This window comes from Streptomyces sp. NPDC090045, from assembly GCF_044747975.1.
Classification (GTDB): Bacteria; Actinomycetota; Actinomycetes; order Streptomycetales; family Streptomycetaceae; genus Streptomyces.
Window position 1 is genome coordinate 88,428 of sequence record NZ_JBIVFA010000018.1, and the last position, 54,530, is coordinate 142,957.

General features: G+C 73.5%; 54 protein-coding genes (1 of these 54 only partly in view). 24 read left to right on the plus strand and 30 right to left on the minus strand.

Going from position 1 to position 54,530, the window contains the following annotated elements:
* The 5 genes from ACIPYQ_RS35185 to ACIPYQ_RS35205 all read right to left on the minus strand — a co-directional run.
* On the minus strand, nucleotides 1-871 hold an 871-nt coding region (locus ACIPYQ_RS35185; RefSeq protein ID WP_401258212.1), incomplete at its 3' end, for a trypsin-like serine protease.
* A 154-nt stretch (nucleotides 872-1,025) separates the two neighbouring features.
* Nucleotides 1,026-1,523: a hypothetical protein gene (locus ACIPYQ_RS35190; protein WP_401258213.1), complete on the minus strand. Its 498-nt coding sequence runs from the start codon at nucleotides 1,521-1,523 to the stop codon at nucleotides 1,026-1,028.
* Between the two features lie 128 nt (nucleotides 1,524-1,651).
* Entirely contained in the window at nucleotides 1,652-2,050 is a 399-nt protein-coding gene (locus tag ACIPYQ_RS35195; protein ID WP_401258214.1) for a hypothetical protein, read from the minus strand.
* Nucleotides 2,047-5,430 carry an ALF repeat-containing protein gene (locus ACIPYQ_RS35200; RefSeq protein WP_401258216.1) on the minus strand — a complete coding sequence of 1,128 codons (3,384 nt, stop codon included), beginning with the start codon at nucleotides 5,428-5,430 and terminating at the stop codon, nucleotides 2,047-2,049. Before ACIPYQ_RS35200 ends, ACIPYQ_RS35195 begins: the two co-directional genes overlap by 4 nt.
* Nucleotides 5,431-6,421: 991 nt before the next feature.
* Nucleotides 6,422-7,417, minus strand: coding sequence for a LuxR C-terminal-related transcriptional regulator (locus ACIPYQ_RS35205; protein ID WP_401258218.1), 996 nt, complete (start codon nucleotides 7,415-7,417; stop codon nucleotides 6,422-6,424).
* Between the two features lie 78 nt (nucleotides 7,418-7,495).
* Here ACIPYQ_RS35205 and ACIPYQ_RS35210 point away from each other — a divergent pair, with 78 nt between their 5' ends.
* The 3 genes from ACIPYQ_RS35210 (at nucleotide 7,496) to ACIPYQ_RS35220 (ending at nucleotide 8,629) form a co-directional block, all read left to right on the plus strand.
* Nucleotides 7,496-7,792, plus strand: coding sequence for a hypothetical protein (locus tag ACIPYQ_RS35210; protein WP_401258219.1), 297 nt, complete (start codon nucleotides 7,496-7,498; stop codon nucleotides 7,790-7,792).
* Nucleotides 7,793-8,065: 273 nt separating this feature from the next.
* A complete protein-coding gene (locus tag ACIPYQ_RS35215) occupies nucleotides 8,066-8,209 on the plus strand; it encodes a hypothetical protein (protein ID WP_401258220.1) in 144 nt (47 codons plus the stop codon).
* A gap of 54 nt (nucleotides 8,210-8,263) precedes the next feature.
* Nucleotides 8,264-8,629: a hypothetical protein gene (locus ACIPYQ_RS35220; RefSeq protein ID WP_361771128.1), complete on the plus strand. Its 366-nt coding sequence runs from the start codon at nucleotides 8,264-8,266 to the stop codon at nucleotides 8,627-8,629.
* Nucleotides 8,630-8,700: 71 nt separating this feature from the next.
* Here the strand turns inward: ACIPYQ_RS35220 and ACIPYQ_RS35225 are convergent, their stop codons facing one another.
* A complete protein-coding gene (locus ACIPYQ_RS35225; protein WP_361771130.1) occupies nucleotides 8,701-9,183 on the minus strand; it encodes a DUF402 domain-containing protein in 483 nt (160 codons plus the stop codon).
* Nucleotides 9,180-9,407 (minus strand): hypothetical protein, encoded by a 228-nt coding sequence (locus ACIPYQ_RS35230; protein ID WP_401258223.1) that lies wholly within the window; start codon nucleotides 9,405-9,407, stop codon nucleotides 9,180-9,182. Before ACIPYQ_RS35230 ends, ACIPYQ_RS35225 begins: the two co-directional genes overlap by 4 nt.
* A gap of 71 nt (nucleotides 9,408-9,478) precedes the next feature.
* Here ACIPYQ_RS35230 and ACIPYQ_RS35235 point away from each other — a divergent pair, with 71 nt between their 5' ends.
* On the plus strand, nucleotides 9,479-9,865 hold the full coding sequence (locus ACIPYQ_RS35235; RefSeq protein ID WP_361771132.1) for a GntR family transcriptional regulator: 387 nt from the start codon (nucleotides 9,479-9,481) through the stop codon (nucleotides 9,863-9,865).
* 179 nt (nucleotides 9,866-10,044) lie between these two features.
* Here ACIPYQ_RS35235 and ACIPYQ_RS35240 read toward each other — a convergent pair whose 3' ends face one another.
* Complete coding sequence (locus ACIPYQ_RS35240) at nucleotides 10,045-11,142, minus strand: DUF5925 domain-containing protein (protein WP_361763850.1); 1,098 nt, start codon at nucleotides 11,140-11,142, stop codon at nucleotides 10,045-10,047.
* A gap of 206 nt (nucleotides 11,143-11,348) precedes the next feature.
* On the opposite strand from ACIPYQ_RS35240, the gene ACIPYQ_RS35245 reads away from it, so the two are divergent.
* Nucleotides 11,349-12,149 carry an SGNH/GDSL hydrolase family protein gene (locus ACIPYQ_RS35245; RefSeq protein WP_401258295.1) on the plus strand — a complete coding sequence of 267 codons (801 nt, stop codon included), beginning with the start codon at nucleotides 11,349-11,351 and terminating at the stop codon, nucleotides 12,147-12,149.
* Here ACIPYQ_RS35245 and ACIPYQ_RS35250 read toward each other — a convergent pair.
* Nucleotides 12,119-13,843, minus strand: coding sequence for a serine/threonine-protein kinase (locus ACIPYQ_RS35250; protein WP_401258225.1), 1,725 nt, complete (start codon nucleotides 13,841-13,843; stop codon nucleotides 12,119-12,121). The two genes, ACIPYQ_RS35245 and ACIPYQ_RS35250, sit on opposite strands and share 31 nt — an antisense overlap.
* Nucleotides 13,844-14,122: 279 nt before the next feature.
* On the opposite strand from ACIPYQ_RS35250, the gene ACIPYQ_RS35255 reads away from it, so the two are divergent.
* Nucleotides 14,123-14,392, plus strand: coding sequence for a hypothetical protein (locus ACIPYQ_RS35255; protein WP_361763856.1), 270 nt, complete (start codon nucleotides 14,123-14,125; stop codon nucleotides 14,390-14,392).
* A gap of 49 nt (nucleotides 14,393-14,441) precedes the next feature.
* Here ACIPYQ_RS35255 and ACIPYQ_RS35260 read toward each other — a convergent pair whose 3' ends face one another.
* The 3 genes from ACIPYQ_RS35260 to ACIPYQ_RS35270 all read right to left on the minus strand — a co-directional run bounded on the left by ACIPYQ_RS35260 (nucleotide 14,442) and on the right by ACIPYQ_RS35270 (nucleotide 17,488).
* Entirely contained in the window at nucleotides 14,442-15,662 is a 1,221-nt protein-coding gene (locus ACIPYQ_RS35260; protein ID WP_401258227.1) for a CaiB/BaiF CoA transferase family protein, read from the minus strand.
* 78 nt (nucleotides 15,663-15,740) lie between these two features.
* The gene (locus ACIPYQ_RS35265; RefSeq protein WP_401258228.1) at nucleotides 15,741-16,529 is read right to left on the minus strand and encodes an ABC transporter permease; all 789 of its coding nucleotides are present in this window, start codon (nucleotides 16,527-16,529) and stop codon (nucleotides 15,741-15,743) included.
* Nucleotides 16,526-17,488, minus strand: coding sequence for an ATP-binding cassette domain-containing protein (locus ACIPYQ_RS35270; protein WP_401258229.1), 963 nt, complete (start codon nucleotides 17,486-17,488; stop codon nucleotides 16,526-16,528). The genes ACIPYQ_RS35265 and ACIPYQ_RS35270 overlap by 4 nt, the downstream gene beginning before the upstream one ends.
* 74 nt (nucleotides 17,489-17,562) lie before the next feature.
* On the opposite strand from ACIPYQ_RS35270, the gene ACIPYQ_RS35275 reads away from it, so the two are divergent.
* Entirely contained in the window at nucleotides 17,563-18,288 is a 726-nt protein-coding gene (locus ACIPYQ_RS35275) for a TetR/AcrR family transcriptional regulator (RefSeq protein ID WP_401258230.1), read from the plus strand.
* A gap of 142 nt (nucleotides 18,289-18,430) precedes the next feature.
* Here ACIPYQ_RS35275 and ACIPYQ_RS35280 read toward each other — a convergent pair whose 3' ends face one another.
* Nucleotides 18,431-19,555, minus strand: coding sequence for a type ISP restriction/modification enzyme (locus tag ACIPYQ_RS35280; protein ID WP_401258297.1), 1,125 nt, complete (start codon nucleotides 19,553-19,555; stop codon nucleotides 18,431-18,433).
* A 147-nt stretch (nucleotides 19,556-19,702) separates the two neighbouring features.
* Between ACIPYQ_RS35280 and ACIPYQ_RS35285 the strand changes: the two genes are divergently transcribed.
* Nucleotides 19,703-19,867 (plus strand): hypothetical protein, encoded by a 165-nt coding sequence (locus ACIPYQ_RS35285; RefSeq protein ID WP_361763871.1) that lies wholly within the window; start codon nucleotides 19,703-19,705, stop codon nucleotides 19,865-19,867.
* A 51-nt stretch (nucleotides 19,868-19,918) separates the two neighbouring features.
* Here the strand turns inward: ACIPYQ_RS35285 and ACIPYQ_RS35290 are convergent, their stop codons facing one another.
* Together ACIPYQ_RS35290 and hmgA are read right to left on the minus strand one after the other, a co-directional pair.
* On the minus strand, nucleotides 19,919-20,668 hold the full coding sequence (locus ACIPYQ_RS35290) for a GntR family transcriptional regulator (protein WP_361763874.1): 750 nt from the start codon (nucleotides 20,666-20,668) through the stop codon (nucleotides 19,919-19,921).
* 64 nt (nucleotides 20,669-20,732) lie between these two features.
* Nucleotides 20,733-22,058 (minus strand): homogentisate 1,2-dioxygenase, encoded by a 1,326-nt coding sequence (gene hmgA / locus ACIPYQ_RS35295; protein ID WP_401258231.1) that lies wholly within the window; start codon nucleotides 22,056-22,058, stop codon nucleotides 20,733-20,735.
* Nucleotides 22,059-22,230: 172 nt separating this feature from the next.
* Between hmgA and ACIPYQ_RS35300 the strand changes: the two genes are divergently transcribed.
* The 8 genes from ACIPYQ_RS35300 (at nucleotide 22,231) to ACIPYQ_RS35335 (ending at nucleotide 34,816) form a co-directional block, all read left to right on the plus strand.
* Nucleotides 22,231-24,369 (plus strand): right-handed parallel beta-helix repeat-containing protein, encoded by a 2,139-nt coding sequence (locus ACIPYQ_RS35300; protein WP_401258233.1) that lies wholly within the window; start codon nucleotides 22,231-22,233, stop codon nucleotides 24,367-24,369.
* A 385-nt stretch (nucleotides 24,370-24,754) separates the two neighbouring features.
* Nucleotides 24,755-25,570, plus strand: coding sequence for a hypothetical protein (locus tag ACIPYQ_RS35305; RefSeq protein WP_401258299.1), 816 nt, complete (start codon nucleotides 24,755-24,757; stop codon nucleotides 25,568-25,570).
* A 613-nt stretch (nucleotides 25,571-26,183) separates the two neighbouring features.
* A complete protein-coding gene (locus ACIPYQ_RS35310) occupies nucleotides 26,184-27,491 on the plus strand; it encodes a hypothetical protein (protein ID WP_401258235.1) in 1,308 nt (435 codons plus the stop codon).
* Nucleotides 27,492-27,526: 35 nt separating this feature from the next.
* Nucleotides 27,527-28,147, plus strand: coding sequence for a TetR family transcriptional regulator (locus ACIPYQ_RS35315; RefSeq protein WP_401258301.1), 621 nt, complete (start codon nucleotides 27,527-27,529; stop codon nucleotides 28,145-28,147).
* Between the two features lie 222 nt (nucleotides 28,148-28,369).
* Nucleotides 28,370-30,601 carry a molybdopterin-dependent oxidoreductase gene (locus ACIPYQ_RS35320; protein ID WP_401258237.1) on the plus strand — a complete coding sequence of 744 codons (2,232 nt, stop codon included), beginning with the start codon at nucleotides 28,370-28,372 and terminating at the stop codon, nucleotides 30,599-30,601.
* 73 nt (nucleotides 30,602-30,674) lie between these two features.
* Nucleotides 30,675-32,153, plus strand: coding sequence for a CitMHS family transporter (locus ACIPYQ_RS35325; protein ID WP_401258239.1), 1,479 nt, complete (start codon nucleotides 30,675-30,677; stop codon nucleotides 32,151-32,153).
* A 102-nt stretch (nucleotides 32,154-32,255) separates the two neighbouring features.
* Nucleotides 32,256-33,668 carry an aldehyde dehydrogenase family protein gene (locus tag ACIPYQ_RS35330; protein WP_401258240.1) on the plus strand — a complete coding sequence of 471 codons (1,413 nt, stop codon included), beginning with the start codon at nucleotides 32,256-32,258 and terminating at the stop codon, nucleotides 33,666-33,668.
* Between the two features lie 68 nt (nucleotides 33,669-33,736).
* Complete coding sequence (locus ACIPYQ_RS35335) at nucleotides 33,737-34,816, plus strand: Zn-dependent alcohol dehydrogenase (protein WP_401258242.1); 1,080 nt, start codon at nucleotides 33,737-33,739, stop codon at nucleotides 34,814-34,816.
* A gap of 83 nt (nucleotides 34,817-34,899) precedes the next feature.
* Here ACIPYQ_RS35335 and ACIPYQ_RS35340 read toward each other — a convergent pair whose 3' ends face one another.
* Together ACIPYQ_RS35340 and ACIPYQ_RS35345 are read right to left on the minus strand one after the other, a co-directional pair.
* Nucleotides 34,900-36,273, minus strand: coding sequence for a HEAT repeat domain-containing protein (locus tag ACIPYQ_RS35340; RefSeq protein ID WP_401258244.1), 1,374 nt, complete (start codon nucleotides 36,271-36,273; stop codon nucleotides 34,900-34,902).
* A complete protein-coding gene (locus tag ACIPYQ_RS35345) occupies nucleotides 36,270-36,911 on the minus strand; it encodes a TetR/AcrR family transcriptional regulator (protein WP_401258245.1) in 642 nt (213 codons plus the stop codon). Before ACIPYQ_RS35345 ends, ACIPYQ_RS35340 begins: the two co-directional genes overlap by 4 nt.
* 79 nt (nucleotides 36,912-36,990) lie before the next feature.
* On the opposite strand from ACIPYQ_RS35345, the gene ACIPYQ_RS35350 reads away from it, so the two are divergent.
* The 3 genes from ACIPYQ_RS35350 (at nucleotide 36,991) to ACIPYQ_RS35360 (ending at nucleotide 39,225) form a co-directional block, all read left to right on the plus strand.
* Complete coding sequence (locus ACIPYQ_RS35350) at nucleotides 36,991-38,142, plus strand: acyl-CoA dehydrogenase family protein (protein ID WP_401258246.1); 1,152 nt, start codon at nucleotides 36,991-36,993, stop codon at nucleotides 38,140-38,142.
* 82 nt (nucleotides 38,143-38,224) lie between these two features.
* Nucleotides 38,225-38,512, plus strand: coding sequence for a YiaA/YiaB family inner membrane protein (locus tag ACIPYQ_RS35355; protein ID WP_319730553.1), 288 nt, complete (start codon nucleotides 38,225-38,227; stop codon nucleotides 38,510-38,512).
* 77 nt (nucleotides 38,513-38,589) lie between these two features.
* On the plus strand, nucleotides 38,590-39,225 hold the full coding sequence (locus tag ACIPYQ_RS35360; RefSeq protein ID WP_362232974.1) for a TetR/AcrR family transcriptional regulator: 636 nt from the start codon (nucleotides 38,590-38,592) through the stop codon (nucleotides 39,223-39,225).
* A gap of 16 nt (nucleotides 39,226-39,241) precedes the next feature.
* Here ACIPYQ_RS35360 and ACIPYQ_RS35365 read toward each other — a convergent pair whose 3' ends face one another.
* Nucleotides 39,242-39,703: a MaoC family dehydratase gene (locus ACIPYQ_RS35365; RefSeq protein ID WP_401258248.1), complete on the minus strand. Its 462-nt coding sequence runs from the start codon at nucleotides 39,701-39,703 to the stop codon at nucleotides 39,242-39,244.
* A gap of 148 nt (nucleotides 39,704-39,851) precedes the next feature.
* On the opposite strand from ACIPYQ_RS35365, the gene soxR reads away from it, so the two are divergent.
* The gene (soxR, locus tag ACIPYQ_RS35370) at nucleotides 39,852-40,295 is read left to right on the plus strand and encodes a redox-sensitive transcriptional activator SoxR (RefSeq protein ID WP_361763912.1); all 444 of its coding nucleotides are present in this window, start codon (nucleotides 39,852-39,854) and stop codon (nucleotides 40,293-40,295) included.
* Here soxR and ACIPYQ_RS35375 read toward each other — a convergent pair.
* The 4 genes from ACIPYQ_RS35375 to ACIPYQ_RS35390 all read right to left on the minus strand — a co-directional run bounded on the left by ACIPYQ_RS35375 (nucleotide 40,276) and on the right by ACIPYQ_RS35390 (nucleotide 44,470).
* Entirely contained in the window at nucleotides 40,276-41,049 is a 774-nt protein-coding gene (locus ACIPYQ_RS35375; RefSeq protein WP_401258250.1) for a 3-keto-5-aminohexanoate cleavage protein, read from the minus strand. The two genes, soxR and ACIPYQ_RS35375, sit on opposite strands and share 20 nt — an antisense overlap.
* Entirely contained in the window at nucleotides 41,046-41,627 is a 582-nt protein-coding gene (locus tag ACIPYQ_RS35380; RefSeq protein WP_361763918.1) for a hypothetical protein, read from the minus strand. The genes ACIPYQ_RS35375 and ACIPYQ_RS35380 overlap by 4 nt, the downstream gene beginning before the upstream one ends.
* Nucleotides 41,628-41,722: 95 nt before the next feature.
* Entirely contained in the window at nucleotides 41,723-43,093 is a 1,371-nt protein-coding gene (locus ACIPYQ_RS35385) for a serine-threonine protein kinase (RefSeq protein WP_401258252.1), read from the minus strand.
* An 84-nt stretch (nucleotides 43,094-43,177) separates the two neighbouring features.
* Nucleotides 43,178-44,470 carry an exo-beta-N-acetylmuramidase NamZ domain-containing protein gene (locus ACIPYQ_RS35390; protein ID WP_401258253.1) on the minus strand — a complete coding sequence of 431 codons (1,293 nt, stop codon included), beginning with the start codon at nucleotides 44,468-44,470 and terminating at the stop codon, nucleotides 43,178-43,180.
* Nucleotides 44,471-44,569: 99 nt separating this feature from the next.
* Here ACIPYQ_RS35390 and ACIPYQ_RS35395 point away from each other — a divergent pair, with 99 nt between their 5' ends.
* From ACIPYQ_RS35395 to ACIPYQ_RS35405, 3 genes are all read left to right on the plus strand, one after another.
* Complete coding sequence (locus ACIPYQ_RS35395) at nucleotides 44,570-45,343, plus strand: SDR family oxidoreductase (protein WP_401258255.1); 774 nt, start codon at nucleotides 44,570-44,572, stop codon at nucleotides 45,341-45,343.
* A complete protein-coding gene (locus tag ACIPYQ_RS35400; RefSeq protein ID WP_401258257.1) occupies nucleotides 45,328-47,253 on the plus strand; it encodes a class I adenylate-forming enzyme family protein in 1,926 nt (641 codons plus the stop codon). Before ACIPYQ_RS35395 ends, ACIPYQ_RS35400 begins: the two co-directional genes overlap by 16 nt.
* Nucleotides 47,254-47,319: 66 nt before the next feature.
* Nucleotides 47,320-47,925 carry a TetR/AcrR family transcriptional regulator gene (locus ACIPYQ_RS35405; protein WP_361763933.1) on the plus strand — a complete coding sequence of 202 codons (606 nt, stop codon included), beginning with the start codon at nucleotides 47,320-47,322 and terminating at the stop codon, nucleotides 47,923-47,925.
* Between the two features lie 4 nt (nucleotides 47,926-47,929).
* Here the strand turns inward: ACIPYQ_RS35405 and ACIPYQ_RS35410 are convergent, their stop codons facing one another.
* Nucleotides 47,930-49,036 carry an alkene reductase gene (locus ACIPYQ_RS35410; RefSeq protein ID WP_401258259.1) on the minus strand — a complete coding sequence of 369 codons (1,107 nt, stop codon included), beginning with the start codon at nucleotides 49,034-49,036 and terminating at the stop codon, nucleotides 47,930-47,932.
* Between the two features lie 53 nt (nucleotides 49,037-49,089).
* Between ACIPYQ_RS35410 and ACIPYQ_RS35415 the strand changes: the two genes are divergently transcribed.
* Nucleotides 49,090-49,458: a MerR family transcriptional regulator gene (locus tag ACIPYQ_RS35415; RefSeq protein ID WP_401258261.1), complete on the plus strand. Its 369-nt coding sequence runs from the start codon at nucleotides 49,090-49,092 to the stop codon at nucleotides 49,456-49,458.
* Nucleotides 49,459-49,631: 173 nt separating this feature from the next.
* On the opposite strand, the gene ACIPYQ_RS35420 is transcribed toward ACIPYQ_RS35415, so the two are convergent.
* The 7 genes from ACIPYQ_RS35420 to ACIPYQ_RS35450 all read right to left on the minus strand — a co-directional run.
* Nucleotides 49,632-50,846, minus strand: a complete 1,215-nt coding sequence (locus tag ACIPYQ_RS35420; protein WP_401258262.1) for an acyl-CoA dehydrogenase family protein — start codon at nucleotides 50,844-50,846, stop codon at nucleotides 49,632-49,634.
* An 11-nt stretch (nucleotides 50,847-50,857) separates the two neighbouring features.
* Entirely contained in the window at nucleotides 50,858-51,916 is a 1,059-nt protein-coding gene (locus ACIPYQ_RS35425) for a phosphotransferase family protein (protein ID WP_401258264.1), read from the minus strand.
* Between the two features lie 111 nt (nucleotides 51,917-52,027).
* Complete coding sequence (locus ACIPYQ_RS35430) at nucleotides 52,028-52,939, minus strand: MBL fold metallo-hydrolase (RefSeq protein WP_401258266.1); 912 nt, start codon at nucleotides 52,937-52,939, stop codon at nucleotides 52,028-52,030.
* Between the two features lie 138 nt (nucleotides 52,940-53,077).
* Nucleotides 53,078-53,374, minus strand: coding sequence for a hypothetical protein (locus ACIPYQ_RS35435; protein ID WP_361763948.1), 297 nt, complete (start codon nucleotides 53,372-53,374; stop codon nucleotides 53,078-53,080).
* Nucleotides 53,375-53,504: 130 nt separating this feature from the next.
* Entirely contained in the window at nucleotides 53,505-53,822 is a 318-nt protein-coding gene (locus tag ACIPYQ_RS35440; protein ID WP_361763951.1) for a DUF202 domain-containing protein, read from the minus strand.
* Nucleotides 53,819-54,217: a YidH family protein gene (locus ACIPYQ_RS35445; protein ID WP_401258268.1), complete on the minus strand. Its 399-nt coding sequence runs from the start codon at nucleotides 54,215-54,217 to the stop codon at nucleotides 53,819-53,821. The genes ACIPYQ_RS35440 and ACIPYQ_RS35445 overlap by 4 nt, the downstream gene beginning before the upstream one ends.
* Nucleotides 54,218-54,226: 9 nt before the next feature.
* A protein-coding gene (locus ACIPYQ_RS35450; RefSeq protein ID WP_401258270.1) for an NUDIX domain-containing protein crosses the window boundary here: on the minus strand, nucleotides 54,227-54,530 show its 3' portion. Its footprint extends 227 nt past the window's final position; 304 of the gene's 531 nt are visible here — the last part of the coding sequence; its start codon lies off the right edge, out of view; the stop codon is at nucleotides 54,227-54,229.

Below are 54,530 nucleotides of genomic sequence, written 5' to 3' on the forward strand. Positions count from 1 at the left end.
CGGCGGTGTATTCGCCGAAGCCTCCGTCGGTCTTGGCGAGGGAGCTGTAGAAGCCGATGGAGCCGTCGGCGTGGTGGTAGACCATGACGGCGTCGGAGCGGCCGTCACCGTTCACGTCACGCTGTGCGAGGGAACGTCGTACCGTCTCCTCCATCCAACCGCCGAGGTCGTCGGTGCGTACGGAAAGGGCGCCGGTGCGGGACTCCGCGGGGTCGGTGCCGAGGCAGCCGCCCTGCCAGGAACGGCTGTTGACGCCGACCAGCTCACCGGCGGCGTTCAGCAGCGGGCCGCCGGTGTCGCCCTTGCAGAGGGAGTCGGTGCCCTTCCCCGTGATGGTCAGGGAGGTGCCGTTGGAGGTGTTGAGGGTGAACGCGCCGGTGTGGGCCTTGCCGGGCGCCCACTCGGTCTTGGTCCGTCCGAAGCCCACGGCGGTCAGATCGGCGCCCGCTGCCGGGGCAGCACTCGCCTGCTTGATGCGCACGGTCCCGTCGGCGGGAGTGGCGAGGCGGGCCAGGACGACATCCCGGTCAGTGCGGGGGACGAGCTCGGAGACGTCGACGCGCCGGCCGTCGCCGAGGGTCACGGTGGTCTTGAGCGCGGGCGCACCGGCCGGCACCGTGGTACCGGGCGTAGCGGCGAAGCAGCTGGCGGCGGTCAGGACCCAGGAGACGTCGACGATGGTGCCGGTACATCCGCGGCCGTTCGCCTCATTGCCGATGTTCAGCTTGACGACGGAGGCGTGCTGGCCGGCCGCCGCCTCCGGACCGGAGACGGCATGGGCGGAGCCGGCGGGAACGAGGCCCGCGGCGACCGCGGTCGCAGTGACGAGCAGGCCGGACATCCGCGCGGTGCGCGGACGGAATGCAGACATGTGCGGTTTCCTTCAAGAACAGGGTGGGGTGAGGTATGCGTCAAAGTTCGGTCGTGCTGTGTGCGGGACCGGCGGTCGGCCGGTGACGTCGAGCTCGACGGGGATCGAGGGGTGCCGCAGTCGCCTGCTGCGCCCGAGGCCTGAAGGCGGTGGGCTACTTGGTGACTCGGATCTCGACCAGGACGTGCTCCCGGCCGTCGACGGACTCGCCGACGCCTTCCCAGGTCTTCGCGGGGATGTTGTATTCGACGCGGTCGTTCTCGGCGGTCATCGCGAGGTGGGTGTTGCCGGAATCGTCGGTCCGCACTCCGTGCACCGACTTGAGCTCCAAGGTCAGGAAGCCCTCGTCGCCGATGACTTTGAAGCACACGTCCGCCCGGTCACGGGCGAGGAACTTGAGGAGGTTCTCCTCGCTCCGGCAGTCGGCGAGCACGATGTGGCCGTCGCCCCGCTTGAGGACGATTCCCTGCTCGGCCAGGATCTTGCCGGCGTTCGGGTAGTTGTAGTCCTCGATGGCGTATCCGGGCCCCGTCTCGGCGACGGGCTTGCTGCTGGTGGCGGTGGAGGTCTGGCCCGCCACCACGGCCCATGCCAGCACACCGGCCGCGGCCGCGGTTCCGAGAATGCGTGTCCATGCGTTGCGTGTCTTCATCACAGTCCTAAAGTCGAGATCAATGAGGGGCGAAGAGAGGGTTCTCCACGGCCGCTTGTTGTCAAAAGTGCTGAAAAGTCGGAGTTGGCTGACGAGCCGAGTTCTGGAAGGCGCCGGCGCACAGTCGGCTACGGCTCCGCCACCCTGGTGAGCTCCAAGGAGGGCGGCCGGTCCGGGTCCGGACGGAACTCCACCGTGCTCCCCCCGCTCGGGTAGAGCTGGAGGCCGGCGGTCCGGCCGAGTCCGCCACCCTCGACGAACAGGTAGACGAAGTCGTCGCCCGCCCGGCCTCCGAGCCACTCCCACCGGCCGCTGAAGTCGGAGGGGCCGGAGGATCCGTCTGCCACCACGTCGACGGCCGAGAAGGTCCCGTCGGACCCGAGCCGAAGCTCTGCGCCCGTGAGGTCGTTGCGGTACACGCCGGGCAGTTCGTCGGGGTCGAAGGAGCCCGTGCATCCCGCGACGAGTGACACGGAAGCGGCCAGGAAGGTGACGAGCCGCCCCGGACCCGTCCTCCAGGAGGTCACGGACCCAGCGTGACGTCGAATTCGATGACCTGGGTCTTGGGCGACATCGGCCCGTCGTCGCCGACGATCTTGTTGATGAGCGAACCGACGGAGTTGCTCCACCAGTCCGTGTACCCGATGACCGGGGGGTGGGTCGCGGACTCGATGTCCGACTCGTTGTAGGCGGTGTACCGCCAGACCACGGAGCCGTCCGCGTTCTTCCGGGTGGGGGTCAGCCGGACCTGGTGGGACCCCAGGAACGTGTACGCGAGGTTTCCGGTGAGACCGGCCGTGGTGAGCGTCCCGTAGTCCTGGAGATACTTCCCCACACCACCGGGGCCTTTGAGCGAGTAGTTGTACCTGAGCGTGGAGCCGATCTGGTAGTTCCCCGAACGTGTGAGGCCGGCGACGGCCGCGAGCGTTTCCTGCGTGTGCTGGTGCTCACGGTAGAGGCGGGTGAAGTCGTCGTTCGGGCCGAAGCACTGCGACGAGGGGCCCGTTCCGGAGAGCCAGCTCCAGCCCAGCTCCCACGGGTTGGTGCTGTTTCCGGACTCGATGGGCTGCCCGAACGGGGTCAGACAGCTCTCGGTTCCTGCCGGAAGGCCCATGCTGGCCGGGTTGATCGGGGTATTCGCGTTCTCCTGCGCCTTCTGGATCGCCTCGCGCCGTGCGGCCTCGTAGACGAGGTACTTGGCCTTCATCGCCGCACCGGCGGCCGCGTCGGCGCTCTGGCCTGCCGCGAGCGATGCCTGGCGGGCCGCTGCAGCGGAGGCCGCGGCATCCGCGGCGTAGGAAGCGGCCTCGGTGGCGGACCGCACGGCGCGGGTCGCCGCGCTCCGGGCCACCTTGCTCGCCCTGTTCGCGGCGGCGGCCGCCTGACGTGCCGCCTCGGCGGAGCGCGCCGCAGCGGCAGCGGACCCCTCGGCGGCGGCGGCGTTCTTGCGCGCCTCCTCGGCGGACAGCTTGGCGGCCGCGGCGTAACCCTTGGCACGGTCGGCCCACTCGACCGCCTTGGCCGCGGCGTCGCGCGCGAGGGCCGCCGCCTCCGAGGCGCGGGCCGCGTTCTCCTGCGCCTCCTGGGCCACCTGCGCGGCACCCGCGATCATCGCCCGGACCGCGCTGATGTGCGTGGCGTGGTCGTGGTCGATCCGCGCGAAGTCGTGCTGCGTGGTGCCGATGAACCGGCGGAGCATGTGCGTGTCGCCTTCGAGTGCGATCTTGGCGGCCGCCTTGGTGTAGGGGCCCCCGTTCGCCAGGAGGGTGGTGGCCTTCACGCGGTCGTCCTCGCGGACGGCCGCGGCACGCTCGACGTGCAGGAAGGCGTGCAGGGCCTGGGCGGTGCCCTTCTCCAGCGCGGCCACGGCCGCACGGCGCACGGCGGGGCCGGTGTTGTCGTCGGCCAGGACCGTCGTGACCTCGACCCGGTTGTCCTCCTTGGCCGCCTCGAGTGCTCCGCTCTCGAGGAACGTCCTGATCTTCGAGGCGTCTTTGGTCTTGAGCACGTCCACCGCGGCCAGGGCCACGTTCTGCGTCGAAATCGCCGCCTTGGCCGCGACGTTCTCGAAGTTGTCCTGCTGCAGGGCGATGAGGCGGTCGGCGTCGATCCAGTGGACGACGTCCTCGTCCGAGCCGCCCAGCGCGAACTCCGCGGCCTGCTGCGTCCACGTGCCCGACCGGTCGATGAGCTGGACGGCTGCCTTACGACCGGCCGCCACCGCCTCCGCGGTCCTGCCGGCCTTCAGCGCGGACTCCGCGGAGCCGATGAGAGCGACCAGCTCAGCAGACAGCCGTGCTTCCTGGGTCCGCTCCCGGTCGTACCGCTCCAGCCGGCCGGCCTCCGCGGCTGCCTCCTGGCGTGCCTGTTCGACCGCTTCCGCAGTCTCCTCCGTCAGTCTGGCGGTCTCGGCCTCACGAGCCTTCTGTTCGACCGCACGCGCCTTGTCGACGGCGTCGGCAGCCTTGTTCGCCGCCTCGACGGCCGCATTGGCGGCTGCCGTCGACCGGTTGGCGTAGTCGACCGCCTGGCCGGCATGGTTCGCCGCTTCCACAGCGGCCGCGGCCGCCTTCTCGGCGTGATCGGCGGCACTGTTGGCCGCGTCGCGCGCCGCGCGGGCGGCCTTGGCCGCTTCCCCGGCCAAGGCCCGCGACTGGCTCGCGGCCCGCGTCGCCCTGCCCGCGGCGGCCTCGGCCACGGAGGCTTCCCGCTGCGCGACGGCGGCCTCGGACTGTGCGGCGCCGGAGGCCACGGCCGCGTCGGCCGATGCCCGTGCGGCGGCGGCGGCGTTGACGGCAGAGTCCGCGGCAGCCGAGCCTGCGACATCCGCCGCTTCGGCAGACCTGGCCGCGAGGTCGGCCTTCTCGGCCACAGCGCGGACGAGCTTGACCATGGCCGTGGCAGTCTGCGCCGCCACTCGGGCCGCGTCCGCCATCGATGCGTCCTTGGAGGCCCCGATCGCGGCCTGGTACGCCCGGGCCGCGGCGCGTCCTGCCGATGCGGCCGCTGCCGCGGCGGCGTGTGCGGCCGCCACCGAACGCTGCGCGGCGGCCTGCGCCGTCCGCGAGGCCGACACCGCGGTCGTCGCGGCGGCTGCCGCGCCCCGGGCCGCCTGCGCAGCCTTGTTCGCAGCCCTGGCAGAGCGCTGGACGTCCTGACTGGCGGCCTCGGCCTCGGCCTTGGCCTCCAGCGCCGCCTCTTTCGCCTTCTCGGAAGCCTTGACCGCCTGCTGGGACAGCTCGACGGCCTCGTCGGTCTTCCGGCCGGCGCGCTGCCCCTCCGACTCCACGACCTTGACCAGTTGCTGAATCGTCGCGGTCTCTTCGTCACGGGCCCGGGCGATGTACTGGCCCGTTTCGAGGAACCACCGGATCGCCCTCGGTGTCCCGTCGTTCAGTGCCCGCTGCGCGTACTCCCGCACCTGCGGTGACGCCGTCACGAGGATGGACGTCACCTGCACCCGCTCGTCCTCCTCGTGAGCGGTGAACTGTCGGCCGCTGAGGAAGGCGCGCAACGCGAAGTCCGACCCGGCGTCCAGCGCAGCGGCTCCCTCGCGCTTCACGGCACGGGCACCGCGCGCCATGACCGTGGTCACGGCTACCCGGAGGTCCTCGTGCACCGCGCTCTCGAACCCGCCCATGAGGTAGGCATCGACGGCCGTCGGTCCGCCGGACAGCGCCGCGCCGATGCTTTCGCGCGTCGCCCGGCCCGCCGTCACCAGGGACTGCGTGAGCGTGAACCGGTTGTCCTCGGCCCGGGCCACGGGCAGCCGCTCCTCAAGAAACGTCTTCACGTCCGCCGCGCTCCCCGCGAGGGCCGCGGCAGCAGCGGTGCGGACGGCGCGGCCGCCCGTCCGGTACGCCCAGACGACCCGGCCCCGCTCGGTGTCCGGCAGACCGGATCCCACGGGCAGAGGGGTGGTTCCGGCGCCACCCGCCGCGTACGCGGGCCGGCTGAGCACCGTACAGTTCGGCAGCGCACAACCGGCTGCCACCGCGGCGAAAGCGCCGAGCATCTGACGTCTGTTGAACTGTCGTGAACGTGGTGCCATCACGACTCCCTTCTCATGCGCTGATCCCGACCAGGACGTGCTCCCGGCCTGACGAGCTGTCGTGGTCGGTGGTCCGCACCCGGTGTGCCGCGTCGGACTCTGGATTCGCGTCCCGCGGTGGCGTGTTCTCCGGTGGTGCCGACCGGGTTCGCGTTTCGCTCCCCGGAGGCGATCACCACTCTCGGCGCACCGCGAAGGTGAGGGGAAGGGGGTTCAGGTGGACGGAAGCGTCCCTGACCCGATCCGGCCCGGGACGGCCCCACGCGGACGCGCCCCCCTCCGGCGGGTGGGGCCGAGCCGGACCATTGCCGGGAAGCGTTGACGGCCGACAGGAGAGCGGGACGTGCCGGGACGCTGCTCACCGCAGCAAGGGGGGGGCACAGGGCCGGACCAGAGGGCGGCCGATGGACTGGACGCTTGTGGCCCAGGCCTCTTCAGGCCAGTGCCCTCGGCTTTCGCAGACGCCGGGAAGCGGAAACACTGGGCTGTGTGACGACAACGCGCATCCGGCGCACGCCCGCCCCGCGGGACCACGGTTCCGGAAGCCCCTGACCACACCCTCCTGGCCCAGGTGCGCCCGGCCGGTGCCGGCGACACGGCCTCACCGGCCCCGCACCCCACGAACCACCCTCAGCCACGACCCATTCCGGGGATCACCATGCCTGCACACCACACAGCGACCGGTACGCCCCCTGTGCCGGCCGGCCAGGGCGATCGCTCCGGCCGGCCATGTGGCGGCAGCGCCCCACCCGGGCTCGGAACCACGGCGCCGACATGGCAGGGGCGCCGGGGCATCCGAGGAGCCCTCGCACCCCGCCCGGCCACGAGGGTCCCCGGCGCGGCAGACTCAGCCCGACTGCGCGGGCAGCCATCCGTGCTGGACCGCCCGGACACCCGCCTCGAACCGGCTGCGCGCGCCCAGCCGCACCATGAGGTCGTTCGCGATCCGCCGGGCCGTACGCGCGGACACCCCCAGCCGCTTGGCGATCGTCTCGTCCGTGTGCCCGTCGGAGAGCAGGGAGATGATGGTGGACTCCTGCGCGCTCAGGCCGTGAACATCCCGGACGGGGACCTCACCGAGCGGCTGCGCCGCAGCCCACACGCTCTCGTACAGCGCGCACAGCGCGGTCAGGGTTCCCTGCCCGGTCAGTACGACAGCGCCGCCCGCGGTGTCCTCGCTGCTCACCGGTATCACCGCGGTCGACCGGTCCACGATGATCAGCCGGGTGGGCAGGGAAGCCACGGTGCGGACCTGTCCGCCCAACGAGGCGGTCCAGCGCGCGTACTCCACGGTCGGCCGGTGGTGGCGGACGCTGTCCAGGTACACCACCCTGGTGCGCACCCCGCGCCCCAGCAGCTCGGCGTCCAGTGGTCGTGACGCGGCGATGTTCCCCTCGGTCTGGGGTCCTCCGGGTGCGAACGTCATGACCTCGTGGCGGACTTCACGGGTCAGACGCGCGAGGCGGTCCCTGATCTGGTCCAGGCCGATCAACTGCTCGACTCCCGGACTGATGGTGGCCGGCCGCAGGTCGGCGTACTCGGCGATCAACTGGGCGGCGACCGCGCGGGAGGCCTCAAGCCGCTGCTGCTGGGCGGCGATCTCGGCCTGCTGGCGGGCCATCAGGACTTCCATCCCGACGTCCGGCGAGACCGCGCGCAGCCCCCCGTTCTCGGCCGAGGGCCGGACCAGCGCGAGCTCACTGAGGACGTCGAGTCCGTCGCGCACCTGTTGTTCCGTCGTGCCGATGCGGGCGGCCAGGGCCACGACCCCGCTCCCCGGATCGGCCAGCATGGCTCGATAGACGGCCTCTGCCGTCGTGTCAAGCCCCAGCGCAGACAGCATGAAAGTCCCCCCAGGACCTGCTCATCTCCAGCACAAAAAGATCATCATATGCCGAGCGGGGTGGCGGAAAGAGAAATCATGTACCTCGTACACGCACGCCTGAGGCCGCCGCCCCAGGGCGGCGAACTGCCGCCTGATCTGCGTGCCTTCATCTACGAGTGCGCCCGTCCCGAGGAGGGCGTCGAGCACGTCAGCGTGCACGGTGACGCGTCCTCGGCACCGGTGCTGGGCCTCTTCCTCCTGGCCGACTCGCTGGCCCGGGCGGAGGCGAACGCGGCAGCCGTTTGTGCCCGGCTGCTGGAGATCCACCCCGAACTGCCGGGCTGGACCCTCGTACGGGCCGAGGCCCCGCTCCTCGTCATCGACTCACCGTGAGGACCGGCCACGGCGCCGCTCGGGAGCCGCTGTGCTCAGACCCTGAACGTGGACTTTCCGTTCGGCTCCCCACGACGGGTGGACACAAACGGCCGCTGCCGTTTCCGTCCACTCGACAGCCCTTCCACCGTCCCTGACCTGCGGCGAAAGTAGTTCTTGCCCGAACGGACACCGATCCCGAAGGCACTCGGACCGGAAAGAGCCACCGCGGGGCACGACCGGTCCAGGACACCCGTCCGACTTGCCGTCAACGCTCAGGAACGGAAGAACCCCATGATTGGCACGCGCATCGCCCAGGCCGCCGCGGTCCTCACGCTCACCGTCGTCGCCCCGCTGGTCGCCGCCGCAACCGCAACCGCCGCGCCCGCCCAGTCCGCCCCGACCGTCACGGTGCAGGGCAACATGGGCTGGCAGTAGGGGAAGTGGGCTTCGGGAGGGTTTCCGTCCGTGCGCGGGGGCTACGCTCCGGGGATGAGGCGAGCAGAGGTTCTCAAGCGAGTCATCGGCATCCTCACGGAGGCCCAGGAGATCCGCCGGGCGGCGGAGGCGGGCGAGGACGACGACGGCCCGGCCGCGGAGACCCGAGTGGTCACCAACCTGCTGAACGAGATGCTGCCCTCGATCAGCGTGCCGGCCGACTCGTCTCCCGAGCAGGTGGCCCGCCTGGTCGCGGAGGCGCTCGGTCCCGCTCTGCAGACCATGGTCGCCGGGTTCAGCCTGGCCTTCACGAGTCTCGCCATCGTGCACGACGACGGTCAGACGGACGTCTCCGCGATCGAGGTCCTGCAGAGGCTCGCCCTCGAGGTGGAGGCCGGGTTCTTCGACGAGGGCGCGTAGCGGAGAGGGCAGGGACGGACACGTCGGCGGGGCGAGGCCGGGGGCCGGCGGCCGGCCCCGCCCGGTCGCTCCTACGCGAGGAGGGCGCGCAGGCCGGCTGCCGAGCGGGCCTGGTCGTCCAGGGCGTCGAGGGCGCGCACGGCTTGGGCGGCCGCCTCCGGGTCGCTCGTGGCGAGCCCGCTCTCGGCGAACTCGTCCTCGTCCAGGCGCAGTACGGAGGTCCCGTCCGCCGAGACCCACAGGTCGAGGTCCAGGTCGTCCACGAGGATCTCGCCGGCCTGCACCAGGGCCGGGCGGGTCACGTCGCAGTACCAGCCCTTGAGGACGCCGTCGCCGGTCCACACCTCCTTGACCGCGTACCAGCGCGTGCGCCAGAAGTGCTCGACGAACACGTCGCCCGGCTCGAAGCGGACGAAGCCGAAGTCCCGTACGCCCTCGGCCGCCCAGGGGGCGCGTACGGAGATCCGGTCGCCGTCGTCGGCTACCTGCGCCGCCGGATAGCGGATCTTGGTGCGTCCGGCCTTGGTCAGGACGACGGTCAGCTGCTCGGTCACGCTGTCTCCAGTTCCTTCGTGCGTCGCTTCGTGAGCTTCTTCGTGCAGTCCGTCTCGGTCGCACAGCTCTCGTACCCGAACCGCTTGTCGACGGCGAGCATCGGGGCGTTGCCCGCGTCGTTGCCCGCGTCGTTGCCGGTGAGGGCCTCGGTGTCCCGGGCCGCGCGGGCGGACTCCGCGTCCGGGAGGGCACCCGGGCGGAGGTCGCGGGTCGATGCGGTCATGCGGCAGACGCTACGGGCGCTTTCGGGCCGGGCGCCTCCCAATTAACCGGCGATGGGAGACAATCACCCGCGTGACCTCGACAAACCTGAAGATCACCATCGACGGCTCGGCCGGGTCGGCCGCCCCGTACGAACAGCTGCGCGCGCAGATCGCGGACCGGGCCCGGTCGGGGAAGCTGCCGGCGGGCTTCAAGCTGCCGACGGTACGGGGGCTGGCGGAGGAGCTGGGGCTGGCCGCGAACACCGTCGCGAAGGCGTACCGGGCGCTGGAGGCGGACGGGGTGATCGAGACGCGGGGCCGGAACGGGACCTTCGTCGCGGCGGCGGAGGGCGCGTCCCGCGAGGCCGCGTCGGCTGCGCAGGCCTATGCGGAACGGGCCCATCGCCTTGGCCTGACGCAGGCCGAGGCGGTCGAGGCCGCCACCGAGGCCCTCCGGGCCCGGTACGCAGTCAAGTAGCCCCCGCGGCGCCGTGGCCGGGGGCGCCGCCCCCCGGACCCCTACGGCGCTCCGCGCCCGCGCCTCAAACGCCGGCGGGGCTGAAATGTGCAGCCCCGCCGGCGCTTGAGGCGCGGGGTTCGGGGCGGAGCCCCGAGAGGCTCGGCCGCAGGTGACACACGACCGCATCTGCAGCGCAGCTACAGGTACAGCCCCGCCTCCGACGTGTGCGGCTGCGGCGGCAGGATCGCGGCCGGGCCCGAGCCGCGCCGCAGCGCGAAGAGCTCCGCCAGGCTGGCGCCCTCGCGCGAGATGCCCTCGTCCGTGCCCAGCCAGTCGACCGCCTCCCGGTGGGTCAGCCGGCCGACCTCGATGCGGGCCAGGCAGCGTCCCGGCCGGACCACCGCCGGGTGGAGCCGTTCCAGGTCCTCGTTGGTGGTCACGCCGACCAGCACGTTGCGGCCCTGCCCGAGCAGGCCGTCCGTCAGGTTCAGCAGCCGTGACAGGGCCTGCCCGGCGGTGTGGCGGGCCTCGCCGCGGATCAGCTCGTCGCAGTCCTCCAGGAGCAGCAGCCGCCAGCGGCCCTTCGACGTGCCCTCGTCCTCGCCGATCGCGATGTCCATCAGGTAGCCCACGTCGTTGAACAGCCGCTCCGGGTCCAGCACGCAGTCCACCTGGCACCAGTCCCGCCAGGACCGGGCCAGTGTGCGCAGGGCGGAGGTCTTGCCCGTGCCCGGCGGGCCGTGCAGCAGGAGCAGCCGGCCCGCGATGTCGTCGGGGGTCACCTTCATGAGGCGGTCCATCGCCCCGGCCACCGGTGCGGTGTAGTTCGGGCGCACCTCCGCCCAGGTCCCGGCCGCGATCTGGCGGGTCGTCCGGTAGGGGCCGCGGCGCGGGGAGACGTACCAGAAGCCCATCGTGACGTTCTCCGGCTGCGGTTCGGGTTCGTCCTGCACCCCCTCCGTGGCCTCGCCGAGCACCCTTTCCGCGAGTTCGTCGCTGACCGCCGTCACGGTGACGTCCGCGCCCCGGCTCCAGCGGGAGACGAGCATGGTCCAGCCCTCGCCCTCGGCGAGGGTGGCGCTGCGGTCGCTGTCGCGCGCCGAGCGCAACACCGTGGCCTCCGGCGGCAGGAGGGTCGCGTCCGCCTTGACCCGCTCGATCGACACGCTGTGCGAGTACGGCTGCTCACCGGTGGCGAACCGGCCGAGGAACAGCGCGTCGACGACGTCCGACGGCGAGTCGCTGTCGTCGACGTTGAGCCGGATCGGCAGCGCGTCATGAGGGTTGGCTGGCATGGCGCCCATGATCCGGCACACCGTGCCCCCGTGCACCCGTGTTTCGCCGGATCGGGTGCCCAAGTTCCCTCTTCAAACGCATTCGGAGTGAAGATTCGGGCCGCAACTCTGCCCCGAACATTCTTGGCATGGACACTTCCAGCCAGCCTCGGCTCCTTGTACCACGGACTCAGGAGTAACCCCCACAAGGAGCCGCACACATGAGCATGAGACTGTCGCGCTTCGCTGCCCTCACCTCCTCCGTCTTACTCGCCGCGGGCGCCGCCCTCTTCGGCGCCCCCCAGGCCTCCGCCGCCGCGGACTTCGGCTACGTCGCCCTCGGCGACTCGTACTCCTCCGGCGTCGGCGCCGGCAACTACGACAGCGCGAGCGGCAACTGCAAGCGCACCCCCCGCGCCTACCCGGCCCTGTGGGCCGCCGCCCATTCCCCCCAGACCTTCTCCTTCACCGCCTGCTCGGGCGCTCGTACGGGTGATGTCCTCGCCAACCAGCTCGGCCCGCTCAACTCCGGCACCGACCTGGTCAGCATCACCATCGGCGGCAACGACGCCGGATTCTCCGACGTGATGACGACCTGTGTGCTGCAGTCGGAATCCACCTGCGTCAACCGCGTGAACCAGGCCAAGGCCTACGTGAACTCCACCCTCCCCGGCCTGCTCGACCAGGTCTACAACGCCATCGACAGCCGGTCGCCCGCCGCCCGTGTCGTCGTCCTCGGCTATCCCCGCTTCTACAAGCTGAACGGCACCTGCACCACCGGCCTGACCGAGGGCGAACGCGCCGCCATCAACGGAGCCGCCGACCACCTCAACGCCGCCATCGCCAAACGCGCCGCCGACCACGGCTTCACCTTCGCCTCGGTCGCCGGAGCCTTCACGGGCCACGAGATCTGCTCCGGCAACGCGTGGCTGCACAGCGTCAACTGGCTGAACATCGGCGAGTCGTACCACCCGACCGCCGCCGGACAGTCCGGCGGCTACCTGCCCGTCTTCACCAGCACGGCCTGATCCGCCCGGCCGGCCGCGGGGCTCGCCGCGGCACTCGCCGTCGGCGAGGGCGGTGACGTACTCGCCGCAGGGGAGGAGGCCCCGGTCGTCGGGGTCTCCTTCCTGCACGTCACGGAGGTGGCCACCCACTGGGTGGTCACCTCCGCCGGCCCCCGCACCTCCAGCCGGACCGCGTCCTCGAAGGTCGTTCCCGGGACGTGCGTGAGCTCGAAGTGCTCCAGCCGCCGGCTCCGCGGCCCGGCGGCCTCGTACGTGACGGACTGCCAGCCGGGACCCGAGGTCCGCCCGCTCCGCGTGGCCCAGCGGTACTCCAGCACCACCGGGATCCGCTCCACCTCGACGGTGGCGGTGAAGGCGGGCGCGTGTTCCCCGGGCGGGGGACAGCTGCCGGTGTAGGCGGAGCGCACGACGTCGACGTACACCGAGACGTGCTGCCCAGCGGTGGCCGAGGCGGAAGCCGGGGCCGAGGGCGGCGGCGAGGCGGACAGCGGGGCCGAGGGGCTCGTGGTGACCGTCTGGGCGGTGGTCGCCGCGCCCGTCGGAGCGCCCGCGCCGCCTCCGCGGCCGTCCGGCTCCCCGCGGTCCTTCAGCAGCACCCACCCCAGCGCGACCAGGGCGAGCGCCAGGAGCGCGATGCCGGCCGCCAGCACCAGTCCGGCCCGGCCCTCGCGTTCCACCGGTCCGGGGCCCGGTCCCGGTACGGGCATCGGCGGCGCGGGCTGCCCGTACGGTCCCGCCGGTTCGCCGTGCAAGCCGAAGGCCCCCTGGCCCGCCAGTACCCCGCCGCCCCGCGCCTCGTGCCCGTGGTGCGCGGTGGCCGTCGGCGAGTCCGGGCCCGACACCGGCCCGCCGGAGGCCCGTACGGCTCCGCCCGCGCCCACCACCCGCAGCATCCGGGCCGCCTCCGCCGCGGGCAGCCGCTCGGCCGGATCCTTGCGCAGCAGCCCCTCCAGTACGGGCTCCAGCGGTCCGGCCCGGCGCGGCGGCGGCAACTCCGCGTCCACCACGGCCCGCAGGGTGTCGAGCGGGGTGGCCTGACGGAACGGCGTGACCCCCTCGACGGCGGCGTAGAGCATGACCCCGAGCGACCACAGGTCCGACTCCGGTCCCGGATCGCGCCCCAACGCCCGCTCGGGCGCCAGGAATTCGGGGGAGCCGACCACCTCGCCGGTCATGGTGATCGCGGAGGACCCCTCCAGGCTGGCGATCCCGAAGTCGCTGAGCACCACCCGGCCGTCATTGGCGATCAGCACGTTGCCAGGCTTCACGTCCCGGTGCAGCACCCCCGCGTCGTGCGCGGAGCGCAGCGCGGCCAGCACCTGTTCCCCGATGTGGGCGGCGCGCTGCGGGGCCATCGGCCCCTCCGCCTCCAGTACGTCGGCCAGCGAGAGCCCGCGCACCAGCTCCATCACGATCCAGGGCCGCCCGTCCTCGGACGCCACGTCGTAGACGGTGACGACCCCGCGGTGCGAGACCCGGGCCGCGGCCCAGGCCTCCCGCTCCAGCCGCCGGTACATGCGCTGCAGTTCGGCGGGATCCAGTCCGGCGGGCGCCCGCACCTCCTTGACGGCCACGTCGCGGGCCAGCACCTCGTCCCGGGCCCGCCACACGACGCCCATGCCGCCGCGGCCGATCGGCTCCAGCAGCCGGTACCGGCCCGAAACGACACGACCGGAGTTCGATTGCTCACTCACGCGGCCCCCCGAGTGCGTTCCTCTGCGCCCACGTGTCATCGGGCGGTCACTCCAAGTTAGCGCAGTGGGCGGCAAGTGACCCCTGTCGTGACGGGACTCGCGGCGTGACCCTCCGCAGCGTCACCTCTGTGCGGAGAGTGACGGTCGACTCCGTTGAGTAACCGTCAACTACCCGTACCCATAGGGGTAATTCACACCACCGGGATACCCGGGGGCGACGCGGGGGCGATAGGGTTAACCTGCCCGGGCCGGGTGCCCTCGTACGGGTGGGGAGAGAACATGGAACAGATAGTTATGCGCAGCAGGCCGCCTCGCGTGCCTGCCATCACCTGCGGCAGCGGTGCGAGCAGTTCGCGCCTCGACCGCCATCTCGCCGTGCTGGGCGGACCCGCCGTCCCGCACCGGGAGGCCGCCGAGGCGACGCTGCTGATGCGCGAGCTCACCTCCCGCGACCACACGCACCGCCTGCGGAGCCGGAGCGCGCGCGTCTCGCTCTTCGCGCCGCTGCGCCGCCTGCGTCGCACGCTCTTCGGCAGCCGCCGTTCGTAACCGTCCCCGCACCGCAGCCGTTCGCCCTCGGGCCTGCGGCTTCCCGGCCCTACCCGATCACACCGTCCCGGCGCAGTTCCGAGATCTGTGCGTCCGCCATCCCCAGGGCGCGCAGCAGGGCTTCGGTGTGTTCGCCCAGCGCGGGCACCGCACCCATGTGCGGTGCCGCGCCGCCCGGCAGCCCGATCGGCGGCAGCAGGGCCCGCAGCGGACCGGCCGGTGATCCCACCTCCCGCCATCGGTCCCGGGCCGCCAGCTGCGGATGCCCGGCCAGCTGGGCCACCGAGTTCAGCCGTGCGCAGGCGATGCCCGCCGCCTCCAGCCGCCCGATCGCCTCGTCCGCGCCCAGCCGGCCCAGGGCCTCCGCCACCACCGCGTCGGTCTTCCCCCGGTTCCCGGTGCGCGCCGCGTTCGTCGCGTACGCCGGATCCTCGGCCAACTCCGGCCTTTCCAGCACCTGTTCGGCGAGCCGGCGCCACTCCCGGTCGTTCTGCACCGACAGCAGCACCCGGTCCCCGTCGGCCGTCGCGTAGGCGTCGTAGGGTGCGATCACCGCGTGCGCCAGCCCGGTGCGTACGGGCTGCTCCCCGCCGTGCATCGTGTGGTGGAGCGGATGCCCCATCCATTCGGCGAGCGCGTCCAGCATGGACACCTCCACCCTGCCCCCGCGCCCGGTGACCCCGCGGCGCAGCAGGGCGGCCAGGACCCCCGAGAAGGCGTACATGGCCGCGGCGATGTCCGCCGCCGGGATCCCCGCCTTGACGGGCTGCTCCGGGGTGCCGGTCACCGAGACCAGGCCCGCCTCGCACTGCACGAGCATGTCGTAGGCGCGCTTGTGGGCGTACGGGCCCTCGGGGCCGTATCCGGAGACGTCCACGGCGACCAGCCGCGGGTAACGCGCGCACAGCGCGGCCGAGTCGAGGCCGAGCCGGGCGGCGGCGCCCTGCGCGAGGTTCTGCACGAAGACGTCGGCGCCGGCCAGGAGGCCGTGCAGGACGTCCAGGCCGCGCGGGTCCTTCAGGTCGAGGGCGATCGACTCCTTGCCCCGGTTGGCCCAGACGAAGTGCGAGGCGAGGCCGTGCGCGGCGGTGTCGTACGCGCGGGCGAAGTCGCCGCCGTCGGGACGCTCGACCTTGATCACCCTGGCGCCGAGGTCGGCGAGCTGGCGGGTGGCGAAGGGGGCCGAGACGGCCTGTTCGACGGCGACGACGGTGATGCCGTCCAGCGGGAGCGGTTCGGGGGCCGGTGCGGGAGCCGTTTCGGTAGCCATGGGCCCTGCCTACCGGGTCGACGGGCCGATGTCACCACACCCGCGGCGATGCGCGCCATTGATCACATATGACGGCCGCTACCGGGCGCCGCGGGCGAACCTGCGCGTGGCCAGGGGCACGAACAGCACGAGGAGCAGCACCGACCAGAGCAGCGCCCCGGCCACGGGATGTGCCGCCGGCCAGGCCGACCCGGCCGCCGCCTCGGCCCCGGCGTTCCCGCACAGCTCGCGCACGGCCGTGGCGACGGCGCTGATCGGGTTCCACTCGGCGACCGCGCGCAGCCACCCGGGCAGCCCGGCGGTCGGCAGGTACGCGCTGGACAGCATCGGCAGGACGAAGGTGGCGCTGCCGAGCTGGCCCGCCGCCTCCTCGCTCCTGCTCAGCAGGCCGAGGTACGTGCCCGCCCACGCGGTGGCGAAGCGGAACAGCAGCAGCACGCCCAGGGCGCCCAGCGCGCCGGGCAGGCCGTTCTCGATCCGCCAGCCCATCGCCAGCCCCACCAGCATCAGCGGCACCATGGACACGCCCGTGGTGAGCAGATCGGCCGCCGTCTGCCCGAGCGGGACGGCGGTGCGGCTCATCGGCAGGGTGCGGAACCGGTCCATCACCCCGCGGTGGGCGTCCTGCGCCGCCGTGAACATGCCCGTCATCAGGCCGTTCGCGGCGGTGGCGGCGAGCAGCCCGGGCACCAGGAACTCCCGGTACTCGGCGCCCGGCATGGCGAGGGCGCTGCCGAAGACGTACCCGAAGAACAGCAGCATGGTGATCGGCATGGTCTGGGTGAGGATCAGGAGCGCCGGGGCGTGCCGGGCCTTCTGGAGCTGGCGGGCGAGGACGGCTCCGCCGTCGGACAGCAAGGTGCTCATGCGGCGAACTCCTGATCGGCGGAACGGGCCCGGGTGAGGCGCAGGAACACCTCGTCGAGGGTGGGCGGGCGCAGGCCGGCGTCCGTGACCGGGACGCCGGCGGTGTCGAGTTCCCGGATGATCCGCGGCAGGGTGAGCCCGCGGTCGAGGACGGTCACGCCCACGGTCAGCCGCTCCTCGTCGAGCACGGGCCGGCCCCCGGTGAGCTGGTCGAGTACGCCGGCCGCGGCGGACAGGGCCCCGCGGGCGGTGACGGTGACCTCCGCGTAGGCGCCGATGCGGGCCTTGAGCCCCGCCGGGGTTCCGGTGGCGGCCACCCGGCCGCGGTCGACGACCACGATGTCGTCGGCGAGCCGGTCCGCCTCCTCCAGGTACTGGGTGGTGAGCAGCACCGTGGTGCCCTCCTGCGCGAGGGCGCGCACCGCGCTCCAGATCTGCTCACGGGCCGCCGGATCCAGGCCGGTGGTGGGCTCGTCGAGGAACAGCACCCGGGGGCGGGTGACCAGCCCGGCGGCCAGGTCCAGGCGCCGCTTCATGCCGCCGGACCAGGTGGCGGCCACCCGGTCGGCGGCCTCGGCGAGCCCGAACCGTTCCAGCAGCTCGTCGGCGCGGCCCCGGCCCGCGGAGCCGCGCAGTCCGGCGAGACGGGCGAAGAGCCGGAGGTTCTCGCGGCCCGTCAGATCCCCGTCGACGGAGGCGTACTGGCCGGTGACCCCGATGGCGCGGCGGACGGCCGCGGGCCCGCGCGTGACGTCGTGGCCGGCGACGAGGGCGCGGCCGGCGGTGGGCGCGGTGAGGGTGGTGAGGATCCGGACGGCGGTGGTCTTGCCCGCGCCGTTGGGTCCGAGGAGGCCGCAGACCGTGCCCTCGGGGACGGCGAGGTCCAGGCCGCGCAGGGCGTGGACCTCCCCGTAGCTCTTCTCCAGACCCTCACTAAGTACAGCGTACGTAGTCGTCATGGGCGACACCGTACCTCACTGCGTACGGCGTACGTAACTAAGATGGTGGTCGAGACGACGAGGTGATCTGAGCGATGACAGCCGGCGGGCGACCCGCTGAACCCGAAGTGATCTGGTCCCGGCCCCAGCGGGCCGGCCGCGGCCCCAGGCCCGCGCACAGCCGCGACTCCATCGCGGCCGAGGCGGTGCGGATCGCCGACGCGGAGGGGATCGAGGCCGTCTCGATGCGGCGCGTGGCCGCCGGGATCGGCGCGGGGACGATGTCCCTCTACAACTACGTGCCGCGCAAGGAGGACCTGTACGAGCTGATGGTCGACACGGTCAGCGGGGAGTACGAACTCACCCCGGCGACCGGCGACTGGCGGGCCGACCAGCTGGCGCTGGCCCGGCAGACGCGCGCGCTGATGCACCGCCACCCCTGGCTGCCGCGCCTGCTGAGCCCCGTCTACGGCTTCGGCCCGAACGCCCTGCGCTACCTGGAGTACAGCCTGGAATGCCTGGCGCCGCTGGACGCGCCGGACGCCGAGAAGCTGGAGCTCGTCGCCGCGGTCAACGGCACCGTCGCGACCTACGTGGCGGGCGAGCTGGCGCTGGCCGAGCGGGCCCGGGCACTGCCGTGGAGCGAGGCGGAGGAACAGGGCGTGCGGTCGGCCTGGCTCGGCTCCCGCCTGGCCACCGGGGAGTACCCGAGGCTCGCGGCGGCCCTCGCGGGCGGCGGCCCGGTCCCCGGCGCCGGGCTGGACATGGCCGCGGTGTTCGACCGCTCCGTGTCACGGCTGCTGGGGGCCTGGGCCACGTAAGGGCGCGGGTCGGTCGGTTGCGGGCGGGTGGGTTCGTTGGTTGCGCGGACGGGCGGGCCCGACGGGCGCACGGGCGGGCGGGTTCGTCGGTCGCGCGGGCGGGCCCGACGGGCGAGCGGACGGGCCGCCCCCGCGCCGCCGCTCAGAGGAGCGCGAACTGCCCGCCCGGGCCCTCCTCGTGGTGGTCCAGCACCGAGGCCGGCCGCCGGGCCCAGCCCGGCGGCGGCAGCACCCCGGCCGCGCGCAGCTCCCCGGCCGACAGGCCCGGCCCCGGCTCGAACGCGGCCCGCTCCGGCGCCAGATCGGCCAGCAGTGCCAGGGTGGTCACCAGGGCGAGCAGCTCCGAGGTCCAGCTCTGCGGCCACTCGGCGGGCCCCAGCGCCTCCAGCCCGTCGGCGTCCGGACCGCGGTGCGCGGTGCGCGCGGCGAACCAGGCCTCCAGCACCCGCACGCCCTGCGCCTCGTACTCCCAGGCCCCGGCCGGCACGGGGGAGACCGTCCCGCCCCCGAGACCCAGCGTCTCGCTGTCGGCGTCGTACGTGAGCTCCTGCGGCCACGCCCCCACCGCCGAGCGGACGTACGGGCGCCGCCCGCCCGGCAGCCGCGGCGGCCCACCGCCCCGTGCCCCGCGCAACTGGACGGTGAGCAGCCGGTGCCCCAGCTCCAGCCCGGCCCGCCAGCGCGCGGGGTCGGCGGCGAGCGGGACCTCGTGGCCGCGCGGCCCCGGGCGGCCCGCGGCGAGCACCCAGCACAGGAAGTCCTCGGGGGTGGCCCAGCCGCCGTAGCGCTCGCCCAGCAGGGGCAGCAGGCCGGGGGCGAGATTGGGCTCGGCGCCGCCGGGACGCCGGTGCAGCGGGCGGATCCGGCCGAGCCGGCCGGCCGGGAGGTGTGCGGTGACCAGCGGGTCGGGGGTTTCGACGAGGAACACCTGGTGCTCGTCCCGGACCCGCCAGAGCTCCGGCCGGGCCGTGTCGATCAGCCGCTGGTCGGGCAGGAGCCACTGCTCGTCGAAGGGCTCGCGGAGCACCCGTACGGGGTCGGGGCAGGGGCCGGGCGCGTCGGCGAAACGGGCGGTGGCCGCCGAGCGCTGGCCCGGCAGCGCGGCCGCCCCGGCGGTGGGCGTACGGACCCGGCTCGGGCGGAACAGCCGCTCCCGCTCGGCCCCTTCGGAGCCGGTCAGGGTGGCCCAGCGGGCGCGCAGGGCCGCCGGATCGGGCCCGGCCACCCAGTCCCGGCCCAGGCGCAGGCCGCCCACGGCCCAGGGCATCAGATCGTGCAGCAGCGGTACGTCTTCGCTCACGCCGCCGATGGTAGCGACGGGATCCGATGGCCGGGCTGCGTCCAGGCCGAAGCGTTACGCTCCTTATGTACGCATAAGTGACACCTACGTACGGGATCGACCGAGGAGACGGTCATGAGCCAGTACGACGAATACTCGACTCCGTCGCAGGCCGAGGGCGAGCGCCTCGACGAGGACATGGACGAGAAGCAGCGCAAGGAGCGGCACCCCCAGACGATGCGGACCACGCCGTCCCAGGCGGAGGGCGAGCGCACCACGGAGGCCGACGAGAAGATGTGACGCCGGTCGGCGTGACGGGCCTCGTCAGCGGGTGTCGTCAGGGGCGCGTCGTCAGTGGGCGTCGACCGTCACGGTGAAGGAGAAGCGGTCGCCGCGGTAGCGGATCCGCGCCACGTCCACCACGCGGCCGTCCTCGTCGTACGTCACGCCCGTGTAGTGCAGGATCGGGCTGAGCAGCGGGACCTGGAGCAGCTCGGCCGTCTCCGGGTCGGCCAGCCGGGCCTCCACCGTGTCCGTGATGCGGCTGATGCGGACGCCCACGACGTCCCGCAGCACCTTGGTCATCGGCCAGCGCTCCAGATCGGCGAGGTCCACCGCCTCGGCGAACTCCGGAAGCACCGCGTTCTCGGCCCAGTTGGTCGGCTCCCCGCTCTCGCGGTCGCGGCGCAGCCTTCGGTACGTGACCACCTCGGGCGTGGCCGGGAAGTGCTCCAGCAGCTCCCCGGCCACGGGTGTGCGCCCGTGGCCGAGGACCGTCGTGCGGTCACCGGACTGCTGGGCCACGATCGCGTCGACCGAGCCCAGCAGCCGTACCGGGGTGCTGCGCAGCGCGCCCGGCTCGATGAAGGTGCCGCGCCGCCGGTGCCGGCTGATCAGGCCCTCGCCCTCCAGCTCCTTGAGGGCCTGCCGCATGGTCAGCACGCTCACCCCGTAGTGCTCGGCGAGCTGCTCCTCGGTGGGCAGGCGCAGCGAGGCGTCCGGAGTGCGCCCCAGTATCGAGGCGCGCAGTGACTGCGACACCTGATACCAGAGCGGCAGCTTCCGGTTCAGTACCAGCGAGTCGGGGGCGAAGGCGGTCACGGGTGGATCTCCGAACGGCTGGACAGGGGGTGACGTGCGGCGTCTGCAGGGTATGCAGTGCAGGTCAGGCGCGGAAGTGGCGCTGCAGACCCTGCCACACGTCGTCGTAGCCGCGCTGGAGGTGATCGGCGCCGGACGCCTGGGCGGTGGCGGTGATCGGCCAGCGGGTCTCGAACATGAAGGCCAGGCCGTCGTCGATCTTCTGCGGCTTCAGCTCGGCGGCGCTCGCCCGGTCGAAGGTCTCCCGGTCGGGGCCGTGCGCGGACATCATGTTGTGGAGCGAGCCGCCGCCGGGGACGAACCCCTCGGCCTTGGCGTCGTAGGCGCCCTCGATGAGGCCCATGTACTCGCTCATCACGTTGCGGTGGAAGTAGGGCGGGCGGAAGGTGTCCTCGCCGACCAGCCAGCGCGGCGCGAAGACCACGAAGTCCACGCCCGCCAGGCCGGGGGTGTCGGAGGGCGAGGTCAGGACCGTGAAGATCGACGGGTCGGGGTGGTCGTAGCTGATCGAGCCCAGGACGTTGAAGCGGCGCAGGTCGTAGACGTACGGGACGTGGCTGCCGTGCCAGGCGACCACGTCGAGCGGGGAGTGGTCGTAGGTGGCCGACCAGAGGTTGCCGCAGAACTTGTTGATCACCTCGGTCGGGCGCTCGACGTCCTCGTACGCCGCCGCCGGGGCCTGGAAGTCCCGCGCGGCGGCGAGGCCGTTGGCGCCGATCGGGCCCAGGTTCGGCAGCTCGAAGGGCTGGCCGTAGTTCTCGCAGACGTAGCCGCGGGCGCCGGCGTCCAGCAGCTCGACGCGGAAGCGGACCCCGCGCGGGATGAGGGCCACGTCGCCCGGGCGGGCGGCGAGCAGGCCGAGCTCGGTGCGCAGGAGCAGTCCGCCGCGCTCGGGGACGATCAGCAGCTCGCCGTCGGAGTCGCTGAACACCCGGTCCGTCATGGAGGCGTTGGCGGAGTAGAGGTGGATGGCCATGCCGGCGCGCTGGGCCGCGTCGCCGTTGCCGCCGAGGGTCCACAGGCCGGACAGGAAGTCGGTGCCGGGGGCCGGGTCGGGCAGCGGGTTCCAGCGGAGCCGGTTCGGGTCCGCCGCCTCGGTGAAGGGCGCGGTGCGCAGGGCCCCGTTGTCGATCCGGGTGAACGGCGGGTGCGCGGCCGAGGGGCGGATCCGGTAGAGCCACGAGCGGCGGTTGTGGGTGCGGGGCTCGGTGAAGGCGCTGCCGCTGAGCTGCTCGGCGTAGAGGCCGAGGGGTGCGCGCTGGGGCGAGTTCCGGCCGATCGGGAGGGCGCCGGGGACCGCCTCCGAGCTGTGCTCGTTGCCGAAGCCGGTGAGGTACTCCAGTCCCTCCGCCGTCTTCCTGGCCTGCTCGCTGCCGGCCTGCTCGCTCATGTGCTGCTCCCGCTCGGTCGAAGGAATCCTATGGTCGACAGTAGGATTCCGCGGCCCGCGCGTCAACGGGGTCTTGGGGTCTGAAGGTCCGGGGGTCTCGAAGTGTTCGGCCCGGGACGGATTCGCGCAGAGGGGGATCACAAAAGATGAACATTGCTCTACTCTCACGCGCATGTCGTGGACCCGCAGGTTCCCTGCCGTGCCGGCGGCGCTCCTCGCCGCCCTCCTTGCCCTCCTGACCCTCTTCGCCGCCGCGCCCGCCGCCCGCGCGCACGAGGAGCGCCCGGTCACCCTCCCGGACGGCTCCGGATCCGTACCGGAATACCGCGCGGCGGAGCCCGACCTGGTCGTCTGCAAGACCGACCGGCCCGCCTTCGAACGCCGGATATCCGCCTTCCCGGAAGAGCTCCGCCGACGCAACCTCGCCCTGTACGAACGGTGCGAGAAGAGCGGCTACCGCCACCTCCAGGAGGCCGTCGACGCCGTCGACCGGCCCGGGATGAACATCGCGATCCTCCCCGGCCTGTACGAGGAGGAGCCCTCGCTCCCGAAGCCGACGGGGGAGTGCGCCGCGCTGAAGGCCCCCGAGTCCTCACTCGGCTACCAGATCCTGTCGTACGAGCAGCAGGTGCAGTGCCGGCACAACCAGAACCTCGTCGCGATCCTCGGCAAGACGAACCTGCAGATCGAGGGCACGGGTGCCACCCGGCTGGACGTGGTCGTCGACGCCAAGTACCAGAAGCTGAACGCCATCCGCGCCGACAAGTCCAACGGCATCTACTTCCGCAACTTCACCGCCCAGCGCACCACCTTCAACTCGCTCTACGTGCTCGCGGGCGACGGCTTCGTCATCGACGACGTGCTGACCCGCTGGAACGACGAGTACGGCTTCCTGACCTTCGCCAGCGACCACGGGCTCTACAAGAACTGCGAGTCGTACGGGAACGGCGACTCCGGCATCTACCCCGGCAGCGCCTCCAACATCAACGACGGCCGCGGCTACGACGTCCCCCGCTACTCCATCGAGATCACCGGCTGCCGCAGCCACCACAACATGGTCGGCTACTCCGGAACCGCCGGAGACTCGGTCTGGGTGCACGACAACGAGTTCGACCAGAACATGGGCGGCGCCTCGATGGACAGCGCCTTCCCCGGCCACCCCGGGCTCCCGCAGAACCACGCCAAGTTCGAGCGGAACCTGATCCACGACAACAACCAGGACTACTACCACCACGTCGCCGACGGCACCTGCGCCAAGCCGCCGATCGAGCGCGGCTACGAGCGCGGCGTCGTCTGCCCGCAGATCTCCATGCCGCCCGGCACCGGCATCATCACCGCGGGCGGCAACTGGAACCTGTACGAGGACAACTGGGTGTACGGGCACCGGCGCGCGGGCTTCTTCCTCAGCGCGGTCCCCGCCTTCATCCGGGGCGAGGAGGAGTGGTCGAAGCAGACGGACACCTCCCACCACAACCGGTACGCCGGGAACGTCATGGGCAAGGACAAGTCCGGCGCCGCCCGCCCCAACGGCATGGACGTGTGGTGGGACGGGCAGGGCCGGGGCAACTGCTGGCAGGACGGACCCGACGGCTCCACCCCCGGCACGGTCCCGCAGTGCGGGGAGCGCCGCGGCGCCGTCTCGGGGGCGTCGGCCCGGCTGGTCGGCGAACCGGTCAAGCTCGTCCAACTCCTCGTCTGCGCCGACTACAACGTCCAGGCACGCAAACTCCCGGCCGGCTGCGACTGGTACGGCGCACGCGGCCTGGAGCGGGTGGAGACCCAGCTCGCGCTCGCCGTCGCGGCCGTCCTGCTGTTGGTCGGCGGGGTCCTGTGGGGCCGCCGCCTGCGCGGCTCCCGGCTGGGCACGGCCGCCTCGCTCCTCGGCCTCGCGGGCCTGGCCCTGGACGTGGCCGGCTCCACGACAGGGCTGACCGCCACCTTCGTCCCGGCCCTCGCCCTCCTCCTGCTCGGCCTGTGGTGGACGGGCGTCGGCCTGGCACTGCGCCCCGGCCGCCCCTGGCTGGCCCGCCTGACCCTGCTGCTGGCCGGACTCACGCTGCTGGACACCTTCGACAAGGCCGTCCTGATGATTCCATGGACCCCCCTGAGCCCCGCCTGGGTACGCGCCCTGGTCGCCGTCGTCTGGGTCCTGTGGGCGGTCGTGGCCTCGGCCCGCCCGGGAGCCCCGGCCCGCCCCTCCGGCCCGGGCGGCGACCCCGCGGGCGACCGCACCCCGGTCCCCGCCGGCCCCGCCCCCGCCCTCCACGCGGCAGCCCCCGAACCCCCGGCAACCCCGGACCCCACCCCGTGACCGCCGCCCCGGCCGCCCCGGGCGGCCACGACTCCGTGAGGCCGCCCACCCGCACGGCACACACCGAACCCCAGCCGACCGGGACCGGGACCCGGCCGCGGACCGGGACCGGGACCCGGCCGCGGACCCGGACCGAGACCCGGCCGCGGACCGGGAACGGCACCGGGACGGGAACGGCACCGGGACGGGGACGCGTACCCGTACCCGTACCTGGACCCGTGACCGCCGCCCCACCCTTCACGAGCGCCCAGACCACAGGAGGCCAGCCGTGACCGGCCGTCCCGACGACGACATCGGCCGCCCCGACGACGACATCCGGTGCGACGCCTGCCGTACGCCGCCCCGCGCGGCCCGCGGGCCCCGCCGAACCGCCCGCAGCGCGGCCCTGCTTGCCCTCGCCCTGCTCCTGGCGTGCGGCGCGGCGACGGGCTGCGGCGGGCGGGCCACCACCCACCACAAGCCCGGCACCAGCCACGAGCAGGCCTCCGGCAGCGTCGGAACCCTGCTCACCGCGGACGACGGCGCCGGCCACCGGCTCCGCGAGGTCCCGGCGCAGGGCGCGCCGGAGGTCCAGCTGACGGTCCGCCCGGACTCGGAGGACGGCTGGAACCTCCAACTGGCGGTGAAGAACTACCGCTTCACCCCCGACAGCACCGGCGGCGCCGCCCTCCCGGGCGCCGGCCACGCCCACCTGGAGCTCGACGGACGCAAGCTGGCCCGGCTGTACGGCCAGTGGTTCCACCTGCCCGCCACACAGGTCCCCGAGGGCGCGCACACCCTGACCGTCCGCCTCTACGCGGACGACCACACGGCCTGGGCGGTGTCCGGCAAGCCGGTGCAGGCCACGACCCAGCTCACCGCCGCCGCCCCGGGCTCCTCCGCGGGCCACGGCCACGGGGAGACGGAGGCCGCGCCGAAGCCGACGGACCAGCAGCAGGCCGACCGGACGGTCACCATCACCGTCCGGGACGGCAAGGTCAGCCCCGCCCCCGCCCGCACCGAGCTACGGCGCGGGGAGCGCGTCGCCCTCCGGGTGACGAGCGACCGGGCGGACACCCTGCACGTCCACGGCTACGACAAGGAGCTCGTCCTGCCGGCAGGCCAGGAGGCCACCCTGATCCTGACAGCCGACCGCACGGGCCTCTTCGAGGTCGAAACCCACGAGTCCAACCTCGTCCTGACCCAACTCCTCGTCCGATGACCGCACCCCCACTCGCCCCACCGACGAAGCCCGACCGCCGGGGCCAAGGCGCTGTGCCGCCCAGGACTGGCCGCCGGGGCCAAGCCGCCCCGCCGCCCGCGCCCGGACGCCAGGGTCAGGGCGCCCCGCCGCCGCTTGCCGCGCCGCCCCCGACTGGCCGCCGGGGTCGAAGCGCCACGGCGCCGCTTGCCGCGCCGGCCCGGACAGGCAGCTGGGGCCGGTGCACCCCGCCGCCGCCCGCCGCGCCGGCCTGGACCGGCCGCCGGGGTCGAAGCGCCCGGCCGCCGCTCGCCGCACCGCCCCCGACCAGCTACCCGGGCCGACGCGCCGCGCCTTCCGCTCACCTCGCGCAGGGGGCCGGAGCCGGTCCCCGCGCCCATTGCGGCCGAGGCGTCCGCCACGCGCCCGCCGTCGCTCCGGCCGCCCACGGCGGGGGAGTGGTCCGACGAGATCCAGCCTGCGGCAGCCTCGCCCGGCTCCCCGGACTCGGGCCCGAGTCCGGGACGCCAGGGCCTTCAGGGCATGCCCAGGGCGGGACGCCGTCCCTGGTCGGCCGGTGGTGAGCCCCCTCGGGCCGGGCACCGCCCCGGGCGGTGGCGGGGTCGGTCAGGGCGTGGTCCTTCACCCGACCGATCCGCTCACCGCGCTCGCGCACGGGATCGGCTCCCAGCACGATCTGCCGATCTCGCCCTTCTACGCCTTCGCCGGTGCCTTCGCCGCGCTGTTCGTCTCCTTCCTCGCGCTTGGCCTCCTCTGGTCCAGCTCCCGCTTCCGCGGTGAACGCTCAGGCCTCGCCCTGCCCGCCGTCGTCCAGCGGGTGGCCGACGCGCCGGCCACCCGAATCACCCTGCGCGGACTGGGACTCGCCGCCGCACTCGCCGTCCTGCTCCACCTCCTCCTCGGTCCCGACGACCCCGCGCACAACCCCGCTCCCGGCGCCGTCTACGTCCTTCTCTGGGTCGGACTCGTGCCCGCCTCCCTCCTCCTCGGCCCCGTCTGGCGCCTGCTCAACCCGCTCCGCACCCTGCACCGGCTGCTCGCCCGGGCCCTGCGCCGCCCAGGCCCCGGCACCGGCCACCCGCTTCCCGCCCGGTTGGGGCAATGGCCCGCCGCGGTCGGCCTGTTCGGCTTCACCTGGCTCGAACTCGTCGCTCCCGATCCCGCATCCACCACCACCCTCCTGATCGCCCTCACCACCTACGCAACCGTCCAGCTGCTGCTCGCCGCCCGCTTCGGCGAGCGCTGGTTCGACGACGGAGACGCTTTCGAGGCGTACTCCGCCCTTCTGGCCCGGCTCTCCCCCCTCGGCCGCCGTAGCGACGGCCGCCTCGTCCTCCGCAACCCCTTCCACGGACTCGACGCGACACCCGAGCGGCCCGGACTCGTCGCCACCGTCTGCGTCCTGCTCGGCTCCACCGCCTACGACGGCTTCTCCGACAACCCCTCCTGGATCAACGCCCTACAGACCTCCCCCCTCGGCCGCACCCCCGCGGCCACGCTCGGACTGCTCGCCTCCATCGCCCTCGTCGCCACCCTGTACTGCCTGTGCGCTGCGGCCACCCGCCTCGTCAGCGGCCCGCACCCCGGCCCGCTGACCGCCTTCGCGCACTCACTCGTACCGATCGCACTCGGCTATCTCACCGCCCACTACTTCTCCCTCCTGGTAGTCGAAGGACCACGCACAGTAAGCATGGCATTGGGCACTGACAACGCCCCCGAACCCGCCCCACCACTGGGTCCCGGGGCCCTCGCCGCCCTCCAGGTCATCGCCGTCGTCACCGGCCACGTGCTCGGCGTGGTCGCCGCCCACGACCGCTCCGTACGCCTCTTCCCGCCCGCCAAGGCGGTGGCTGGACAACTGCCACTGCTCGGCCTGATGATCACGTACACCATCGGCGGCCTCAGCCTCCTGCTGAACTGAGGCCCCTGCCGACCCCGGAAGCGAGGAGCGGCATGATGGACCCCGTGCCTCCCGCCCACTCACTGCGCCGCACGCCCGTCCAGCAGCGCAGCGCCGACCGGCTCGCCCGGATCCTCGACGCCTGCGCCGAGCTGCTGGACGAGACCGGGTACGAGAACCTCAGCACCCGCGCCGTAGCCCTGCGCGCCGGAGTGCCGATCGGCTCCGTCTACCGCTTCTTCGGCAACAAGCGGGCCATGGCGATCGCCCTCGCCCACCGCAACCTGGACCGCTACGCCGACGGCATCGCCGACCGGCTCGCCGGCCTCCCGGCCACCCACTGGCGGCCGGTCGTGGACGCCGTACTGGACGAGTACCTGGCGATGAAGCGCAGCGTCCCCGGATTCGCGCTCGTCGACTTCGGAGTCCCCGCGCCGCCGCCCGAGGGTCCGGAGGCCGACCCCAACCACCAGGTCGCCGTCCGCCTGACCGAACTGCTCTCCACGCACCTCGGCCTGACCCCCGACGCCACCCTGGAGCGGTCGGTCCTCGTCGCCGTCGAGGCCACCGACGCCCTCATCCAGCTGGCCTTCCGGACCGACCCGGCCGGGGATCCCGGCATCGTCGCCGAGACCCGCGCGATGATGCACGCCTACCTGGCCCGCGTACTGGACTGACCCCCTCCGCGCCTGATCCCTCCCCACCTGACCCCTCCGCGCCCGATCCCTGCCTGATCCCTCGGCGCCTGACCCCCTCCGCGCCTGGCCCCGCCGCGTCCGGTCCCTTCCCCCTCCGTCCCGCACTCGGTCCGGCAGGACCCCTCCCCACCGTCCCTACCGGTCGGTATGCTCGGCCTTCCCCGCGTGCCCGTGCCGCAGCCTGTCGCCCATGGAGGGCCCATGCCCCGCACCGCCCTACGCATCTGCCCCCTCTGCGAAGCCACCTGCGGCCTCACCCTGACGATCGAAGGCGCCTCCGTCACCGGCGCCCGCGGTGACCGCGACGACGTGTTCAGCAAGGGCTTCATCTGCCCCAAGGGCGCCGCCTTCGGGCAGCTCGACGCCGACCCCGACCGGCTGCGCACTCCTCTCGTCCGCCGCGACGGCCGACTGCAGGAGGCCACCTGGGAGGAGGCCTACGACGCCATTGCCGCCGCCGTTCCCGCACTCGTCCGGGAGTACGGGACCCAGTCGGTCGGCGTGGTCCTCGGCAATCCGAACGTCCACACCATGGCGGGCGCCCTCTACCCGCCGCTGCTCCTCAAGGCCCTGGGCACCCGCAACCTCTTCACCGCCAGCACCCTCGACCAGATGCCCAAGCACGTCTCCAGCGGACTGCTCTTCGGCGACCCCTTCGCCATCCCGGTGCCCGACCTCGACCGGACCGACTTCCTGCTGCTCCTGGGCGCCAACCCGGTGGAGTCCAACGGCTCGCTGTGCACCGCCCCCGACTTCCCCGGCAAGCTCAAGGCGCTGCGCGCCCGCGGCGGCACCCTGGTCGTCGTCGACCCGCGCCGCACCCGCACCGCCGCGCTCGCCGACCGCCACCTCGCGCCGCGCCCCGGCAGCGACGCGCTGCTGCTCGCCGCCCTCGCGCACACGCTGCTCGACGAGAAGCTCGCCGCCCCCGGCGCGCTCGAAGAGTGGACCGAGGGCCTCGGGGAACTCCCCGCCGCGCTCGCGCGTTTCACTCCTGAGGCCGTAGCCCCCGCCTGCGACCTCCCGGCCGACGAGATCCGCACCCTCGCCCGCGAGCTCGCGGCCGCGCCCGCCGCCGCCGTCTACGGACGGATCGGCAGCTGCACCGTCGAGCACGGCACGCCGGCCAGCTGGCTGGTCGACGTACTGAACATCCTCACCGGCAACCTCGACCGGCCGGGCGGAGCCCTCTTCCCGCTGCCGGCCGCCGGCCCGCGGCCCCGCCCCGCCGGGCCCGGCAAGGGGTTCGCGGTCGGCCGTTGGCACAGCCGGGTCAGCGGTCACCCCGAGGTCAAGAGCGAACTGCCCACCGCCGCTCTGGCCGAGGAGATCGAGACCCCGGGGGAGGGGCGCATCCGCGCCCTGATCGCCATCGCCGCGAATCCCGTCCTGTCCGCACCTGACGGCGACCGGCTCGACCGGGCACTGGCCGGCCTCGACTTCATGGTCTCGGTCGATCCGTACCTGAACGAGACCTCACGCCACGCCCACGTCGTCCTGCCACCGCCGCCGCCCTCGCAGAGCGCGCACCACGACTTCGCCTTCAACGGCTTCGCCGTCCGCAACCAGGTGCGCTACACGCGCGCCGCCGTCCCCCTCGAAGCCGGCCGCCTCGACGAGTGCGAGATCCACGCGCGCCTCGTCCTGGCCGTCTCCGGCATGCACGGCTCGGCCGGCCCCGAGGCCGTCGACGAGCTCGCCGTCCAGGGCGCCCTCGCCAAGGAGACCGGAGACCCGCTCTCTCCCCTCCACGGGCAGGACCCGGCGCGCCTCGCCGGCCTCCTCACCGGCGAGAGCGGCCCCGAGCGCCGGCTCGACCTGATGCTCCGACTCGGGCCGTACGGAGACCGGTTCGGCGCGGCAGCCGAGGGGGAGCTCAGCCTGGAGCGGCTGCTCGCGCACCCGCACGGCATCGACCTGGGCCCGCTGCGGCCCCGGCTCCCGGGCGTGCTCAGGACCCGCAGCGGCAGGATCGAGCTGCTCCCGGACCCGATCGCGGCCGAGCTCCCCAGGCTGGCCGCGGCGCTCGCCGACCGCCCCGCCACCCTGGTGCTCGTGGGCCGCCGCCATCTGCGGTCCAACAACAGCTGGTTGCACAACGTTCCGGCCCTCACCGGAGGTTCCAACCGCTGCACCCTGCAGATCCACCCGCAGGACGCCGGCCGGCTGGGCCTCACGGACGGAGGCCGGGCCCGGATCACCGCCGAGGGCGGGAGCCTGGAGGTGCCGGTGGAGGTCACCGACGCCGTCCGCACCGGCGTGGTGAGCCTCCCGCACGGTTGGGGCCACGACCGTGCGGGCGCCCGGCTCGCGGTGGCCTCCGCCGCGCCCGGTGCCAACGTCAACCAGCTGCTCAACGGCACCCGGCTCGACCGGCTGTCCGGCACGGCCGTGCTCAACGGCTTCCCCGTCGAGCTGACACCCCTGCCCTGAGCTGGGGTTTTGCTCGTATTGCTCACGCGTAGACGTCTTGTTGGCCCCAGGAGGCGGCACCTACCTTCCCCCCATGCTGACCTTCCTCGGCTTCGCCATGATCGCGACCTTCCTGGTCCTGATCATGCTGAAGAAAATGTCGCCCATCGCGGCGCTCGTCCTCATCCCCGCACTCTTCTGCGTGTTCGCAGGCAAGGGCGCGCACCTCGGCGACTACGTCATCGACGGCGTCGGCAAGCTCGCACCGACCGCCGCCATGCTGATGTTCGCCATCGTCTACTTCGGCGTGATGATCGACGTCGGCCTCTTCGATCCGATCGTTCGCGGCATCCTGCGCTTCTGCAAGGCGGACCCGATGCGGGTGGTGGTCGGCACCGCCGTCCTCGCCGCGATCGTCTCGCTCGACGGCGACGGATCGACCACCTTCATGATCACCGTTTCGGCCATGTACCCGCTCTACAAGCGACTCGGCCTGAGCCTGGTGGTCATGACGGGCGTCGCGGCCACGGCCAACGGCGTCATGAACACCCTGCCCTGGGGCGGGCCCACGGCACGCGCCGCCACCGCCCTCAAGCTCGACGCCGCCGACATCTTCGTCCCGATGATCCCGGCGCTCGCAGTGGGCCTTCTCTTCGTGTTCGTCCTGGCGTACGTCCTCGGTATCAAGGAGCGCCGCCGGGTCGGCCTCCTCGCCCTTCCCGGCGAGGTGTCCGAGTCCGAGTCGGTGTCGGTGTCGAAGGAGCAGCAGGAGTCGGAGCTGGAGCCGAAGCCGGAGTCCGCCTCCCTCGTCGTGGCCGGCTCGGGCCTGCGTACGGGCGGAGCCCCCGGCTCCGGGGCCGCGGAGGCCCCCGCGTCCGCGGACGCCGACGGCGGCGACTCGTCAACCACCCCGCCCGGCGAGGGGGACGGCTTCCAGGGCCTCGACCCGCAGCGCCCCACCCTGCGGCCGCGCCTCTACTGGTTCAACGCCGGCCTCACCGTCGCGCTGCTCACCGCCATGATCATGGAGCTGCTGCCCATCCCGGTGCTGTTCCTGCTCGGCGCCGCCCTCGCCCTCACCGTCAACTTCCCGCACATGCCCGACCAGAAGGCCCGGATCGCCGCCCACGCCGACAACGTCCTCAACGTCGCCGGCATGGTCTTCGCCGCCGCCGTCTTCACCGGGGTCCTCACCGGCACCGGCATGGTCAAGCACATGGCCGACTGGCTCGTCGGGGCCATACCCGAGGGCATGGGCCCGCACATGGCGCTGGTCACCGGGCTGCTCAGCCTGCCGCTCACCTACTTCATGTCCAACGACGGCTTCTACTTCGGCGTCCTGCCCGTCCTCGCCGAGGCCGGCGCCGCCCACGGGGTCTCCCCGCTGGAGATCGCCCGCGCCTCGCTCGTCGGGCAGGCGCTGCACATGTCCAGCCCGCTGGTTCCGGCCGTCTACGTCCTCGTCGGCATGGCCAAGGTCGAGTTCGGCGACCACACCCGCTTCACCGTGAAATGGGCGGCTCTGACCTCTCTCGTCGTCCTTGCGGCAGGGATGCTTTTCGGCATCATCTGACCCCGGGCGACCCCTGGCCGATAAAAACTACCGACGCTAGTTTGTAGGGTGTCGGGGAGGTCGGATCCACGCGCAGGTGCGTACGTACTCGGGAGGAATGCCATGAAGGCCCACGACGGGATGTACATCGACGGCGCGTGGCGGCCCGCCGTCGGAGCCGACCGGATCGAGGTCGTCAATCCGGCCGACGGCCAGGTCATCGCCGAGGTTCCGGCCGGCACCGCGGAGGACGTCGACGCGGCCGTACGCGCGGCCCGTGCGGCCCTGCCCGGCTGGGCGGCCACGCCTCCGGCCGAGCGGGCCGCCCTGATCGGCGCGCTCCGCGACGCACTGCATGACCGCAAGGACGAGTTGACCGAGACCGTCACCGCCGAACTCGGCGCCCCGCTCCCCTTCGCCAAGGCGGTCCACGTCGGAGGATCGATCGCCGTCACCTCCTCCTTCGCCGAGATGGCCGCCTCGTACGCCTTCGAGGAGCGCATCGGGAACTCCACCGTCCTGCTGGAGCCGGTCGGTGTGGTCGGGGCCATCACGCCCTGGAACTATCCGCTGTACCAAGTCGTTGCAAAGGTGGCACCCGCTCTCGCCGCCGGCTGCACCCTCGTCCTCAAGCCGGCCGAGGACACCCCGCTGACCGCACAGCTCTTCGCCGAGGCCGTGCACGACGCGGGGATCCCGGCCGGAGTCTTCAACCTGGTGACCGGTACCGGTCCGGCCGCCGGGCAGGCGCTGGCCGCGCACGAGGGAGTCGACTTCGTCTCCTTCACCGGCTCGACCGCCGTCGGCAGGAAGATCGGCGCCACGGCCGGCGCCGCCGTCAAGCGCGTCGCCCTCGAACTCGGCGGCAAATCGGCCAACGTCATCCTGCCCGGGGCCGACCTGGCCACGGCCGTCGCGGCAGGCGTCGGCCACGTCATGAACAACACCGGCCAGAGCTGCAACGCGCTCACCCGGATGCTCGTCCACCGGGACCAGTACGAGGAGGCCGTCTCGCTCGCGGCCGCCGCCGTCGCCGAATACCCCACCGGCGACCCCCGCGACACGGGCACCCGCATCGGCCCGGTCGTCAACGCGAAGCAGCACGAACGCGTCCGCGGCTTCATCGCCAAGGGCGTGGAGGAAGGCGCGCGCCTCGTCGCGGGCGGGCCCGACGCGCCGCACGAGCAGGGCTACTTCATCGCCCCCACCGTGTTCGCCGACGTCACGCCCGACATGACCATCGCCCAGGAGGAGATCTTCGGCCCCGTGCTGTCGATCCTCGCCTACGAGGACGAGGAGGAGGCCCTGCGCATCGCCAACGGCACCGTCTACGGCCTCGGCGGCGCCGTCTGGGCCGCGGACGAGGAGACGGCCGCGGCCTTCGCCCGCCGCATGGACACCGGGCAGGTGGACATCAACGGCGGCCGCTACAACATCCTCGCGCCCTTCGGCGGCTACAAGCAGTCGGGCGTCGGCCGCGAGCTGGGCCCGCACGGCCTGGCGGAGTACCTCCAGACCAAGTCCTTGCAGTTCTGATCCCGCGACACCTCCGCACTCCCGGCCCCCTCCACCCTCCCCAGCACCGGAAAGACGAGACGACGACCATGGTCCGCGCCGCCATCCTGCCCGCCGTCGGAGCCCCGCTGGAGATACGGGAGATCGTGCTGCCCGATCCCGGCCCCGGGCAGGTCCGGGTGCGGCTCGCCGCAGCCGGGGTCTGCCACTCCGACCTCTCCCTCACCAACGGCACCATGCGGGTCCCCGTGCCCGCCGTCCTCGGCCACGAGGGCGCGGGCACGGTCCTCGCCGTCGGGGAGGGCGTCACGCACGTCGCGCCCGGCGACGGCGTGGTGCTCAACTGGGCCCCGTCCTGCGGGCAGTGCCACCACTGCACGATCGGCGAGGTCTGGCTCTGCGCCAAGGCGCTCACCGGGGTCGGGGCGGTCTACGCACACGACGCGCAGGGCACCGAGCTGCACCCCGGGCTGAACGTGGCTGCCTTCGCCGAGGAGACCGTCGTCGCGGCCAACTGCGTGCTGCCCGCGCCCGCCGGGATCCCGCTGACCGAGGCCGCCCTGCTCGGCTGCGCCGTCCTCACCGGCTACGGGGCCGTCCACCACAGCGCCCAGGTCCGCCCGGGAGAGTCGGTGGCCGTCTTCGGGGTCGGCGGGGTCGGGCTGGCCGCGCTGCAGGCCGCCCGGATCGCGCAGGCGGGCCCGATCATCGCCGTGGACGTGTCCCCGGCCAAGGAGGGGCTGGCCCGTGCGGCCGGGGCCACCGAGTTCGTGCTCGCCTCCGACACCACCGCCCAGCAGATCCGCGCGCTCACTGCGGGCCAGGGCGCGGACGTCGCCGTCGAGTGCGTCGGCCGGGCGCAGACCATTCGCGGAGCCTGGGAGTCCACCCGCCGGGGCGGCCGCACCACGGTGGTCGGCATCGGCGGCAAGGAGCAGCAGGTCACCTTCCACGCCCTGGAGATCTTCCACTTCGCCCGTACCCTCACCGGCTGCGTCTACGGCAACAGCGACCCCGCCCGCGACCTCCCGGTGATCGCCGAACACGTCCGCGCCGGCCGCCTCGACCTCGGCGCCCTGGTCACCGACCGCATCACCCTCGACGGCATCCCGGCCGCGTTCGACGCCATGCTGGCGGGCAAGGGCGGCCGCTCCGTGGTCGTCTTCTAGACGCACCGCTGCTCCGGCCCGGGCCCCGGCCTCGCCCGGCCCTGGCCCCGGCCCCCGCCCCGCGCCTACCGGCGCGGCCGATCTCAGTCGGCCGCGCCGGCCGCGCTGGCCGTCGCCTCTCGCCGCCGCCGCAGGTGCCGGTGTGCGTCGCACAGCGACCAGTACCCGGGCCAGTCCTCCTGGTACCCGGAGCCGACCCAGTCCAACGCCTCCTCGCCCCGCGGGTCGTCGAGCAGCACGAGCGCCCGTACCGCCTCGACCTGGATCCTGACCGACGGATCGCCCAGCAGCGGCAGCAGTGCTTTACGCAGGTCGGCGGAACGGTCCCCGCGTTCCGCCAGCGCGCGGCAGCCCTGGCTGCGCACCACGGCGTCGGCGTCCCGGAGGAAGTCGAGCAGCGCCGGGCGCACCCGCTCCTCACCCGCGCAGCCGATGAACGCCCCGGCGACCGCCCGCCGGACCGCAGCGGACGGATGGCGCGCGTGGGGGAGCAGGGCGTCGGCGACAGCGGCGCCCGACCCCACGGGGTAGCAGTCCGAGAGGCCGTTGAGCAGTACGGCGAGAACCTCGGGCGACGGTTCGTCGGCCGCCCACGCGAGGAAGAGGTCCCACGTCAGTACCCGCAGGCACGCGGGTCCGTCGACACAGGGCCCGTCGACACAGGGCCAGTCGACACAGGGCCCGTCCTCGTCGCACTCGTCGAAGAGGGCCAGGCAGCGCGCCACCTCGGCGCCGAAGTGCCGTACGGAGGACAGCGGATGGCCGCGCAGCGCCGCCGCCTCCTCCCAGGTCTCGCGGTCGGCCTGGCCGTACAGCACGGACACGGCCGCCCAGCGCGTCACGCCCTCCAGGTCGGCCTCCGCCTCGGCGCGTGCGAGGAGCTCCGCGAACGGGGTCCGCATCCCGTGGGCCGCCTCCAGCCCGCACAGGATCGCGGTGTGTCCGGTGCGCACCTGCGCGTCAGCGACTCCCAGCCGCAGCAGACCGGTGAAGACGTACTCCTCGTCCGAGATGCGGCTGAGCTCCGCCGGTCCCGTGGCCCCCGTCCGGCGGCGCAGTTCCTGCTCGGCGCCCGTCTCGTGCCAGTGGCGGGCCAGTTCCAGGGCCGTCCGCCCGTCGGGGCCCGTCGGCCAGGTCGGCACCGAGGAGTTCAGGAGCAGCGAGGCCACCGCGTAGGACCCGGCGTCGACCGCGCGCAGCAGCGGGGTCCGCCCGTCGGGTCCCTGGCGGTCGAGCCTCGCCCCGTGGTTGCGCAGGGCGTCGACCACCGGGTACGCACCACGGGCCGCGGCGATCTCCAACGCCGTCAGGCCGTCCGCGCCGAGGGCCTCCAGATCGAGTTCCGCCTCCCGGTCGACTTCCGCCGCCGGGTACGGTCCCGCCTCCAGCAGGGCCCGCACGCGCGCCGCGTCGTCGGTCCGTGCCGCGGCGATCAAGGGGGTGTCCCCGTGCGTCACGCCGTCTCCTTCAACGCCTCGTACTGCAGGGCCAGCCCGTCCAGCAGCGCCGTCAAACCGGTCTCGAAGGCGCCCTCGTCCACCTCGCGCCCGCGCTCCGCCAGCAGGTGCGCCTGGCCCAGGTGGGGGTAGTCCGCCGGGTCGTATGCCGTGCGGTCGTCCACGAAACCGCGGGCGAAGGAGGCCACCGCCGAGCCCAGGATGAAGTACCGCATCAGCGCACCGATCCGGGTCGCCTGCGCCGGCGGCCAGCCGGCCGCCGTCATCGCACCGAACACCGCGTCCGCCAGCCGCAGTCCGGCCGGGCGGCGCCCCGGCCCGCGGGCCAGCACCGGCACGATGTTCGGGTGGTCCGCCAGGGCGTCACGGTACGAATGCGCCCACGCGTGCAGGGCCGCCCGCCAGTCCCGGCCGCCCTCGAACATCGACAAGTCGACCCGTGCGCTCACCGAGTCCGCCACCGCGTCCAGGATCTCGTCCTTGGTGCGGAAGTGGTTGTAGAGCGAGGGCCCGCTGACGCCGAGGGCGGCCGCGAGCCGCCGCGTCGACACCGCCTCCAGCCCCTCGGCGTCCACCAGCGCGCCGGCCGCCTCGACGATGCGGTCCCGGCTGAGGAGGGGCTTGCGCGGTCTGGCCATGCGCCACATAGTAGGGCCTGGCCGCCATAAACTACCGGTGCTAGTTAAAGGCTCCGGACGAGACGCCCCGAGGTGCCCGGTGAATCTGGAGCTGAGCGAGGAACAGAGCGCCGTACGCCGGCTCGCCCGCGAGTTCACCGAGCGCGAGGTCGTCCCGTACGCCGCCGCGTGGGACCGGGCCGAGAGCGTGGACCGGGCCATCGTGAAGAAGCTGGGCGCGCTCGGCTTCCTCGGTCTGACCGTCCCCGAGGAGTACGGCGGCTCCGGCGGTGACCACCTCGCCTACGCGCTGGTCACCGAGGAGCTCGGACGCGGCGACTCCGCCGTGCGCGGGATCGTCTCCGTCTCCCTCGGCCTGGTCGCCAAGACGATCGCCGCCTGGGGGACCGAGGAGCAGAAGCAGGCCTGGCTGCCCCGCCTCTGCTCCGGTGACGCGCTCGGCTGCTTCGGGCTCACCGAGCCCGGCACCGGTTCCGACGCCGGCAGCCTCACCACCCGCGCCGTGCGCACGGGGGACGCGTACGTCCTCGACGGCAGCAAGATGTTCATCACCAACGGCACCTGGGCCGATGTGGTACTGCTCTTCGCCCGCACCGGCGACGAGCCCGGCCACCGCGGGGTCTCCGCCTTCCTCGTCCCCACCGACACGCCGGGCCTGACCCGCCGCGAGATCCACGGCAAGCTCGGCCTGCGCGGCCAGGCCACCGCCGAGCTCTCCCTCGACGGCGTCCGCGTACCCGCCACCGCGATGCTCGGCCCCGAGGGCAAGGGCTTCTCGGTCGCCATGTCCGCCCTCGCCAAGGGCCGGATGTCGGTCGCCGCGGGCTGCGTCGGCATCGCGCAGGCGGCGCTGGACGCGGCCGTCGCGTACGCCGCCCAGCGCGAGCAGTTCGGCAAGCCGATCGCCCATCACCAGCTGGTGCAGGAGCTGATCGCCGACATCTCGGTCGACGTGGACGCCGCCCGCCTGCTGACCTGGCGGGTCGCGGACCTCATCGACCGCGGGCAGCCGTTCGCCACCGAGTCCTCCACCGCCAAGCTCTTCGCCTCCGAGGCCGCCGTGCGCGCCGCGAGCAACGCCCTCCAGGTGCACGGCGGATACGGCTACATCGACGAGTACCCGGCCGGCAAACTGCTGCGCGACGCCCGCGTGATGACCCTGTACGAGGGCACCAGCCAGATCCAGAAACTGCTCATCGGTCGCGCCCGCACCGGGGTTTCCGCCTTCTGAGCCCTGACGGGCCGACCGGATGAGTACCCGCATGAGTACGCGTGCGGATGTGCCCGCTCCCGCCCCGCCCGATGCTCGAACCATGAACGAGACACCGGTCAAGCAGCAGAACACGGGGGCGTACTACGGCCAGGCCGTCGCCTCCTTCGGCATCGCCATCGGCGCCGTGGCCGTGGGGATCTACAACATGGAGGTGGACGGCTGGGTGCGCGGTTTCCTGGGCATCGCGGTCCTGTACCTCACCACCTCGGCCTTCACCCTCGCCAAGGTGATCCGCGACCGCCAGGAGGTCACCCAGATCGTCAGCAGGGTGGATCAGGCCAGGATGGAGAAGATCATGGCCGAGTACGACCCCTTCGCGCCGAAGTAGTCGGCCCGAGCGCACTAAGCGCTTGCTCACCCTCCGGTAAGGTGTTCACTTCCACACGGTGAAGAGGTGAGTGAGCGATGGACAGCGCGGAGGAGACGGTCGAGGGCTACCGGCCGTGGTCGGAGGTCACCCCCGACGCCGCGCGGCGGCTGCTCGTCGCCGCCGTCGAGGCCTTCGCCGAGCGCGGGTACCACGCCACCACGACACGTGACATTGCAGGCCGGGCCGGCATGAGCCCGGCCGCGCTCTACATCCACTACAAGACCAAGGAAGAGCTGCTCCACCGGATCAGCCGGATCGGCCACGACAAGGCCCTGGAGATCCTGACCACGGCCGCCGACGGCCCCGGCTGCGCCGCCGAGCGGCTCGATGCCGCCGTACGTTCCTTCGTGCGGTGGCACGCGGCGCATCACACGACCGCGCGCGTGGTCCAGTACGAGCTCGACGCCCTCGCTCCGGAGCACCGCTCCGAAATCGTGGCACTGCGCCGGCAGAGCGACGCCGCCGTCCGCCGGATCCTCGCGGACGGGGTCGCCGCGGGGGAGTTCGACGTCCCGGACCTGCCGGGCACCACCCTCGCGGTGCTCTCGCTCTGCATCGACGTGGCCCGCTGGTTCAGCGTGGCCGGACAGCGCACGCCCGACGAGGTCGGCGGGCTCTACGCCGACCTCGTGCTCCGCATGGTGGCCGCGCGGCCCCGCCCTCAAAAGTAGCCCTCAAAAGTAGCCCTCAGAAGTAGTAGCGGGACACTGACTCCGCCACGCACACTGGCTTGTCGCCGCCCTCGCGCTCGACCGTGACGGTGGCCGTGACCTGCACGCCGCCGCCCGCCTCCGCGACCTCCGTGATCACGCCCGTGGCGCGCAGCCGCGAGCCCACCGGCACCGGAGCCGGGAAACGGACCTTGTTCGTCCCGTAGTTGAGACCCATCCGCATGCCCTCGACCCGCATGATCTGCGGCACCAGGCTGGGCAGCAGCGACAGCGTCAGATAGCCGTGCGCGATGGTGGAGCCGAAGGGGCCGCCCGCCGCCCGCTCCGGGTCCACGTGGATCCACTGGTGATCCCCGGTGGCGTCCGCGAAGAGGTCGATCCGCTTCTGGTCCACCTCCAGCCACTCGCTGGGACCGAGCGGCTCGCCGACCCCGGCGCGCAGTTCCTCGGCGGACGTGAAGACCCTCGGCTCTGCCATGCCCTGTTCCTGCCTCTCACGGACGACTGACGGACAACTGACGGACGTTTGGCGGACGTCCGACGGACGTCCGACGGCGAATAAGCGCTTGCTCAGCATGCTGGGACCGCATGTGTATGTCAACGGACATCCGACTACGCTCGGCCGGGTGCCGCAGATTCCCGAGAAAGTCCACGAACTCACCGTCGGCCAGCTGTCCGCCCGTAGCGGCGCGGCCGTCTCCGCACTCCACTTCTACGAGGCCAAGGGCCTGATCAGCAGCCGCCGCACCTCCGGCAACCAGCGCCGCTACACCCGTGACGCGCTGCGCCGCGTCGCCTTCGTGCGCGCCGCCCAGCGCGTGGGCATCCCGCTGGCCAGCATCCGCGAGGCCCTCTCCGAGCTCCCCGAGGAACGCACCCCCACCCGCGAGGACTGGGCCCGCCTCTCCGAGGCCTGGCGCGCCGAGCTCGACCAGCGGATCATGCGGCTCGGCCGGCTGCGCGACCACCTGACGGACTGCATCGGCTGCGGGTGCCTCTCGATGAAGACCTGTGCGCTGTCCAACCCGGACGACGTCTTCGGCGAACGCCTCACCGGTTCGCGGCTGTAGTCCGCGCGGCGGCCGCGCCCTGCGGCGCCGGTCCCCGGGAAGCCGTCACCAGTTCCCGGGCCGCCGCCACCAGTTCGGCGTTCGACCGGGCCGGCCGCCCGTCCGGCAGGTGCAGTACGTCGCCCACCCCGGTCCGCGCACCCGTTCCGCACCGCGCGGCCAGCCGCAGCACCGGCCAGGCCGCCGCCTCCCGCCCGTACAGCAGCACCGCCACCGGCGGCAGCCCGCGCAGCCCGGCCACCAGCGCCGGATCGGCCGCGGCGAGTTCGGCCACGAGCCGGACCCGCCCCGGTTCGCGCACCGGCCAGGCCAGGAACCGCGCCATCGGCTCCGGCCCGGCCGGTCCGCCCAGCGGCACCACCGCGTCCACCGCGACCCCCCGTGCCAGGATCGCCCGCGCCAGCTCCCCGGCCCCCGGCTCCCCGAAGTCCACCAGCGCCCGGTCCGGCAGCACCGTCCACGTGCGCACCCGCTCCAGCCGCCCCGCCGGATCGGGCTCGGCCCCGATGCACGCCGGCACCGACAGCGGTACGTGGACCCCCGCGCCCCGCATCGCCGCCAGCACCGGCCCCACCACCCGCGGCGAGAGGCTCTCCCGCCCGCACGGCGTCCGTGGGTGCGCCAGCACCTCCCCGGCCCCCGCGGCGACCGCCGCCAGCGCCGACTCCGCCAGATCCGCCGGAGACATCGGCACGGCCGGGCCGTCCGCGGCGTTCCGGGCACCGTTCACCGAGGCCAGCAGCAACGGGATCACGCAGCCCCCGCCTGGGGCGTCTCCGCCAGCGCCGGTCTGGGCACCACGATCCCGCAGCCCGCGCACACCGGACCGTCCCAGGCCCAGGCCCCCTCCCACGGCCCGACCGCGGCCACCGCCGGCCAGCGCAGTTCGGTGTCCCCGCAGACCGGGCACGCCGTCCCCGGCTCCGACTCCAGCGCCCGCACCAGCCGCCGCAGCACCTCGCCCAGCGCCCCCTCCGGCCGCACTCCGGGATCCGCGCACCGCACCACGGCGTCCCCGCTCCCGCCCCACGCCCACTCCGGCCGGCGCAGCCCGTCGTGCTTCTCCCGGCGGCGCCGCTCCGCGAACTGCCGCTCGTACTCCAGCCAGACCGCCCGCGCGTCCTCCAGTTCCTCCAGTGCGGCGACCAGCCGCAGCGGATCCGCCCCCCGGTCCTCGGGTGCGATCCCGTGCCGGTCGCACAGGTGCCACCACGTGGCCCGGTGCCCGTACGGAGCGAACCGCTCCAGGCAACGGCGCAGCGAATGGCGCCGCAAGGCCCGGTCATTGCGCGCGTCGCGCACCTGGTAGGCCAGACTCCGGAAACCTGCCATCACACCATCACCTCCGCCGATGTGCCCAACATGCCCTGCCCGGGCCGGGCGCATGCGGGGGCGGTCGAGGCGTGCGGGTGGCACATGGCCAGAAGTCAGCGCCCCATGCGCCCCGCGGTCACCACCACCCGGGCCAGTTCCTCGTGGCAGATGTCGCTGTGCGCCCCCGAGGGGGCACCGCCCCGGCGGACCACCGAGCCCGCGTCCACACTGACGCAACCGGCCCCGGGCACCCCCCGGCGCAGGGCGGTGTCGAGGCTCAGCCGAGGCGCGCCCGGCACCGCCTGCACCCCGTCGTGCCCGATGGCGCCCCACCGTTCGTCGAAGCCCAGCAGTCCGGCCGAATCCCCTGCCATCCGGGAGGCCAGCGGATAGAAGAGCCTGAGGGCCGAGTCGTGCGGGGAGTGGCAGGCCACCACCGGCCCGTCGACCCTGCGCTGGAGGCCGCGCAGGGCGCCGCCGTTGCTCCTGTCGTGCGGCAGCCGGTCGGCGAACGCGTAGTGGGAGAAGGCTCCCTGGAGCAGGGTCACGGACTTCACGTACCGGGCGCCGTCCGGCACCGCGCGCAGCGCGAAGGACACCACCCGCGCCCCGAAGCTGTGTCCGATCAGGTGGAAGCGCAGGGCCGGGCGGTCGGCCGCCAGCTGCGCCAGCACCGGGCCGAGACCGCGCTCGCCGACCACGCCCGCCCGCTTCTTCATCTTGTAGTACGTCGCCTGCCGCAGCAGCTCCTTGGCGCCGCCCCACAGACCGCGCAGGGCGCCGCCGGCCGCGAAGCCCGGGCCGCCGGCCGCCGAGTCCGGCGCGTGGACAGGCGAAACCGGCCCGTCGGCAGCCTGGCCCGGCCCGTCCGAGCCGCCGGCCGGCGCGCCCGCCGTGGCCAGGGCGCGGGCGAGGACCCGGCACACCTCCAGCACGTCGTCAGTGAAGAGGGCGGGCACCGCCGGAGCCACCGCCGCGGGCACCGCGTCCACGCCCGCCAGCTCCCGTACGAGCGCGCCGAACTCGATGAAGGCGGCCGCCGACTCCGGCCGTTCCTCCAGCAGCTCCGCCACCCGGTCCAGCTCCGCCTCCCGCCCCGGCCAGAACTCCCCGAGCGCCCGGCGGGTGACGGGGTCCAGGGCCGTGCCGAACCCGGGCTCCGCGAGGGCGCCCGGTGCGTCGAAGTCGGGTATCGGCTCGTCGGAGAAGCGCATCGAGGGCCATACGACGCCCACGTAGCCGAGGCGCACCCCCGAGCCCACCAGTTCCGGGAAGGGGGCGAAGAACCGGTCGTAGAGCCGGGTCGCGGTGGACCGGTCGCTGTTCCAGCCGTGCGCGAAGACGAGCACGTCCGTGGCCTCCATCCGGGCCACCGCACCCTGCGTGACCCGGTCCACGTCCCCTTCGGAGTCGAAGGTCAGCTCCGCGTACGGACCGACACCGACACCGACACCGATCCCGAACCCGCCACCGATGTCCGCCATGACGTCCCCCCTCCACGCCGTGCCTCCGGTGCTGTCAGCATCCTGCTGACACGCCCGCCCGGCCAGCCCCCCGGCGCGGTCGGTTCACTCGTAGAGCAGGTATCCCTCGCGCGCCGCGCCGAACCGCGCCAGCGCCGCGGCCCAGTCGCCCGCGATCTCCTCCACCCCGGCCCCCGCGTCCACCATGCTCCGCACCCGGTCGGAGCCGGTCAGCCGGTCGATCCAGTGGTCCGTCCGCCAGGCGAAGCCGCTCCACGACCGCCGCGCGGTGACCAGCAGCCCGATCCCGGCCCGTACCGGATCGAAGGCCTCCCGGTCGTGGACGATCAGCCGGACCCCGCCGCACACCTTCCCCAGGTGCTTGGAGAAGGTCGGCGTGAAGTACGCCTCCCGGAACCACACCCCGGGCAGCCCCAGCCCGTTCGCCGCCTCCGCCCACCGCCGGTCGATCCCCTCCGCGCCCACCACCTCGAAGGGCGTGGTCGTCCCGCGCCCCTCGGAGAGGTTCGTCCCCTCGAACAGACAGGTGCCGGCGTACGCGAGGGCCGTGTCCGGGGTCGGCATGTTCGGGCTCGGCGGCACCCAGGGCAGCCCGGTCTCCCCGAAGAACGACTCCCGCCGCCACCCGGACATCGCCACCGTCCGCAGCCGGACGGGACGGTCGGCCAGGAACTCGCCGTTGAAGAGCAGGGCCAGTTCGGCCGCCGTCATCCCGTGCGCGAGCGCGATCGGCTCCCGGCCCACGAAGCTCGCGTACGGCCGCTCCAGCACGGGCCCCGCCGCCCGGCGGCCGCCCACCGGATTCGGCCGGTCCAGCACCACCACCGCCTTGCCGGCGAGCGCGGCCGCGCGCATGCAGTCGTAGAGGGTCCAGATGTACGTGTAGAAGCGCGCCCCGACGTCCTGGATGTCGAAGACGACGGTGTCGACCCCGGCCGCCGTGAACACGTCCGCGAGCTTCTGGCCGCTCTTGTCGTACGTGTCGTACACCGGCAGCCCGGTCGCCGGATCCCGGGAGGCCCCCTCGGAGTCCCCCGCCTGGGCCGTCCCGCGGAACCCGTGCTCGGGGCCGAACACCGCGACCAGGTCCACCCGTTCGTCCGCGTGCAGGACGTCGACCAAGTGCCGGGCGTCGGCGGTGATCCCGGTGGGATTGGTGACGACCCCGACCTTCTGCCCGGCCAGTACGCCGTACCCGTCCGCGGCGAGCCGCTCGAAGCCGGTGCGCACCCGCTCCGCCGCCCGCGGCGCGGAGGCGGGGGCCGCCTGCCCCAGGGCGCCTGACGCGCCCGCACCTGCCGCCCCCACGGCTCCCACTGATCCCAGTGATCCCAAGGCCCCCGCCAGTCCCAGCACCCCGCGTCGCGACAGCGTCATCCCGCCACGCTACGAGCCCGGCCCCTTCCACCCGCACATACCGACTGGTTAGTCTGCCGCCATCCGGCACGAGACATCCGGCCTCCGGCCGTACGAAAGGTGATCCCCGTGAACGCGTACCAGGACCAGCGAGTCGTCGTCACCGGCGCGGGCGGCGGCATCGGCGCCGCCCTCGCGCACCGCTTCGCGGCCGAGGGCGCCACGGTGGTGGTCAACGACCTCGACCCGGCCAAGGCCGCCGCGGTGGCGGGCGGGATCGGGGCCCGGGCGATCGCCCTGCCGGGGGACGCCTCGGCGATCGTGGCCGAGGCCCGCGAGGCCCTCGGCGGGACGGTCGACGTCTACTGCGCCAACGCCGGGCTCGCCTCGGGCGGCGACGCGTTCGCCGACGAGGCCGTCTGGGAGGCGGCCTGGGACACCAACGTCATGGCCCACGTCCGGGCCGCCCGACTGCTGCTGCCGGACTGGCTGGAGCGGGGGACCGGCCGCTTCGTGTCCACCGTCTCCGCCGCGGGACTGCTGACCATGATCGGAGCGGCCCCGTACAGTGTCACCAAGCACGGTGCGCTCGCCTTCGCCGAATGGCTCTCGCTGACCTACCGCCACCGCGGTGTCCAGGTCCACGCCATCTGCCCGCAAGGGGTGCGCACCGACATGCTGACCGCCGCGGGCTCGGCGGGCGAACTCGTCCTGGCGCCGACCGCGATCGAGCCGGAAGCGGTCGCGGACGCACTGTTCGACGGCATGGAGAAGGGCCGGTTCTTGATCCTCCCGCACCCCGAGGTCGCCGACTTCTACGCCGCCCGCGCCACCGAGCCGGACCGCTGGCTGAGCGGCATGAACCACCTCCAGCAGAAATGGGAGACCCGGTGACCTCCTCGTACGCCGCCCGGCCCTGGGTCGGGCTGCTCGCGCCGGTCCAGCGGGAGCCGGTCGCACCGCCGCCGACCGTGCTGCACGCCTTCCGCGAGGCCGTCGCCCGGGCGCCGGAGCGCACCGCGCTGGCCTACTTCGACGGCCGGATCGGCTACGCCGAGGCCGACGCCCTCTCCGACTCCGTCGCCGGTCACCTCGCCGCGCGGGGCGTGCGGCGCGGGGACCGGGTCGCGGTCATGCTGCAGAACACCCCGCACTTCGTGCTGGCCGTCCTCGCCGCCTGGAAGGCCGGGGCCGTCGTCGTCCCGCTCAACCCGATGTACAAGTCGGGCGAGGTCCGGCACGTCCTGCGCGACTCCGGGGCCGCCGCGCTGGTCTGCGACGGCCGCGCGTGGACGGCGTACCTGGCCGAGGCGGCGCGGGAGAGCGCCGTGCGGACCGTCCTGACCGCCTCGGACCGGGACTTCCAGACCCGCAACGACCCCCGGGTCTTCACCCCACACCCCGAACCGGCCGCGCCCGCCCCACAGCCCAGCCGCACCCCGTCGCCCCAGCCCGGCTCCTCGGCCAAGCCCGCCCAGCCCGGCTCCTTGGCCCAGCCCGACCTGCACGCACAGCCCGACTCCTCGGCCCAGCCCGGCCTGGCGTCCCAGCCCGGCCCGTCGATCCAGCGCGGCTCGTCGTCCCAGCCCGGCCCGCACGCCCGGCCCGGGCTGCCTGCTCAGCGTGGCCCGGCCGCGCCGGGGCGGCCCGCCGCCGTGCCCGCCCCCGCGCCCGGAGGGCACACCGCCGACCTCCTCGGCGTGGCCCGCGGCAGGCGACCCGCGCCGGACGGCCCGCCGCTCACCGCCGCCGACACCGCCCTCATCAGCTACACCTCCGGCACCAGCGGCACCCCCAAGGGCGCCATGAACCCGCACGGCGCGCTCACTTACAACGCCGTACGGCAGGTCACCGCCCACCCCCTGCCCGAGGGCGCCACCTACTTCGCCCTCGCGCCCCTCTTCCACATCACCGGCATGGTCTGCGAGCTCGCCGCCTGCTTCGCCAACGCCGGCACCCTGGTCCTCGCCCACCGCTTCGACGCCGGAGCCGTCCTCGACGCCTTCCTCGAACACCGCCCGGCTTACACCGTCGGCCCGGCCACCGCCTTCATGGCCCTCGCCGCCCACCCCGCCGTCACGCCCGACCACTTCGCCTCGTTCCAGGTGATCTCCTCCGGCGGCGCCCCGCTCCCGCCCGCACTCGTCGAACGCCTGCGCGCCGCCTTCGGCTTCTACCTCCGCAACGGCTACGGCCTCACCGAGTGCACCGCCCCCTGCGCGAGCGTGCCCGTGCACCTCGAAGCCCCCGTCGACCCCGCCTCCGGCACCCTCTCCGTGGGCCTGCCCGGCGCCGACACCGTCGTCCGCATCCTCGACGAGCAGGGCGCCGAGGTCCCCTTCGGCGAGACCGGCGAGATAGCCGTCCGCGGCCCCCAGGTGGTGCCCGGCTACTGGGGCCTGCCCGAGGAATCCGCCCAGGCCTTCCCGGGCGGCGAACTGCGCACCGGGGACGTCGGATTCATGGACCCGGACGGCTGGCTCTACGTCGTCGACCGCAAGAAGGACATGATCAACGCCTCCGGCTTCAAGGTCTGGCCGCGGGAGGTCGAGGACGTGCTCTACACCCACCCCGCCGTCCGCGAGGCCGCCGTGGTCGGCGTCCCCGACCCGTACCGCGGGGAGAGCGTCAAGGCCTACGTGAGCCTGCGCCCCGGGGCCTCGGCCGGACCGGAGGAACTGTCCGCCTACTGCGCCGCGCGCATCGCCGCGTACAAATACCCGCGCCAGGTGGAGATCCTGCCTGTCCTTCCGAAGACGACCAGTGGCAAGATCCTGCGACGGGAACTGCGCGATCGCGGCTGAAAACAGTCGGACGGTCGTACAGCTGGTCGCAGTGACCAGGCAGGAAAAAGGAAGGGAAGGTCAGCCATGGCGGCCAGGACCACGGAACCCGCAGGCACGCACGAAGCCCCGGTACCGCAGCGGCTGCTGGCCGTCGCCACCCGGCTGTTCGCCGAGCGCGGCTACGACCGCACCTCGGTCCAGGAGATCGTCGAGGCGGCCGGGGTCACCAAGGGCGCGCTCTACCACTACTTCGGGTCCAAGGACGACCTGCTGCACGAGGTCTACGCGCGCATGCTGCGCCTGCAGCAGCAGCGGCTCGACGCGGTGGCCGATTCCGACGCGCCCGTCGAGGAGCGGCTGCGGGCGGCCGCCGCCGACGTGGTCGTCACCACCATCGAGAACCTCGACGACGCGATGATCTTCTTCCGGTCGATGCACCAGCTCAGCCCGGAGAAGTTCAAGCAGGTCCGGGCGGAGCGCCGGCGCTACCACGAGCGCTTCCGGGCACTGATCGAGGAGGGCCAGCGCACGGGCGTGTTCTCCGACGCCACCCCCGCCGACCTGGTCGTCGACTACCACTTCGGCTCCGTGCACCACCTGTCCACCTGGTACCGGGCGGACGGCCCGCTCACCCCGCAGCAGGTCGCCGACCACCTCGCCGACCTGCTGCTGCGCGCGCTGCGCCCCTGACGGGTCACCGCTCCAGGACGGGGTAGTCGGTGTAGCCCTCCGCCCCCTGTACGTACATCAGGAACTCCGGGCGGATCTCGTTGAGGGGCGCGCCCGTGCGCAGCCGCTCGACGAAATCGGGATTGGCGAGGAAGCCCCGGCCCAGGGCGACCAGATCGGCGCCCGCGGCCAGCAGCAGCTCGCCGCGCCGCCGGCCGCCGTCGGCCGCGACCTCCTCGCGGGAGAGCGCGGGGTTGGCGATCAGCGTGCCGGGCCAGGCCCGGCGGATCTCCGCGAAGCGGGGCTGGTCCGGGTCGGCGTACACCTGGTGCAGGTAGGCCGGTCCGAGGTCCGCCAGGGCCTTGAGCAGCGCCGGATAGATCTCCTCGGTGTCGCCCTCCTCGATGCCGTTGACGGTCAGCCCGGGCGAGATCCGTACGCCGACCCGCCCGGCTCCGATCGCCCCGGCGACGGCCCGGACCACCTCGACGGTGAAGCGGATCCGCCCCTCGACGGACCCGCCCCACCCGTCGGTGCGCCGGTTGGTGTTCCGCGAGAGGAACTGGTGGAGCAGGTGGCCGTTGGCGGAGTGCACCTCCACACCGGCGAAGCCCGCCTCGACGGCGTTGCGGGCGGCGTCCGCGAAGTCGGCGATGGTCGACCGGATGTCCTCCGCCGTCATCTCCCGGGGCGGGACGGCCTCCCGCAGCCCGCCGGGCGTGTGCAGCGGCTCCGGGAACCGCACCGCCGACGGGGCGAGCGGGACGTGCCCGCTGGTGTCGGGATGGCCGACCCGGCCGCCGTGCTGGAGCTGCAGGAACATCCGCCCGCCGGCCGCGCGCACGGCCTCGGTGACCCGGCGCCAGCCGGCGATCTGGGCCGGGCTGTGGATGCCGGGGATGTGCGGATAGGTCTGGCCGACCGCGTTCGGGGTGGTGCCCTCGGCGATGATCAGGCCGGCCGAGGCGCGCTGGGCGTAGTACGCGGCCATGAGCTCGCCCGGGACCCCGTCGGCCCCGGCGCGGTTGCGCGTCAGCGGCGCCATCACCAGGCGGCTGGGGAGCTCCAGGCCGCCGAGGCGGGCGGATTCGAAGAGGCGGGGTGCGGCGGGGGCCTGTCGTGTCTGCGTCATGCCGGTACCGTAGAACCTGACATTGATGTCAGATTCAAGACCTGAGGTGGGGCATGCGGATCGGGGAACTGGCGGCGCGCACCGGTGTCGGCGAGCGGTCGCTGCGCTACTACGAGACCCAGGGCCTGCTCGTGTCCGACCGGACGCCCGGCGGCCACCGGGACTTCTCCGAGCGGGCCGTGGACCGGGTCATCCGCATCCAGGAGCTCTACGCGGCCGGCCTGAACAGTGCGAAGATCGCGCGGATCCTGCCCTGCATGCGGGACGAGGACGGCGGCCCGTCCGTGCGCGCCACCCCGCGGCTGGTGGCCGAACTGACCGCCGAGCGGGAGCGGATCGACCGGCTGATCGGCGACCTGCTCCGCTCCCGCGAGGTCCTGGACGAGGTCATCGACGCGGCGGCGGGCGCCACCACCGCCTGACCCCGGCCGCCACGCCCGGGGCCCTGCCCGGCAGAGCCCCTTCCGCCCGGCAGGGGCCGCGCCACACCGAACCGCGTCCTCCGGCAGGGCCGCGCCGCGCCGCCGGGGCCGCGCCGCGCCGCCGGGGCCGCGCCGCGCCGCCGGGGCCGCGCCGCGCCGCCAGGGCGCGCTCCCTACATGTGGCGCTTGAGCTCCCGTCGCGCCAGCGACCGCTGGTGGACCTCGTCCGGGCCGTCGGCCAGCCGCAGCGTCCGCGCCGCCGCCCACAGTTCGGCCAGCGGGAAGTCCTGGCTCACCCCGCCCGCGCCGTGCAGCTGCACCGCGTCGTCGAGGATCCGCACCACCGCCCGCGGGGTCGCGATCTTGATCGCCTGGATCTCGGTGTGCGCGCCCCGGTTCCCGACCGTGTCCATCAGCCAGGCCGTCTTCAGCACCAGCAGCCGCAGCTGCTCCACCGTGACCCGGGCATCCGCGATCCAGTTCTGTACGACGCCCTGGGCGGCCAGCGGCTTGCCGAAGGCGGTACGGTCCACCGCGCGCCGGCACATCAGCTCGATGGCCCGCTCCGTCATGCCGATCAGCCGCATGCAGTGGTGGATGCGGCCCGGGCCGAGCCGGGCCTGGGCGATGGCGAAGCCGCTGCCCTCCTCGCCGATCAGGTTCGCCGCCGGGACCCGCGCCCCGTCGAAGACCACCTCGGCGTGGCCGCCGTGGTCGTGGTCCTCGTACCCGTAGACCGTCATGGCCCGCCGCACCTCGACGCCGGGGGTGTCGCGCGGGACCAGGATCATCGACTGCCTGCGGCGCGGATCGGCGCCCTCCGGGTCGGTCTTGCCCATCACGATGAAGATCTTGCAGTCCGGGTTCATCGCCCCGGAGATGAACCACTTGCGCCCGGTCACCACGTACGCGTCGCCGTCGCGCTCGATCCGCGTCTCGATGTTCATCGCGTCCGAGGAGGCGACCTCGGGCTCGGTCATCGCGAAGGCGGAGCGGATCTCGCCGGCCAGCAGCGGCTCCAGCCACTGCTTCTTCTGCGCCTCGTCGCCGAACTGCGCGAGCAGCTCCATGTTCCCGGTGTCCGGGGCCGCGCAGTTCGTCGCCATCGGCGCCAGGTGCGGGCTGCGGCCGGTGATCTCGGCGAGCGGCGCGTACTGGAGGTTGGTCAGCCCCGCACCGTGGTCCGCGTCCGGGAAGAAGAGGTTCCACAGGCCTTGGCGGCGCGCCTCGGCCTTCAGTTCACCGAAGACGGCCGGGGTGTCCCAGGGCGAGGCCAGCCGTGCGCGCTGCTCGGCGGCGACGGGCTCCGCCGGGTAGACGTACTCCTCCATGAACGCGAGCAGCTGCTCGCGGAGTTCCTCGGTCCGGGCGTCGAATGCGAAGTCCATGGGTGCGTGCCTCAACCTTCCTGGCCGTTTTCGAATGCATGGAGGCCCTGCAGGGTGGTCAGTCCGTGCTCGATGAAGACCGGCACCAGCTCGCCGATCCGGTCGAAGCCCGCACCGACGGTCTGCCCGAGCGTGTAGCGGTAGTGGATGCCTTCGAGGATCACCGCGAGCTTGAACCAGGCGAAGGCCGTGTACCAGGCGATGCCCCCGGTGTCCCGGCCGGAGCGGGCGGCGTACCGTTCGACCAGCTCGGCGGGGGCCGGATGGCCCGGCGCGCCGCTCGTCGTACTGACCGGGGACGCGGTCAGGCCGAGGTCGGAGCTGTACATCACGAGCAGCCCGAGATCGGTCAGCGGATCCCCGAGGGTGGACATCTCCCAGTCCAGCACCGCCCGGATCGTGTCGTCCGGGCCGCCGATCAGGACGTTGTCGAGCCGGAAGTCCCCGTGCACGACCGTCGGCGCGGGGGAGACGGGCAGGGTCCGGCCGAGCGCGGCGTGCAGCTCGTCGATCCCGGCGAGCTCCCGCCCCCGGGAGGCCGCGAGCTGCTTGCCCCAGCGCCGCAGCTGCCGGTCGAGGAACCCCTCCGGCCGGCCGAAGTCGCCCAGGCCCACCGCCTCCGGATCCACCGCGTGCAGCTCGACCAGCGTGTCGACCAGGCCCAGCACCGCCCGCCGGGTGCGCTCCGGACCGAGCGCGGCGAGCTCGCCGGCCGTCCGGTACGGCACCCCTTCCACGTACTCCATGACGTAGAACGGGGCCCCGAGCACGGCCTCGTCCTCGCACAGCAGCAGCGGCTCGGGCACCGGCACGGCCGTGCCGTGCAGCGCCTCGATGACCCGGTGCTCGCGCCGCATGTCGTGCGCGGTGGCGAGTACGTGGCCCAGCGGCGGCCGGCGCACCACCCAGCGGGCGGTCCCGTCGGTGATCTCGTACGTGAGGTTCGACCGGCCGCCTTCGATCAGCCGGCCGCGCAGGGGCCCGGCCACGAGGCCCGGCCGCACGCGGTCGAGATGACCGCGCAGCCGTTCCAGATCCAGGCCGCGCGGGTCGGCCGGGGCTGAGGTCATGGGTGCGCACCTCCGTGCTGAGTGGGAACAGCGGAATGCCATCATGCCGACCAGTCGGTATGCCGTCCAGAGCACGGGCCGAAAGAAGACCTTCCGCCCGGCCATGTCAGCTCACGCGTGACAGAGGATCGGTGTCCCGCCGTTCATCACCGTCATGTCCCTCAGGACCGCCAGGATGTCCAGCGGCACGCCCTCCGGCTCCCCGGCCAGTTCCGCGTACGCCCGGTGCACGTTCGCCACCAGCCGCTCGCTCTCCCGCCACGCGGCGAACTCCCCGAGATCGGCCTGCCGGGCCACCTCCAGCGGGGTCAGCCCCTTCGCCCGCCCCTCCCGGGCGAGCTCGGCCACGTACCGCAGGTAGCGTTCGGTGGCCTCGTAGGCCGAGGCGTCGGTCAGGGGCCCGTGACCCGGTACGACCGTCTCCGCGTCCAGCGAGCGCAGCAGCTCCAGCGCCCGCAGGGAGCCGGCGAGGGAACCCATCGCCAGGAACGGGGTCCCCTCGGCGAAGACCAGGTCCCCCGTGAACACCACCCGCTGCCGGGGCAGCCACACGATCGAGTCCCCGGTGGTGTGCGCCACCCCCGGGTGGATGACCTGCACCTCCGTCCCGCCCACGTGCACGGTCGCCCGGTCGCTGTACGTGAGATCGGGCGCGGTGATCTCGATCGCGCCGAAGTCGGTGGCGGGCCAGATCAGCTCCAGCTGATGCCCGGCGGCGAGCTGCTCGGTGCGCGCGCTGTCGTGCCCGAGGATCAGCGCCTCGGGGGCGAAGACGCCGTTGCCGTACGTGTGGTCGCCGTGGTGGTGGGTGTTCACCACGGTGCGGGGGAGCGGCACCCCGGCCGCCACGACCGCCTCGCGCAGGGCCAGGGCCCGGCGCTCGGTGGCGGCGGTGTCTATGAGCAGGGTCCGGCCGCCGTCGCTCACGCAGCCGGCGTTGTTCAGGCACCAGCCGCCGTCCGGCTGGACGTAGGCGTACACCCCCGGCGCGGGCTGGACGAGGTACGGCTCTTCGACGGGCATCTGGGCTCTCCCCGGGTCGCTTTGACGGGCGGTCAGCATCCTGCCAGCCGTCGTCGCGCCGGGGGAGAGCGGGTGCCGCGCGCCGGCCGGCCCCTCCCGTACGGGGCGCCATCGCGCGGGAGAGGTCAGTGGCGCCGGTCAGTGGTCGTCGTAGTGCCCGTCGTGCGCGGCGTGCCGGTGTCCGTCGTGCACGTAGTCGACGTGGTCGCCGTGCTGGACCGTCTCGTGCCCGCAGCCCGAGCCGTGCGCGTGGTCGTGGCCGTCGTGCGCGGTGTGCCCGGTGGGCTCGCACTCGTCCCAGTGCCCCGAGTGTTCCCGGTGCAGATGGCCGTCGTGCGCGTAGTCGACGTGGTCGCCGTGCCGAACCGCCTGGTGCCCGCAGTCCGCGCCGTGCGTGTGCTGGTGCGTGGGGTGTTCGTGGTGCAGGGTCGTCATGGCGCCGAGATTAGTGCGGATCGCCGGGTATCGCCCGTTGTGTCCGAGCGACGCGTAAAACCGCGATCATCCGACCGGAGCGACCGGGAGCCGGGGCCGGGCCGTGGTCGGGTCGGGCCAGGGCCCGGGCTCAGAGGATCACCGCCACGGCGACCAGTGCCAGCGCCAGCGTGCACCCCGCCGCCGCCAGCGCCGCCCACGGCGACAGCCCCCGCGGCCGGTCCGCCGCCAGCGCCCGGATCCGCCGGTGCGCCACCCACAGGAACAGCAGCCACACCAGCGCGATCACCGCCGCCCCGGCCACCTCCACCGGCGCGCCGGACCCGCGCAGTGCCTGCCGCAGCGCCAGCACCGCCACCACCGAGGAGGCCAGCGTCGTACGCCGCCACGCGAGCCGGGTCCGCTCGGGCTGCAGCCCGGCGTCGCGGTCGGTGCCCGGCCCGCTCACTGCCCCGTCGTCCAGCCCATCAGCACGACCACCACCATCGCCAGCGCGACCAGCCCCACGCCCAGGCTCAGCACCACGGGGAACCGGGACAGCGGCAGGTCCTCGCCCAGCCGCATCGCCCGCTCGCACCGCACCCAGTGGTTCACCGCCCGCAGCGCACAGGCCGCACCCACCGCGAGCAGGGCGAAGGCCATCCCGACCCGCACCCCCCAGCGCAGGTCCGGCAGGAACTGGTCGACGGCGAAACCGCCGCCCACCAGCGCCAGCGCGGTACGGATCCAGGCCAGGAAGGTCCGTTCGTTGGCCAGCGAGAAGCGGTAGTCGGGGGTCTCGCCCTCGTCCTTCAGCCGCGCGGGTGCGAACCAGAGGCGCACGTCCTTGACGAAGTCGATCACCAGGCCAATCTACTGGCCGGCCTCCCGGAACCCGCGCAGCCGCCGGTGGGCCTCCAGCCCGTCCGGCACCCAGGCCCAGTCCCCGCCCTCGACCCGCCGCTCCAGCTCCTCCGGCGTGAGGTACGTGTGCCAGTCGACCTCCGACACCTGAGGGGCCACCGGCAGCTCGCACCGCACCTCGTGCACGTACGACCACCAGGCCCCGCCCGGGCCCTCGTACAGGAACTTGAACAGCGGCGTCGGCTGCGGCAGCCCCCGTACCCCCAGCTCCTCCTCGGCCTCCCGCAGCGCGGCCTCCGAGTACGTCTCGCCG

What these genes read in the sequence shown, in the direction of transcription:
- ACIPYQ_RS35190 (WP_401258213.1), bottom strand. Translation starts at nt 1,523, where the DNA reads ATGAAGACACGCAACGCATGGACACGCATTCTCGGAACCGCGGCCGCG.
- ACIPYQ_RS35205 (WP_401258218.1), bottom strand. Translation starts at nt 7,417, where the DNA reads ATGCTGTCTGCGCTGGGGCTTGACACGACGGCAGAGGCCGTCTATCGA.
- ACIPYQ_RS35210 (WP_401258219.1), top strand. Translation starts at nt 7,496, where the DNA reads ATGTACCTCGTACACGCACGCCTGAGGCCGCCGCCCCAGGGCGGCGAA.
- ACIPYQ_RS35215 (WP_401258220.1), top strand. Translation starts at nt 8,066, where the DNA reads ATGATTGGCACGCGCATCGCCCAGGCCGCCGCGGTCCTCACGCTCACC.
- ACIPYQ_RS35220 (WP_361771128.1), top strand. Translation starts at nt 8,264, where the DNA reads ATGAGGCGAGCAGAGGTTCTCAAGCGAGTCATCGGCATCCTCACGGAG.
- ACIPYQ_RS35230 (WP_401258223.1), bottom strand. Translation starts at nt 9,407, where the DNA reads ATGACCGCATCGACCCGCGACCTCCGCCCGGGTGCCCTCCCGGACGCG.
- ACIPYQ_RS35240 (WP_361763850.1), bottom strand. Translation starts at nt 11,142, where the DNA reads ATGCCAGCCAACCCTCATGACGCGCTGCCGATCCGGCTCAACGTCGAC.
- ACIPYQ_RS35245 (WP_401258295.1), top strand. Translation starts at nt 11,349, where the DNA reads ATGAGACTGTCGCGCTTCGCTGCCCTCACCTCCTCCGTCTTACTCGCC.
- ACIPYQ_RS35255 (WP_361763856.1), top strand. Translation starts at nt 14,123, where the DNA reads ATGGAACAGATAGTTATGCGCAGCAGGCCGCCTCGCGTGCCTGCCATC.
- ACIPYQ_RS35260 (WP_401258227.1), bottom strand. Translation starts at nt 15,662, where the DNA reads ATGGCTACCGAAACGGCTCCCGCACCGGCCCCCGAACCGCTCCCGCTG.
- ACIPYQ_RS35265 (WP_401258228.1), bottom strand. Translation starts at nt 16,529, where the DNA reads ATGAGCACCTTGCTGTCCGACGGCGGAGCCGTCCTCGCCCGCCAGCTC.
- ACIPYQ_RS35270 (WP_401258229.1), bottom strand. Translation starts at nt 17,488, where the DNA reads ATGACGACTACGTACGCTGTACTTAGTGAGGGTCTGGAGAAGAGCTAC.
- ACIPYQ_RS35275 (WP_401258230.1), top strand. Translation starts at nt 17,563, where the DNA reads ATGACAGCCGGCGGGCGACCCGCTGAACCCGAAGTGATCTGGTCCCGG.
- ACIPYQ_RS35280 (WP_401258297.1), bottom strand. Translation starts at nt 19,555, where the DNA reads ATGCCCTGGGCCGTGGGCGGCCTGCGCCTGGGCCGGGACTGGGTGGCC.
- ACIPYQ_RS35285 (WP_361763871.1), top strand. Translation starts at nt 19,703, where the DNA reads ATGAGCCAGTACGACGAATACTCGACTCCGTCGCAGGCCGAGGGCGAG.
- hmgA (WP_401258231.1), bottom strand. Translation starts at nt 22,058, where the DNA reads ATGAGCGAGCAGGCCGGCAGCGAGCAGGCCAGGAAGACGGCGGAGGGA.
- ACIPYQ_RS35300 (WP_401258233.1), top strand. Translation starts at nt 22,231, where the DNA reads ATGTCGTGGACCCGCAGGTTCCCTGCCGTGCCGGCGGCGCTCCTCGCC.
- ACIPYQ_RS35315 (WP_401258301.1), top strand. Translation starts at nt 27,527, where the DNA reads ATGGACCCCGTGCCTCCCGCCCACTCACTGCGCCGCACGCCCGTCCAG.
- ACIPYQ_RS35320 (WP_401258237.1), top strand. Translation starts at nt 28,370, where the DNA reads ATGCCCCGCACCGCCCTACGCATCTGCCCCCTCTGCGAAGCCACCTGC.
- ACIPYQ_RS35325 (WP_401258239.1), top strand. Translation starts at nt 30,675, where the DNA reads ATGCTGACCTTCCTCGGCTTCGCCATGATCGCGACCTTCCTGGTCCTG.
- ACIPYQ_RS35330 (WP_401258240.1), top strand. Translation starts at nt 32,256, where the DNA reads ATGAAGGCCCACGACGGGATGTACATCGACGGCGCGTGGCGGCCCGCC.
- ACIPYQ_RS35335 (WP_401258242.1), top strand. Translation starts at nt 33,737, where the DNA reads ATGGTCCGCGCCGCCATCCTGCCCGCCGTCGGAGCCCCGCTGGAGATA.
- ACIPYQ_RS35345 (WP_401258245.1), bottom strand. Translation starts at nt 36,911, where the DNA reads ATGGCCAGACCGCGCAAGCCCCTCCTCAGCCGGGACCGCATCGTCGAG.
- ACIPYQ_RS35355 (WP_319730553.1), top strand. Translation starts at nt 38,225, where the DNA reads ATGAACGAGACACCGGTCAAGCAGCAGAACACGGGGGCGTACTACGGC.
- ACIPYQ_RS35360 (WP_362232974.1), top strand. Translation starts at nt 38,590, where the DNA reads ATGGACAGCGCGGAGGAGACGGTCGAGGGCTACCGGCCGTGGTCGGAG.
- ACIPYQ_RS35365 (WP_401258248.1), bottom strand. Translation starts at nt 39,703, where the DNA reads ATGGCAGAGCCGAGGGTCTTCACGTCCGCCGAGGAACTGCGCGCCGGG.
- ACIPYQ_RS35380 (WP_361763918.1), bottom strand. Translation starts at nt 41,627, where the DNA reads ATGGCAGGTTTCCGGAGTCTGGCCTACCAGGTGCGCGACGCGCGCAAT.
- ACIPYQ_RS35385 (WP_401258252.1), bottom strand. Translation starts at nt 43,093, where the DNA reads ATGGCGGACATCGGTGGCGGGTTCGGGATCGGTGTCGGTGTCGGTGTC.
- ACIPYQ_RS35390 (WP_401258253.1), bottom strand. Translation starts at nt 44,470, where the DNA reads ATGACGCTGTCGCGACGCGGGGTGCTGGGACTGGCGGGGGCCTTGGGA.
- ACIPYQ_RS35400 (WP_401258257.1), top strand. Translation starts at nt 45,328, where the DNA reads ATGGGAGACCCGGTGACCTCCTCGTACGCCGCCCGGCCCTGGGTCGGG.
- ACIPYQ_RS35405 (WP_361763933.1), top strand. Translation starts at nt 47,320, where the DNA reads ATGGCGGCCAGGACCACGGAACCCGCAGGCACGCACGAAGCCCCGGTA.
- ACIPYQ_RS35410 (WP_401258259.1), bottom strand. Translation starts at nt 49,036, where the DNA reads ATGACGCAGACACGACAGGCCCCCGCCGCACCCCGCCTCTTCGAATCC.
- ACIPYQ_RS35415 (WP_401258261.1), top strand. Translation starts at nt 49,090, where the DNA reads ATGCGGATCGGGGAACTGGCGGCGCGCACCGGTGTCGGCGAGCGGTCG.
- ACIPYQ_RS35420 (WP_401258262.1), bottom strand. Translation starts at nt 50,846, where the DNA reads ATGGACTTCGCATTCGACGCCCGGACCGAGGAACTCCGCGAGCAGCTG.
- ACIPYQ_RS35425 (WP_401258264.1), bottom strand. Translation starts at nt 51,916, where the DNA reads ATGACCTCAGCCCCGGCCGACCCGCGCGGCCTGGATCTGGAACGGCTG.
- ACIPYQ_RS35430 (WP_401258266.1), bottom strand. Translation starts at nt 52,939, where the DNA reads ATGCCCGTCGAAGAGCCGTACCTCGTCCAGCCCGCGCCGGGGGTGTAC.
- ACIPYQ_RS35435 (WP_361763948.1), bottom strand. Translation starts at nt 53,374, where the DNA reads ATGACGACCCTGCACCACGAACACCCCACGCACCAGCACACGCACGGC.